We start from the raw sequence: 57671 nt of genomic DNA, 5'->3' as shown, positions 1-57671 counted from the left end.
CAAGACTTGTGACCAGAGCCTCTGCAGTATCAAGACTTGTAAGCACATTGACACCTGTCTCGATAGCATTACGACGGATCACGAAACCATCCTTCTGGTGCTCAACACCCTGTGGCGGTGTGTCGATAACAACATCGATCTTGTGGCCAAGGATCAGGTCCATCAGGTTCGGAGACGGCTGCTCCAGCTTGTTGGTACGTGTTACCTTGATTCCGTTTTCAGTCAGTACGCTTGCAGTACCTCTTGTTGCAAAGATACGGTATCCCTGAGCTTCGAAACGTTTTGCGATCGGAATGATGTCCTTCTTATCCTCATCTTTTACAGTGATGATCATCTGTTTGTGCTTCGGAAGACGGATTCCGGCTCCGATGAAGGCTTTGTAAAGAGCCTCGTTAAAGGTTTTTGCAATACCAAGGCACTCACCTGTGGATTTCATCTCAGGTCCGAGGCTGATATCTGCGCCTCTGATCTTCTCGAAGGAGAATACCGGCATCTTGATTGCGAAGTACTCTGCTTCTTTCTGAAGTCCCGGTGTGTAACCAAGCTCTTTGATCTTATGTCCAAGGATAACTCTTGTTGCAAGCGGAACGATCGGGATTCCTGTTACCTTGCTGATGTACGGTACTGTACGGCTGGAACGCGGGTTAACCTCGATGACATATACATCCTCGCCTACAACGATGAACTGAATATTGATCATACCGATTACATGAAGTGCCTGTGCAAGACGGCGTGTGTACTCGGCGATGGTATCTTTTGCTTTCTGGCTGATGGTCTGTGCCGGATATACGGAAATACTGTCTCCGGAATGGATACCTGCACGCTCGATGTGCTCCATGATTCCAGGGATCAGGATGTCCTCACCGTCGCATACTGCATCGACCTCGATTTCTTTACCCATCAGGTACTTATCAACAAGGATCGGATGCTCCTGTGCGATCTGGTTGATGATTCCGATGTACTCTTCCACGTCCTCATCGCTGACAGCGATACGCATTCCCTGTCCTCCAAGTACATAGGACGGGCGGACAAGTACCGGATAACCCAGCTCATTGGCTGCTTTTTTCGCCTCTTCTGCTGTGAATACGGTATGTCCCTTCGGTCTCGGGATCTCACATTTCTCAAGGATGGCATCAAAGAGCTCTCTATCCTCTGCAGCATCTACGTTCTCAGCAGATGTTCCGAGGATCTTAACGCCCATCTTGATCAGTGCCTCTGTAAGCTTGATAGCTGTCTGTCCACCGAACTGAACAACAGCTCCGTCCGGTTTCTCGATATTTACAACATTCTCAACATCTTCCGGTGTCAGCGGCTCAAAATACAGCTTATCTGCAATATCGAAGTCTGTACTTACTGTCTCCGGGTTATTGTTGATGATGATCGTCTCATATCCTTCTTTCGCAAATGCCCATGTACAGTGTACAGAGCAGAAGTCGAACTCGATACCCTGACCGATACGGATCGGGCCGGAACCAAGTACCAGGATCTTTTTCTTATCTTTTGTTTCTACAGCTTCATTCTCTGTCTGCTCATCGCCGTATACAGAATAGTAATATGGTGTCGCTGCCGCAAACTCTGCTGCACAGGTATCAACCATCTTGTATGCTGCACGGATGCCGTACTCTTTACGCAGGTCTTTGATCTCAGCTTCTGTCTTTCCTGTCAGGTCTGCGATGATGTAGTCCGGGAACTCCAGACGTTTTGCTTCCAGAAGAAGGTCTTTGTCCAGCTTCTGAGTTTTCAGAGCCTGCTCCATCTCAACAAGGATAGCCAGCTTATCGATGAACCAGATGTCGATCTTTGTGATATCATGAAGCTTCTCCTGGGAAACATTTCGTCTCAGGGCTTCTGCGATTTTCCAGATACGGCGGTCATCCACAATGTTCAGCTCGTCCATCAGTTCTTCATCAGAAAGATGTGAGAAATCATAGGACATCAGACTGTCTACATGCTGCTCCAGGGAACGGATAGCCTTCATTAAAGCACCCTCAAAGTTATGGCAGATACTCATAACCTCACCGGTAGCCTTCATCTGTGTAGTCAGTGTACGTTTTGCTGTGATGAATTTGTCAAATGGCAGACGCGGGATCTTAACAACACAGTAATCCAACATCGGCTCGAAGCTTGCGTATGTTTTGCCTGTGATGGCGTTCGGGATCTCATCCAGTGTGTAACCCAGTGCGATCTTGGCTGCAACCTTGGCGATCGGATAACCGGTAGCCTTACTTGCAAGTGCGGAGGAACGGCTTACACGAGGGTTAACCTCGATAACGCAGTACTCAAAGCTCTCCGGATGAAGAGCGTACTGTACGTTACATCCACCTGTGATGCCAAGCTCTGTGATGATGTTAAGTGCAGATGTACGGAGCATCTGATACTCTTTATCTCCTAAGGTCTGGGAAGGAGCAACTACGATGGAGTCACCGGTATGGACACCAACCGGGTCAATGTTCTCCATGTTGCAGACTGTGATGCAGTTTCCTGCGCTGTCTCGCATTACCTCGTACTCGATCTCTTTCCATCCGGCGATACATCTCTCTACAAGAACCTCGCCTACACGGGAAAGACGGAGACCATTCTCAAGGATCTCACGAAGCTCCGGCTCATTATGCGCGATACCGCCGCCGCTTCCGCCAAGTGTATATGCAGGACGGAGAACAACCGGATAACCGATAGTCTGAGTAAACGCAACACCGTCTTCTACAGTTGTTACGACCTTGGATGCTGCAACCGGCTCGCCGATCTTTTCCATTGTATCCTTAAATTCCTGACGGTCCTCAGCTTTACGGATCGTTGCTGCTGTGGTACCGATGAGACGTACATTGTGCTCTTTCAGGAAGCCCTTTTCCTCAAGCTCCATGGCAAGGTTCAGACCTGCCTGTCCGCCCAGTGTAGGAAGTACACTGTCCGGTTTCTCTTTGAGGATCAGCTGCTCTACGACTTCAACAGTCAGAGGCTCGATGTAAACTCTGTCTGCGATGTCTTTATCTGTCATGATGGTAGCAGGATTGGAGTTTAAAAGTACAACCTCCATGCCCTCTTCCTTCAGGGAGCGGCATGCCTGGGTTCCTGCATAGTCAAACTCTGCTGCCTGGCCGATTATGATCGGGCCTGAGCCGATTACAAGTACTTTTTTTATGTCCTTATTCCTTGGCATTATTTCTCTCCTCCCATCATCTTCATGAATCTGTCAAAAAGGTAACTGGAATCCTGTGGTCCCGGGCATGCTTCCGGATGGAACTGTACAGTAAAGATGTTCTTTCCGTTATATGCCATACCCTCGTTTGTTCCGTCGTTGACGTTTACAAATGCAGGATGTGCGATATTTTTCTCCTCAAGTCCCTCTGCGTCTACAACGTAGCCATGGTTCTGGGAGGAAATATATACTCTTCCTGTCTCAAGGTCTTTAACCGGATGATTTCCGCCTCTGTGACCGTATTTCATCTTATGGGTGTCTCCGCCCGTTGCAAGAGCCATAAGCTGATGTCCAAGACAGATGGCAAAGATCGGTACATCAGAGTCGTAAAGTTTTTTGATTTCTTTAATAATAGAAGTACATTCCTTCGGATCTCCAGGTCCGTTGCTGAGCATGATGCCGTCCGGATTGTCTCCAAGGATTTCTTCTGCAGATGTCAGAGCCGGGTAAATAGTAACCTGGCATCCTCTCTCATTCAGTGAGCGTGCAATGTTTTTCTTGGCGCCCAGATCAAGAAGGGCAACCTTCGGTCCGTTCCCCTTAAGCACTTCCTTTTCGCGGCAGGAAACCTTCTCTACCACTTTTCCTGTTGTATATGCTTTTAATCTGGGGATGATTGTATCCAGGTCATAGTTCTCATCAACTGTGATCATTCCGTTCATGGTTCCCTTCTCACGAAGGATCTTAGTCAGTGCTCTGGTATCAATTCCTGCGATTCCCGGAATGTCGTTTTTGCTCAGAAAATGCTGAATGGTGTCTACGCTTCTGAAGTTGCTGGGAACTCGTGATAATTCGCGTACAATAAATCCGTCAATCCACGGCTTCCTTGATTCCTGGTCATCATAACAGATTCCGTAGTTTCCGATCAGCGGATATGTCATACACACCGCCTGTCCTGCGTAAGAAGGATCTGTCATTACTTCCAGATAACCGGTCATGGAAGTGTTAAAGACAATTTCACTGATGACTTCCCTTGCAGAACCAATGCTGGTTCCTGTAAATACATGGCCATCTTCCAATATCAGAAATGCTTTCATACAATCTCCCTTTCTTTGTTCTCTTATTTTATCCTAAATCTTCAAGATTGTATCACAGGAATCGTCATTTTTCAACACCATATGCAAAAAAAATGTATAAAACTAACTTAAAATATTTTTTTTGAATTTTTTTAATTTTTTTGAATTTTTCTATTGACATTATCCCATTCCTGAGTTATTATAAGTGAGCAGTCGACGAGCGGAGCAAACAAAGCGAAGCAAGCCGGTTGAAAAAATGCAGGAATGGCGGAATTGGCAGACGCGCAGGCTTCAGGTGCCTGTGGTCGCAAGATCGTGTGGGTTCAAGTCCCATTTCCTGCATTCTTTTTTATTTTATCCAAAATCAAAAAAACAGAAGCGCCCAACACCGGCACTTCTGTTTTTTTATTTATTTTTCTTTTTCAGAAAAGATCTCGCTCCCGCCCCAGAGAAGCGCACCTGTAAATATGAAAAGATCCGAAATATTAAATACGACCTTCTTAAGCTTCGGATTTTCCACATTCAGGCTCACATAATCCGTGACGTATCCCTTTCTGCGACGTTCCGTATAATTATTCAGACCGCCGCCCAGGATCATGGAAAGCCCAAGCTTGGATATGCGTGTGCCTTTTTCTCCGAAAGTACGTATATACTCCCAGATTGCACCGCCCAGCACCATAGATGCAAGATCTCTCAGGAATTCTTTATCTTTGTTTTTTAATATTCCAAGCATCATCCCATGATTATGGCAATTTCTTACGATCAGTCTGCCTCCCAGGCACTTTTCCTTCAGATCTTTCTTTTCCGATGTGTTGATTTTTTTCTTTATATAATAGTCTGTACCAAAGATTCCCGCCGTCAGTAAATTCCACAACATTATTCCCCCTCCTTATTTCTGTGGTCTGCATAATATTCAGGCAGGCTCCCACTGGGGAAAGCCTGCCTTATATGCTTATGGTTATTCTGTTTTTTCTTCTATTGTTTCTGTATTTTCCGGATCAGCCGCAGGCTCCTCTGTTTCTGCAGATCCCACTTCCGTTCTTTCCTCTTCCAATTCCGGATCTGATCCTGATGTTTCTGTTTCTGACGCTTCTGCGGTTTTTGCTGCCACTTCTGTAGCTTCTTCTGTTTCTACTACTTCTGACGCTTCTACTGTCTCTTCCGGATCTGCTGCCGCTTCTGTAGCTTCTGCGTTTTCTTCCGCTTCTGTCTCCGGTACTTCTGTCACCTCTGCCTCAGCAGCCTCTTCAAGCTCCTCATCTGCCTGCTCGATCACATCGGCAGCTTTCTCTTCCAGCTCCGCTGTAGGACACGCCGCTCCGCAATACGGACAGAAGCTGGCCTCCCGCATCACCGCCTTATGGCAGGCCGGGCAGAACTTCTCCCCTTTACTGGCAGCGATCGCATCTCTGTAGTGATCCGCCTCCAGCATGTGCTGGCTGATTTCCTCGCAGATAGCTCCCGTCTCACCGTCAACGGCTTCTCCCTGCTCATAACGTGTATAGATCATCTTTCCGATATCCATCATCAGCTTTTCGGTCATACGCTCCTGTGCAGAGAGCTTGTTACGGATCTTCTGGATCTCATAGAGATTCTCTGCTCTGGAACTTAAGCCCTTTGCCTTTCTTGTCAGTGTGTTTCCCAGATCATCCCAAAAACTGCTTTTTGCCATATCTGTCACGCTCCTTTATATATTAAAGAATCTTCTTGTTTCTTATCCTTCCAGTGCCGGGATCTCCTGTCCACGCATAAGGATCTTCGGACCTCCGTTGCCCTGAATGTATCCCTCTGTGATCACGACCTCACCGATATTGTCGTCCTTCGGGATCTCATACATGATATCCAGCATATATTCCTCCAGGATAGCCCGGAGAGCTCTGGCTCCTGTATGGCGTTCCAATGCCTTACGGGCAATGGCATGTAAGGCACCGTCCTCAAACTCCAGTTTTACTTCATCCAGTGCCAAAAGCTTCTTGTACTGTTTCAGAATGGCGTTCTTCGGCTCCTTGAGGATCTTCACAAGCATATCTTCCGTCAGCCCGTTCAGGGTAAAGATGATCGGAAGACGACCGATAAATTCCGGAATCATTCCAAATGCACGGAGATCATCTACCGTTACTTTCTCCAGCACATGCGGATCATCATCATATTTGTCCTTCAGATCTGCATAAAATCCGATAGACGCCTGTTTATTCAGTCTTTCTTTGATGATATTCTCAAGATCCGGGAACGCACCGCCACAGATAAACAGAATGTTCCTTGTATTTACAGTCACCATAGGTACCATGGCATTCTTGCTGGTAGCACCCACCGGAACTTCCACTTCACTTCCCTCCAGAAGTTTCAGAAGTCCCTGCTGGACAGCCTCTCCGCTGACATCTCTCTGGTTGGTATTCTTCTTCTTTGCGATCTTATCGATCTCATCGATGAAAATGATCCCGTGCTCTGCCTTCTCCACATCATTATCTGCAGCCGCAAGGAGCTTGGATACTACGCTCTCGATATCATCACCGATATAACCAGCCTCTGTAAGAGATGTGGCATCTGCAATGGCAAGCGGTACCTGAAGAAGTCTGGCAAGCATCTTCACCAGATAAGTCTTACCGCAGCCTGTAGGTCCGATCATCAGCATATTGGATTTCTCGATCTCAATATCATCCATGGTATCTGTGGCAACTCTTTTATAATGGTTGTATACACCTACAGACATTACCTTCTTGGCATATTCCTGTCCGATCACATATTCATCCAGAGTTGCTTTGATCTTATGTGGTGCAGGAATATCTTTGAGATCGATCACCGGCTTCGGAGTCTCTGATTTTTTCTTGATCTTCTTCGCCTGGTTTCCGGGATTCTGGAAACTGCTGAGATCGATCATGCTCACATTCGGCATGTTAAAAAGATCGGAATAATTTCCATTGTTCATCTGGGTGTTCATAGTATCAAAGCTTTTCTGCATGCAATCCGCACAGATATGTATATGATTAGGAAGGTCGATCATCTTCCCTGCCTGACTCTCCGGTCTGCGACATAAAAAACAGAATTTCTCGTATTTCTGCTCCTGGTCATTGTCTTTATTATTATCAAACTGATCTGCCATAACATTTCCTTTCTGGTTTTTATTATGCATATTATAGCACATAATCCGGCTGTATCAAATTAAGTTTTTATAAACCGGGGAGCTGCATGTTCTTATGCAGCTCCCCGGTTTATAAATGGTTATCCTGTATTTTCTTTTATTTGTCAGAAGAGGGTTTGCTTCCGAGGGTCACTTCAACCGTCTGTTCCTTGTACTCTCCGCTGTTCGCTCTGGAGATCACCACTTCGATGGTTTCTCCTGCCTCATAATACTGCAGCTTATCAACAAGGTCATCCTTGCCGCTTACCTTCTGTCCATCCAGCTTCACAATGATATCGCCTTTTTTGATCCCTGCATTATCTGCTGCGCCGCCTTCCGTTACCTCAGTAATAAAAGCACCTGCCGGCATATTATACATCTGGATGGCTTCTGTTGTAAGATCGGCAGCCTTGACTCCCATATATCCTACCTTGGAAGAATCTTCCACCTTATCTCTGGTTTCGCGGTTCATCAGTTCTTCCAGGATCGGCTCTGCCTTGGAGATCGGAATGGCATATCCCATGCCTTCCACCTGACTGTCTGCATACTTGGCCGCATTGATACCGATCACTTCACCGTTCATGTTCAGAAGTGCACCGCCACTGTTTCCGGGATTGATCGCTGCATCAGTCTGGATCAGTCCGCTGGCTTCTCCGTCCTCTGTACCGATGCTTCTGTTAAGGGCACTTATCCATCCGGAGGTAACTGACTGTCCATAGCCCAGTGCATTGCCAATGGCAACCACCTGCTCACCGACTACAAGATCGTCCGAGCTTCCCATCTGTGCGATCTTGATCTCATCCATGGTCTCATCCGGAATATCGGATTTCTCCACTGCCACCACTGCCAGATCATTCTCTTCATCGGTACCTTTGATCTTGGCAGAAACTGCGTTATCCACATCCGCATCTCCATCGGAGCTGCTTGCCATAGCCTGGGTTTCTTCTTCCGCTCCTACCACATCACTGCCTGCAAAGCACACAGTAAGTGTAGTCGCTCCAGATACCACATGGTTGTTAGTCGCAATGAGAAGCTCGCTGTCATTTTCTCCTACAATAATACCGGAACCACTTCCTGCACTCTGATACTGCCTCGTTCCATATCCGAAAAAGCTTGGGATCTCCTGCACACTGACAGATGTAATGGCAACGATAGAAGACATGGTTGCCTGGGCTACACCGGCCACTGTACCACTCTCTGCCACAATATCCTTCACAGTAGAATCCGCAGAGCTACTGTCAGTACTGTCCTCTGTCCCGGTAACTGTTTCTGTCTTTCCGATTGTTGTACTGCTGTCATTTCCTCTGTATTTATCTGCTGCAATATTCACGCCCTGAAAAACCACTCCGGCTACCAGCCCAAAGATCACAGCCAGTGCCACCGCAGTGGCTGCTTTCTTTCCAAAGCTGTTGTTGCCTGAAAAATCTCTCTTTTTCCGCGGCTTTTTGGGCGGTATATTTCCACCGGCATAATTACCGGCCTGAGGCTGATGCACCTCATAATGTCCGTATTTTGGTTTCTCCTGCGAAGTGCCTTCACTCTGTCCGGCACCTGCATAACTGTCCTGTCCGCTCTCCTGCATCCTGCGTCCCTCAGAATAAGGATGCGTCAGCGGTTTCTGTTCTGCCGAAGCATTCTTATCCTCATCCGGCAAGCCTGTCCCCCATTTATTCTCTTCACTCATGCCTCTGGTGCTCCCTTCTATGTTATCTGATGCATGTATCTGTTACTGCTCACTCCGTTCTCAGTAACATTTATTTCTCTTATAAAAGACAGTTTAACAGGGAATTGTGTTTAAACTGTGATATCTCTTTTAAAAAACCGTGACCTGCTCTTATTTGTTCTTTTTCCAGTATTCCGGATTCATGGTGCAGGATCGGATCATTTTTTCAGGGAGCTTTTTGTATCGTTTTCCGAGAAAATATCCGGCGTATTTGGAAGCGCTCTGCAAAAACAGTCCGGGGATCAGCCATATGTGGCCTGTTTTCAGAAGATATGCCATGCTTTTTTTTACCAGCCGGATGCCCTCACCTTCGGAAGGCACTCCTTCAAAAACCTCCGGATGCTCCGCCTGGGAAACTCCCAGATCAAAATTCCTGTGGAACTGCTGCATACAGGTGTAATTGTGAGAATGATATACACGCGCTTCTGATACATAGGCAACTCCATAGCCTTTTTTTACCATCCAGCCTGCATAGATCATATCTTCATTAAAAATAGCATGCTCCGGAAATCCACCAATCTCATCATAGATCCTGTGATCATAAGCAGCACAGACGTTGGAGCAGAAATATGTTTTGATCCCGTAGGTCTGTACATCTTTTTCCGTTTTCAGACAGGACTGTTCCGGATAATTAAAGGAACGGGTATATTTTTCCAGAAATCTGCAGTCCTTTTTTGGAAGCTGACGCGCATAAGCGGCTCCTGCCTGTGGATTCTCTGCAAGAGCTCCTACCAGTGCTCCGATCAGTTCCCTGTCTGCCGGCATTGCATCCTGTGTCATAAATACAAGGATCTCCGCATCCGAAAGCTCTGCCGCCTGCCTTCTGGTACCGCCATGGTCAAATTCTTCTTTTGTAAGATGCCGGACTTCCACAAGCGGATATTCCTGTTCCCAGGTCTCTTTCCAGAATTTCTTTTCTGTATTCATGACAAGGATCTTATTGATAGGATATTTCTGTGCGCTGAGTCTTTCCAGCAGTTTTTCAAATTCTTCTCCCGGACGGTATGCCGGGATGATCACGTCTGTTTTTAATGTTTTCATATTTGTCTCCTGTCCAGAAAGGACCACCCGTTACTGGATGGTCCCTTCTGCTGGTTGCTTATTTTGATGTTTTATTCATTCTCCGAATAATCTTCTCCGTCGGTATAATCGCTATAATCCGTATCGGAATCGTCCGTATCTGTGCTGTAATCGTCTCCGGAATAATCCGTATCTGTGCTGTAATCGTCTCCGGAGTAATCCGAATCATAATCTGTGTCTGTGCTGTAATCAGCATCATCACTTGTGTCCGTACTGCTGTAATCTGTGGATGTATCTCCCTGCCACGTGTACGAATCATCCGTTGCGTCATTCGGTGTATCTGTCACCGCAGGTGCAGTGTCCTGCACGTCGCCTCCGCCTGCGATATTTGTGATCTGGGCACTTCTGTTGAGTACATCCTGCGTCGGAGTGTAACTGGTGTCTCCATACAGAAACTGATGCATCTTCAGAACATTGGATTCCAGTGTGGTAGGTACGATAACGCTGCCCTTTACCTGGGCAAATTTATAATCATTGGGGAAGCCTGTAGTTTCATCAATACTGTAGCCGATCATAGCCGGGATCATCTTCAGGATCTCTGTTTTGGAAACAGAAGTTTTGACCATCGGGAATACTTGATCCATAATATCAAAGATAGTGGAAAGTCCTGCCTTTTTCGCCTTATCTACGATCATCTGGATCACTCGTCTCTGTCTCTCGGTACGTCCCATATCAAGACTTGCAGTATAACGGATACGGCAGTAGGAGGTAGCCTGTACACCATTAAGATGATAGGTATCTACGATTGCTTCCTCATCCTCCGGCTTCGGATCCGGCAGTTCGATCGGTGTGTAGCTCTTTCCGGTTTCCTCTGATGTCTCCACACAGTAATTGTTCATATGAACGATCTCCGCATAGGAAAGAGGGATGTCCAATCCTCCGAGGCAGTCTACCACAGTTACCAGCGCATTAAAATCAATGGCAACATAATCTGTGATATTCAGATCCAGATTCGTATTCAGCATGGAAACCGCGTTGGTCGGTCCGCCAAATGCATATGCCGAATTGGCTTTGGAATAGGTATCATCCTTTACATTGAGAAGGGTATCTCTATAGACAGACACAAGTTTGACTGCCTTCGTATCATTGTTGATACTCGCAATGATGATGGTATCACTGTTCTCTGTATTCAGCTTCTCATTCTTGCTTCTGTGGTCCAGTCCGAACAGTGCATAGGTGGTATATCCCGTCATCTGCGGTGCCTGATCATTAGTTACAATATCCTGGTCTGCAAGATCTGTTTCCTGGATGTCGATCTTATCCAGTTTGGCTGAGATCTGACCATAAACGAACAGACCTCCGATAAACAGGAGCAGTACGACGATCTCCAGGATAAATAAAATCTTCTTGCTTTTTTTCCGAGGTTTTGACATCTTTTCCTTTTCCCCTTTTTAGTATGCGTTCTTATTAATAAATCCTTTGAATATGGTAAGAAACATGATCTTTATATCAAATCCCACAGACCAGTTTTCGATATAATACAGATCACACTCTATCCTTTTTCTGATAGAAGTATCTCCACGATAGCCATTTACCTGTGCCCACCCGGTAAGACCCGGCCGCACCTGATGCTTGACCATATAACGTGGTATCTCCTCCCTAAACTTTTCTACAAAAAACGGCCGCTCCGGTCTTGGTCCCACAAGACTCATCTCACCCTTCAGAATGTTAAAAAGCTGTGGAAGCTCATCCAGACTGGTATGACGCATAAATTTACCGATTCCGGTAACTCTTGGATCGTTCTTTACTGTCCACGCCTTTTTTTCTTCTGATTCTTTCTGGATCTCCATGGAACGGAATTTATACATCCGGAAAGTCTGATTGTGAAGCCCGACACGTTCCTGCTTATAGATCAGCGGGCCCGGCGAAGTCAGCTTGATCAGCATACACAACACCAGCATCACTGGTGAGGACACAATGATCGCAACGATCGCGCCTGCAATATCCATAGATCTCTTGATCAGTGCATTAAACGTGTTGCTCAGGGGCACATACCGGATATTGATCACCGGAAGCCCGAGAATATCTTCTGTATATGGTTTGGTCGGAATAATATTATTATAATCCGGAATAAATTTTGTGTGCACGCCGGATTTTTCACAGAGTGCAACGATCTCTTCCAGACGATAATACTCACTTAAGCCCAGGGTAATGGCTATCTCATCCAGACGACTGGATGGAAGGATGATCATCAGATTGGCGATTCGACCGATCACCTTAACGCCCTTATAAGTAGTGCCTGCCGGCACATTGTCATCCAGTATGCCCCTGATCACGTATCCCCATTGCGGATTCTGCAGGATCCTGTCTACATATTCCTCGGCAGCACGGCTGTATCCTACCAGCAGCACCTGTTTCTGGTTCATTCCTTTTTTGCGCATATCCCGGAGAATGTAAAATATAACCATACGCACAAACCATTCCAGGACGATATTGATCACACAGAAAGAAACCAGAGTAAGACGGGAATAGTCCAGCTCTTTAAAATTGTAAAGTGCAAACATGATGATAAGGAGCCCTAACGCATTTGCCTTCACAATTCCGGCAAGTACGAGACGACGCCCCTGCATTCGCATCGGTGTATAAAGATCAAAGGCCTGATAAAGAAGTAAATATCCCGGAATAATGAATATCAGCATAAACATATATTCCTGGACGGTCTTGGACTGGACCGCCGAATGCTCAAAAATTCCCTGAAAACGGATCAGCCAGGCCAGGGCATAGGAGGCCGCGATCACAAATACATCGATCAGCATATGGAGACGACTGAAATTTTTCTGGTTGTCTTTAATCAATTTCCGCCACCTCATTTAAGTTCATTGCTTTTATCTTATAATAGATGAAAACCAAAAGCAATAAAATCTTCCCTCCGAAATATAAAAATTCTGTGAAAATATGGTGTCTTAACCGGCAAAACGCCTAAAAATGTTGATCCAGAGTTCAAACTGGAGCTGTATATAACGCGGAAGATTCCTCATGGAAAATCTGACTTTTTTGTTTTTGCGGCTGATCTGAAAGCCGTTTTTGATGCCTGCAAGGTACTCACGTCCGAATCCCTTGGACGCAAAAAACAGGATCTTCGCACCGAATCCCACCAGAAAAAACGGAAGGTTCAGCACGATCTGGAGAAACGGCATATTCTTATAGATAAGATAAATATTGTTTCTGGAAGAATACCGGATCTTAAACTGATTATATCTGGATCCGCTAGTACCGCTTCCTACATGATAAACTTTCGCTTTTGGAGCATACCAGTTCTGATAACCGCAGATTCTGGCCCGATAACCGATATCCAGATCCTCCAGATAAGCAAAATGCTCCTCATCAAAATCTCCGATCCTGTCAATAAATTTCTTCCGGTAGATCGCAGCTCCCGCACAGGTGGAAAAAATCTTCTGCTCTCGGTCATAATGGCGGATGTCCTTGCCTTTTCCCCTGGCAAAAGCCCAGCCAAGGGCACAGTAATAATTTCCGGCATCATCCATCTTGTCCCTGTCATGAAGCTGGATCATCTTTGCCTGACAGGAAAATGCCTTCTTATGTCTGCGCAGGGCAGCAACCATCTCCTCCAGGAAATCCGGTTCCGCTTCCGTATCATTGTTCAGAAGCAACACATATGGGGAACGTGCCGCATGGATCCCTTCATTGACGGCTCTGCTGAAACCGTAATTCTCCGGAAGCTGTATCATGTGTACCCATGGATATTCCGCTGAAACAAATGCACAGCTGCCATCAGTGGAACCATTATCCACTAGTATAACCTCAAAATTACGGATAGTCTGTCTTTCAAGACTGGAAAGAACACCATCCAGATATGCCATTCCGTTAAAGTTTGGTATGACTACTGATACTTCCTGCATTGCTTTATCCCTTCTTCTTTCCCATTCCCGGAAGGGGCTTCAGGGAATAATTCCATTTGGTTAAAGAAAGATTTTTGTTATAGTATGGATCTCCTTTTTTCAGGATATCCAGCCAGTGACAGCGCATGTATTCGATCTCCGTCTGGAAACGGCGGACCTTTTCCTCGCTGTCCTCAGTGCCTCTTGACTTGGATTCGTAATGATAGAGCTTCACATACGGATCATAGACGATCAGATGGCCGTGGCTTCGCACCTTCAGACAGAGATCCACATCATTAAACGCAACTGCAAGCTCTTCCGTAAAGCCTCCTGCCTCCAGAAAAACTTCCTTCTTCATCATCATACATGCTGCAGTCACACAGCTCATATCCTGCAGAAGAGAGGCCTTATGGAGATATCCGGTACGCTCTGCCGGCATATTCACAAACATGTTCCCGGCAATTCCGCCCATTCCCACCACGCAGCCTGCATGCTGAATGGTGTTATCCGGATAGATCAGCTTGACGCCAACTGCACCTGTTTCCTTACGCTGGCACACGCTCAGCATCTCTGACATCCAGTCCGGATCGATGACCTTTACGTCATTATTCAGAAAAAGCAGATAATCTCCCTTGGCATGGCGCACCCCGAAATTGTTGATGGCAGAATAGTTGAAGCCTTTTTTCCAGCGGATCAGATGGACCCTGGGATCCTCCGAAAGCTTTCTGTAATACCGGAAGATCTCTTCGGAGCTGCTGTTATTCTCCACAATGATGATCTCGTAATTTTTGTAGGCAGTTTTTTCAAAAATGGATTCCACGCAGGCCTGAAGCGTTTCTTTCTCCTCACGGTTCGGAATGATAACAGAAACCAGAGGTTCTCCCTGCACCGGATACTTCACACGGTAAAATCCAAAATCCGGAGTATGCTCCACGGTTCCCGGAGTTCCGGTCCGTTTGAGATTCCCCTCAATGGCACGTCTGCCGGCTTCAAAAGCATACATCTTGCTTGCCGGATTATCTGCTGTGGAGGATTTGTGGGTCCTCCAGTGATAAAGGATCTCCGGTACATGGACCACTTTCCTTGCCTGCTCCACACAGCGGAAAATGAAATCATAATCCTGGGCGCCGTCAAATTCCCGGCGAAATCCGCCCACTGTCTGCACTACGGAACGTCTTACCACCAGAAAATGGCAGATATAATTATTGGATCTTAAAAGATCCAGGTTAAAGTCCGGTTTCAGATGGGGCTGAAAATGTTCAGAAAGATCTGTCGTGACCTTATCCTCATCTGTATAGATCACATCCGCCTCCGGATGCTCCTCCAGTGCCGCCGCGATCTCATACAATGCATTAGGTGCCAGCAGATCATCATGATCCAGAAGTGCGATAAAATCACCCTCTGCCATGGCAAAAGCTGCGTTTGTATTTTCTGCAATGCCAAGATTCTCTTTCAGATCCTGATAGCGGATCCTCCTGTCCATCTCTGCATAGGATCTCAGCACAGTCTGCATGTCCGGATCCTCCGGGCTTCCGTTTGCCAGACACAGCTCCCAGTTCTCATATGTCTGTGCAAGGAGAGAGTCCAGCATCTGTCTTAAAAAACGCTCCGGTGTCAGATATGCAGGTACCACAATGCTGATCAACGGCCCATCCGGAAATTTGCGTTTCCGCTGCTTCTCCAGTGTTTCCTCGTCAGGTCTGTATGCCTCATACCATGGTCCGTAAGGAACCTCTTCCGGTTCAAAACGTTCATGAAGCCGGATCCAGAACTCTTTCAGACCATAATGCTTCAGGTATCTTAAGCCCTTCTGTACTGTATAGGGGGAAAGCTTCTTTATAAGTCTGTCCCATTGGATCTTTCCTGTAGAATCATCTTTACTCATATATTATCTCCGTATTACTCAGTTTGCTGTTACTGTTCACTCTGTTCTCAGTAACAGTTTGATGAACATATTTTACCATTCCATCATTTTTTTTGCAAGGAAGAGAGGAAATGTGTTATACTGAGCTTACGTATGTATTGCTTACATAAGAATTATTTTTTATACAGGAGTACCATTTATCATGAAAAAATCAAGAATAACCACAGCGCTTCTGGCTATTGGGATCTCCGCTTCCATGGTGTTCCAGACTCCAGTTTTCGCCACAGAAGAAACCGCTGTTGCTGTATCCTCCGGTGTTACCACCAATGGGATCAGCGGATGGCCTCAGGGGCCTGAGATCACTTCCGCATCTGCCGTGATCATGGAAGATACTTCCGATACGATTCTCTATGCCAAGGATATGGACACCACGCTTTCTCCGGCCGGCGCAGTTAAGATCATGACCTGTCTTCTGGCACTGGAGAACAGCCAGCTTGACGATCAGGTTACCATGACAGAAACCGGTGTATCCGGTGTTACAGACGGAGGCGCTCATATTTCCTCACAGCTCGGAGAGGTATTTACCATGGAGCAGTGCCTTTACGCTCTGATGCTGGCCTCTGCCAATGACATTGCTCTCCAGGTCGCAGAACAGATCGGCGGATCTGTGGATGCCTTTGTCCAGAAAATGAACGACCGTGCCCGAGAACTTGGATGCACCAATACGGTATTTACCAATCCTACCGGTCTCCCGGATGACAACCAGCATACCACAGCACATGATCTGGCTCTGATCATGCAGGCGGCTATCCGTAATGACAGCTTCCGCACCATCTCCGGAGCCACCTCCTATACGATCCCGGCTACCAATGTTTCCGGCGGTACCCGTAACCTGACAAGCTCTTTTACCATGACAGATCCTGCATCCGCTTCCTATTATGAAGGATGTATCGGCGGTCGTGAAAGTACCACCACTGCTTCCGGAAGCGTTCTTGTCACAGCTGCACAGCGAAATGGTACTACTCTGATCGCAGTAGTCATGAACGGAGCGACCGGTCAGACAGCCAACGAAGCGATCTCACTTCTGGATTACGGTTTTTCCAATTTCCAGCTTCTGAATCTCAGCGAGGATGATTTTCACATCCTGTCCGGCGGCACTGTAATGGTTCCATCCGGTGCGACCGCAGACGACCTGACTACGGAAGATACGGAATCTGATGGTCAGATCTTACGCACCTATTCCTTTGGCGGAACTCAGGTGGGAACTGCAGTTGTCGAGGATTCCTCCCAGGAAAGCTCTTCCGATGTACTGGAAAATGATGAAAACATGGATTCTGCAAAAGCTTATTCCGAATCCAGATCCCAGATCCCGTATTTTGCCATTGGCGGTGTGGGCATCCTGCTCCTTATCCTTCTGCTGTGGCGCATGATCCGGATCATCCGTTCCTGATCTTGGTTCCCAGGCAAATATATTTCAGAATCAAAAAATCCCTCCTATGTACCGGTCATATCCGGATACATAGAAGGGATTTTTTTCTGCCATCTCACCCATCGGGGTGTCAGCCATAAAACGGAACTACCAGGAAGATATAGCATAAAAACGGCGAAGCAGCCAGAAGTGCTGTCAGGACCCGGTATATCCACATTCTGATATTTTCCTTTTTTACAAAACGCTCAAGCAGACGATTCCAGCCGGCTGTCACAAAATACATGGCCGGATACAGTGCCGGCATGATATAACGTCCCTGTGCCTGGTTGTCACTATAATATACATAATACATAAACAGACCCACAGGGATCAGGATCAGAAGGATCAGCAGCAGATGAAAGATCCCTTTTCTGTCCCATTTATCGTACACGGTTATTGTTTTTATCTTCAGCTTTTCACTTCCTGCTGCTTTTCGTTCTTTTACCACAGTACGTTTCTTCGGATAAAATATTCCCAGCATGGTCAAAATACCGATCCCACCCATTCCAAAGAACAGGAAATATGCCTTGCTCACACTATAAGGCATATAGATCTGCATCAGGCCAAAGGTTCCGATAAAGCTTACCAGAACTGTCAGCAGCCAGTTATGCTGCCAGCCCGGGTCCTGATACAGAAGGATATCCTTCCATGACCAGTTCAGCTTCTCCGGTGTAGGGTATCTGGACGGTCTGTAATCAACAGCCGCATATTTTTCCGCACACTGTGCACAGGCTTTTCTTCCGATAAGATCTCCGTCATAGAGAACGGCATTTCGTATAAACCACCAGCCGCATAAGGCAAGGGTTACTGCCGCGATCACGATCCCTCTCCGGAGCAGAAATGCAACTCTCTGTTTTACCGGCTCTTCCCTGCACAGAAGGACTGTCAGGCAGAAAAACAGGAAGCTGCATAAGATCCATCCGTAGGCATTATAGTAGGACAGTGCACAGACTGCCATTCCAACAGCCAGAAGGATCGAATTTCTGAAGCTCCAGTCTCTCGCTTCCAGATAACAGGACCAGGAATACAGGATCATCGCCATGGATAAAAGCGCCAGGGAATCCGTGTTTACATAAGTTCCCAGAAACAATGCCTGCGGCATAAAGCCTGCCAGTGCGGCAAACAGCCATCTTCCCTCTTTCGGAAAAAGCTTTCCGGATGCTTTCACCACAAAATATACCGCTCCAGTCACAAAGAGCACATCTGCCATCCTCGCCGCATGGAGTAATCCGTCTGCAGATGCATGGAACAAACCTGCGATCCCCATAAAGACAGCAGATACCATATAGGAAAGGATCGGATAATAGGCATAGGAAATCCCCCATGTCGCATCACGGATGGTTGGCTCATCTCCAAGAGGCAGCTTTCCCGGATGCTCATGAAGATACTGTGCCACCATGTAGCGCATTTTTTCATCGGGGCCTGCCCCCAGGGGCTGCATAAACGCCCATGCAGTCAGGAGCAGAAATGCTGCCAGGACAAGAACCCCTGCCTGAACTCTCTCATCCTTCCAGATTTTTTTCTTTTCCAAAATATAACCTCCTATATCCGCTTCAGAGAGAAATCCTGGCTCTCCAGTGTAAGGTTCGGATTATAGTAAGGATCTCCGTCACGGAGGATCTCCGGCCAGTGCTTCTCAAAGGAAGCGATCTCGCGGTTAAATCTTGCCACCTTCTCCGGTGTATCCTCAAGACCTCTGGATTTGGATTCATAGTGATAAAGCTCCGCATAAGGATTGTATACAACCAGATATCCGGCTTTTCCCAGACGAAGGCAGAAATCTATGTCATTAAAGGCAACCTGAAATTCCTCACTTAATCCGTGAACCTTATCAAAGGCCTCACGCTTCACCATCATGCAGGCTGCGGTTACAGCGCTGTAATCCTGGGCACAGATGATCCTGTGGCAGTATCCGGTAGCGTCTCTCTTCTGCTGCACAAAGCAGTGTCCCGCAATACCGCCGAAGCCAACGACTACTCCTGCATGCTGCACGGTATCATCCTCATAATAGAGCCGCGCTCCTACAGCTCCCACATCCGGTCTCATACAGTATCCCAGAAGCTGCTCCAGACAGTCCGGGCTGATGATCTCCGTATCATTGTTGAGAAGAAGCAGATAGTCACCCTTAGCATGAGCAGCTCCGAAATTATTGATGGCAGAATAGTTGAAAATACCATCCCAGTACACCACATGGGCTTTCGGATTGGATGCTTCCAGCTCTTTATAGTAAGCAAAGGTCTCATCCTCCGTACTGTTGTTCTCCACGATCACATACTCATAATTGCGGTAAGTTGCCTTTTCTTCGATGGAATCAATACATCTCTTCAGATCATCAATGTGATCCTTGTTTGGGATGATGATGGAGATCAGCGGTTTTTCCTCCCAGAGGAATTTTGTACGGTAAAGTCCAAGATATTCACCCTTTTCGATTTCCACCGGAACTCCGATCCTGTCATAATGAGCCTTGATGGCACGTGCTCCTGCATCAAAGGCATACATCTTGCTTTCCGGATTCTCTGCTGTGGAATCCTCATGGCATCTCCAATGATAAAGGATCCTGGGGATATGATGGATCTGCTCTCTTCCCGCAGCTTCCACACAGCGGAACACAAAATCATAATCCTGTGCACCGTCAAATTCCTTTTTCAGCATTCCGATCTGATCCACGATCTCTTTTTTTACGACAAAAAGATGACAGATGTAGTTTACTGTACACAAAAGATCAATATTGAAGTCCGGTTTGAAATGCGGCTGAAAGAATTTGTGCCCGTCCATGGACATCTTATCTTCATCGGAATACAGAACCTTAAGCTCCGGATCCTCATTCAGCGCTTTCACACACCGGAACAGAGCGTCCGGCGTCAGCTCATCATCATGATCTGCAAACACGATAAAATCTCCTGTTGCCGCTTTCATGGCCGCATTGGTATTCTCTGCGATCTGAAGTGCCTGGTCGTTGCGGATCACACGGATCCTGTCATCACTTTTTTCCAGCCTGTTCAGATAATCGGTAAGAGGAGAATCTGCTCCGCTTCCGTCGGAAAGACAGAGTTCCCAGTTCCCGTAGGTCTGGGCTTCTATGGAATCTACCAGCTGCTGGAGATATTTTTCCGGTGTTTTGTAAAGCGGGATCACAATACTGAATTTTGGATTCCTGGAAAATTTCGTTTTTCTTTCTTCTGCAAGCTCTGCCTTGTCCGGCAGATGCTTCACAATCCATTTGGAATAATCCACCGGACGGTTTTTACGGTCCAGCACCTTTCCAAATACCTTTCCGGTAAGGGCTGCTGCCCCGTGAAGCTTCATGTAACGGCTTCCCTTACGGAAATATACCGCAACTTTCTCCGCAAGGCGCTTCTGTGGCTGCAGATGTACCAGACGAAGCGTCCGCACATTGCCTGCCTCAAATACAATGTAGAATTCCTTCACACTGTCATAATGGAATTCAAAGAAAAAACCGCTCTTCTCATCGATCTCTGTTTCCTGGTACTGATTCTGTACATCCACACGTTTCAGTCTGGTGATCTCGCAGGGGATTTCCTTCCGGCTGCGATCCTCCAGGCGTATGGTCAGGGGGCTGTTAAAGGCTGCCCAGCCACGGACACGGCAGATCTTTTCCCCGGCTTCCACCTCGATGCTCTCAATAAAGTACTGCGGTTTTCCCTGTTTCCTGTAAAGCTGTGCTGCCGAAACAGAAAACCACCGGATACGTTTTTCACCCTTTACCGCATAAACAACAAGCTTCTTTTTGCCCTCCAGATCCGGCAGGCAGATTTCCATCTGCACACGTTCTCCGTTTACCAGATCCAGATCCTTAAAGCGCTCCAGGGCGCTGACACGCTCCTGGGCACTGATGGCTGCCGGAAGCTTTTCCCCGTCAAGAACGGCTTCCGGCTTATGATCCTTCGGCCAGGTTCCCTGAAGGTGATACAGAGAACTGTCCTTCAGGTCAAACCTGTCCTTTTCTACTTCGTATAGCTCTCGCTGCATAACAATTCCTCCATTGCATCCTTTCCGGTATTTACTGTAAGGTAATGTTCCATAACCTTCTGATGTGCAGCCTCACCCATGGCTTTTCTGGCCTTCTCATCAGTAACCAGAGCTTCCAAGGCATTGACCCACTCTTCTTTTGTGGTGCACATCCAGCCATCTTTTCCGTTTTCGACCACGTATTCCATCTCACAGTTACGGCTCATGACACTCGGAACCTTTACAAGGGCAGCCTCTGTCCACTTATTCTCGGATTTGCACCAGTGGAACAGGCTGTTCTCCAGTGGCATCAGATTGATATCAAGTCCTGCGATCACGGCAGGCAGCTGTCTCCAGTCCATAAACGGAAGCTTCTCGATGCGGTTCTGCACCGGCTCCATTCCGGATTCATCCAATACACCCACCAGCTTCAGGTAAACCTCCGGGTGGCGCTCCATCACCTCCAGAAGTGCTGCCTCCACCTGGGCAAAATCCTGATCATGCGTTTTGGAACCACTTAAATATCCGATATAGATCCGGTCTTTAGCCTTGTCTGTCTGCTCCACAGCCTCGTGAGACAAGATCTCCATCTCCATACTCATACAGTTTCGGTTGATCACCACCGGTTTTTCCGGAAATTCTTCCCGGATCTCTCCTGCCAGTGTCTCCGTAGATGTAAAATATCCGTCGCAGAATCCCATACATCCGCGGATACGGTCTGTAGTTGTGCGGAAGTCACTGTACTCGCTTCCCTTCAGGAAATGCAGCCCGGAAATTTTTTCGTAATTAAATACCAGGTCATCCACATCATAGTAAACAGGGATTCCGGCTGCTTTCGCCCGGTTGGCAAGCAGTTCTGCTTCCATCAGCTTGCTGCAGCGGTACATCACGATCGCTGTATATTCCTCGATCTTTTCCTGCTCTGCCTGGTCTATCTGGATAAACTTCGATGCATAGCCTTTAAGGATCAGCTGCTCCCGGAAATGCTCCACACGATATCTGGAAGCAAAGGAAATCTCCTCTCCTACGAAAAGAAGCCTGCGTTTTTCCACAGGGAGCTCACTTTCGCCGAGAGTTTTCCACAGAGAAATCATCTCTTCCACAATATTCTCCGGCTTCTCATCTTTCAGGACAAGGCCCTTGGCATAGCGTTTCACACGTTCTACAGGTGCACCTACCGGAAGTACCGCTACCGGAAATCCCATGGAAATGATCTCCGAGGTTGTGTAGGAGAAGGTCTCCGGCCATACGGACGGGATCAGGAACATATCAATATCCTGCTCCAGGGTAAGTCTTGGAATCTCCTCTCTTGTATATCTTCCTGTCTGGGAAAATACCGGACTTTCGATCTCTTCGTCGGAAGTACCGATCAGTCTCAGACGGATATTCAGTTCATTCTCTTCGATATATCCTGCAAGCGCCTTCACAACCTCCAGGCCTTTTTTGTAGCAGAGTACGCCGATAAGACCAATGTTAAAGGTCTCTGTTGTTTTTTTATTTTTTTTCACTGCCGGAAGGTAATGGGGTGCATGCGGGATCACATGGAGATTGTATACATCCGGATAAGCACGCTTGAACAGCCTTGCCGTATCATCGGAAAATGCACGGATCTCATCACAGTTTGACAGAAATTCCCGGAATTTTGTACGCCAGAGCGTTCCGGTTCCGTATTCTGTGCAGGCATTGCTGCGGTTATCCGGAATACATTTATCGCAGACCTCACAGGATGGAACACCACAGTATTTTCCTTCTGCATCGATCAGATTCACTGCCGGGCAAAGGGCAAAGAAATCATGAAGAAGCATAAGGAGCTTCGCACCCTGCTCTCTCTTAAGACGCAGGATACGTTCCAGGGTTCCGTAAAGATTCTGATAGGTTACAAGCTCGTTGATCCAGATCTCATCCACACGCATCAGCTCACCAAGGGCAGTTTCCAGATCATTTGCAAAAAATTCCATCTCATACTGCTTATACTGATACGTAAAGTAAAAACGATTGCTTACGATATTATAGCGGATGGTCACAAAACGGTATCCTTCCCGCAGAGCCAGACGTCTTTTTTCCACAAGATAAGCCGTTGCACCGCCGCCAAGATCATGGTCAAAGGCCACAATGGTAGGCACATCCAGCTTCCTGTTGAGAAGCTTCATTTCCACGTAGAGTCTTACCGGACGAAGCGGGTCTCTTCTGCAGTAATCCGCAGTATCCTTGTTGTAATCCGGATGCTTGCGGAGCAGCGCCTCACTGTGCTCTTTCAGAAGTCTCTGCTTTTCCTCAGACGGGAAGCTTCCACCATGCTTGTGATATACAAACAGGTTATCCACATGCACGTTCTCATAGCCTGCAGCTATGGCACGCTGGCACCAGTCATTCTCCTCACCGTAGCCTTTTCCGAAATTCTCCTCATCCAGAAGGCCAACCTCCTGGATCGCTTTCAGGTTCATACCCATGCAGAAGCCCACACCGGTAGGCATAGCCGGATACTGCGGACGGATCATGCGGAATTCATCATCGATCTCCCACAGCGGCATTCCCTCAAACAGTTTGTTATCCCGGCAGAAATCCGGGAAGCTGCAGATGGTTCCGCAGGTGGTAAACGGTGTAGTGGTTGCAATGTTTTCCTTGGCAAAGATCGGAAGCATCAGGCGCTCCAGCCACTCTTCCGGAACCTCCACATCTGTATTTACAAGAGCCACATGATTTTCCGCCATCTTTAATCCACGGTTTACAGACGGAAGAAAGCCCATATTGGTCTCATTATTCAGAAGTACCACATTGTCATGCTCTGCGGCATATTTTTCCAGATAGTTTCCTACCTCAGGATCCGGACTCTTGTCATTTACGATGATCAGACGATAAGGAACCTTTGTCTTTTCAATTCCGGAAAACAGGGCATCAAAATACTCCAGTCCGTTGTAAACCGGCACGATCACATCCACCTTCTGCTGATAGACTGCCTGTGGATATGCCTTTCTCGCACTGCGTATATGACGCTGTTTGAAATGACGGAGATTTCCGATACTCTTCGGATCTTCGATCGCGTATACCAGAAGCTCTTTCTGATCCCTGGTTCCCGGGATCTTTCCGATAAGGAATCTTCCGGTATCCGCTGCGGTTCCGTATTCCAGGAAAACAGAAGTCTCTGCCGGCGCAAGAACCGTTGCCAAGAAAGAAAATCCGGCACTTTCCGCATCCGGATTTCCAATGGCATTAGCCACATCCGTACGGTAGATCGTAGTACAGGAAGCCTCCTGAAGCTTCTGTGTTCCCTGATAAAATGCGATCCTTGGCTGTCCCATAGACGCAAACGTCGGATCAAAGGCCCAGCCAATGGCATTTAAGGTGCCATTCTCATAATGGAAGAAATCAACACTGCCCATACAGGTAGGAGTTGTCTCCACTCCCATCACTGCTGCCGGCTCTGTATGATAACGAAGAACCTTTTTGACCAGTCTCTTTACCTGCGCTTTTTTGCCTGGATGACGAAGGGCCTCTTCCTGCGCACGTGCTGCTTCCTCTGCAGCCTGCTTTGCGGCACGTTCAGCCTCTTTTCTGACACGCTCCTGTTCTCTTCGTACTTCACGCTCTTTTTCAAAGGCCAGAAGCTTTTCCACATCCGGAAGCTCAAGGCAGTCAAGTTTTCCCTCTATTACGATCCTGTCCACATTTTCCGGGTGCGTAACATCGATAAGATAAAAGCCATCGGTGGTAAAAAACGCAGTGGTACTGTTATCCACCTTCATATGGACACCCTGAGGCACAAGCTCCGCACTGCATCCGCAATCCAGACGCTCTATCCTCACTTTCAGGAAATGACCGTTTGCAGGATTCCAGCGGAGATTTCGTATTCCTTTGATACCGGAAAGCGCAAACTCTACCCGGAAACGGTTTCCGGAAAGTTTTCCCTCTGCATAAAGTGTATGCTCTTCACAGAATCCCTCACCAAGATCATAGTACAGCTTGCTGTGCATCTGGTGCTTTTCTCTTTCTCTGTTCACCAGCTCTGTTACGGAAACCGGCACCTTTTTCTGTTCAAACGGGATCAGGGAACCACAGCCCACATACTCATAGACGAAATGCATGGTCCAATCCATAAATATCTCATAGTCTGTATAGCTGATATCAAACTCCGCCATCATCTCATCCTCATGACATAACCGCGGCAGCTCAGAAACATGTGTATACAGTTCATGGATCAGGCGCCACATGATAAAATTCACAGGCACAGGGAAATCAAACATCCACTCATAATCTATGATCTGATTTTCCTTTTCTCCCATAAAGATGTTGCTGCAGATCAGGTCCACATTGGCCGGGCAGACACATTCGTAATCCTCTCTTCCCGGATGATCACCAAATACCTCGCGGAACTCTCCGGTCCTGTAATCCACAATCTGACGAGCCCCGAAAAATTCCTGATAGAATTTTTTAAGAAGGGCCTTGATCTCTTCAAGATCTTCTTTCTGGGCAAGCTCTGCGATTTCCTGGTGAAGAGTTTTTCCAGTAAGGAGCGGATAAGAGATCTTTCCGTTTTCTGCCCTGCAGGGAAGATTCTTGTATTTATCGGATCCGGTACTCTTTGTTCCGGTTTTTTCCAGTTTTTCCACAAATTCCTCAGCCTGGGGCACCATAGCCTCTTTTTCCGCACGGACCTCTCCGTTCTCCCGGACGATTCTGGTCAGAAGACGGAACTTTTCTTTTCGCTCCTGGTTCAGCTTCACATAAAGGATTTCCTCCGGGTCCTGATTCTCGGTACGTCCTGCCTCCACAAGAAAAGAATTCACAAAGCTGTCCAGGATCTTCTCTTTTTCGAAGGCCTTTACGCCTTCACTTTCTGCAAAAAGATCTGCTGTCTTATCTGTGTATACAGGATAGCTTCTTCCGTAGGAATTGGTATAAAGGCTCTCATCTGTAAAAATCTCTGTCGGAAATTTATAATCCGGATACGGGTAGTAAAAGCGCAGAAAAGGAAAGCCGCTGTTTTCCAGCAGCTCTCCCAGTTCATTCTTGGAAAAGGTGCGCACAGACTGATTTCCCGGATATCCATTGATCCCGAAAAAATGAAGATCTGTGTGATCCTCCGGTGCTCCGGCAAAGTACTTCAATCCCAGTCTGTTCTCAATGGCGATCAGAAGTCTTCCCTCCGGCTTCAGATAAGCGCCCATACGCTGAAGAAATGTCTCGTAAGGAGTTTTTCCCTCGGTAAAGCTCATGGCATACTCCAGCACACCGTTTACTACCACATAGTCGAATTTTTCCGGAAAAGTCATGTCATTCAGGTTTCCAACCATGATCGTCAGATTTTCCTTATCCCTGTTTCTCGCATAATTGATATCTGCCCGACGTTTGGAAAGCTCCACGGAAGTCACATGACCGGCCTTGCGGCAAAGCATTCCGGTAATGGCTCCGCATCCGGCTCCGATCTCCAGAACGGAATCTGCCTTTTTCAGAGGATACCAGCTTAAGATATTCTCCCGCAGCCCTGAAAAATGGTAGACCATTGGAAAACTCACCTCTTCCTCCGGCAGGTCTTCAAAAGATTTGCCTTCCTGTGCCATTTTCAGAAGTGTTTCCTCGATATCCCCATCGGAATAATGATCCTTCGCCGTATAATAATCTAAATTCAACTCCGCCATAGTCGTTCCTCCACTTATTTCACAGATACTTTGGAAAACAGATCAAAATATCCCACTGCTTTCTTATCTGTGATCACGGTCAGGTTACACACATCGTAAAGACGATGAAATACGGTAAAATCGCCGTCTTTATATCCGGTGCAGCCCAGACACAGCATATATTCCCCTGCCTCCAGAGGCATCACCTGTTTGAAGGTGATCTCACGGACATCGCCTGCCTTCTGCGGTTTCAGAGGCGTATGTTCATACATGGTATTGGTTCCTGTGATCTCGGTGCCTTTCAGATCTTTCAGGGTAAATGCAAAGATCGGATCGCTGACATCTGCCTGGAACTTCACTTTCATCTGAACGGAAAATTCCTTGCCTTTTTCGATCACATTGGTGATCATACCTGTATCATCCCGGATGGCAAAATCCACGATCTCGCCAAGCTTACTGCCGTATTCCAGGACCTTGGGATTCAGGTTCAGGCTGTCCTTCATAGCTTTACCGCTTCCGGTATGTGCTTTCAGTGAAACGTCTGCTCCGGCTGCCTGGTTCTCCGTCACCTGTCCCTCTTCTGCATCGTCTGTGTTTTCTTCCAGATCTGCATCGTCATACTGATTGACCAGCACACGACGGTAAAGATTGACCATCTCCTTGGCACCACCCTCTGCAAGCTTCTCACCTTTGTTTAGAAGCACAACACGGTCACAGTATTTTCCGATGCTGCTCAGGTCATGGCTTACAAACAGAATGGTCTTCCCCATTTCCTTGAACTCTTCGAACTTCCGGTAACATTTTGCCTGGAAAAATACATCTCCTACGGAAAGAGCCTCATCAACGATCAGGATCTCCGGATCGATATTGATAGCTACCGCAAAAGCCAGACGCACGAACATACCACTGGAATATGTTTTTACCGGCTGATAGATAAAATCACCGATATCTGCAAAATCCAGAATAGACTGCAGCTTGGCATCGATCTCTTCCCTAGAAAAACCGATCATGCTTCCGTTGAGATATACATTTTCAAGTCCGGAATATTCTCCGTTAAATCCGGCTCCCAGCTCCAGAAGCGCTGAGATCCTTCCGTTTACGGCTATTTCTCCGGCCGTAGGCGAAAGTACGCCGGTGATGATCTTCAGGATCGTGGATTTACCGGAACCATTTGTTCCGATAATTCCCACTGTTTCTCCCTTATGCACCTGAAAGGATACATGGTTGAGCGCATAATGCTCTTTATATTTCTTTTTTCTGGATAATCCCAGGGACTCCTTAAGACGATCCATAGGATTATCGTAAAGCTTGTACATCTTACTGACATCATTTACTGAAATCGCAATATCTTCTGCCATTTTCAACCTCACTTTTGTGTAAATCGTTCACTCTCACAATCTGCCGCCATTCTGCTTTTTATCCTTACAGAGCAAATCCCCCATGGGAACTGTCCGATCCGGATCAGGCGGATATCCGCCATCCGCATTCAATTAAAGCACATCTGCAAAATGCGGCTTCAGACGTTTGAATATCACAGATCCCAGTCCGAAAAGCAGGATCGTAACTACCCAGAAATAGATCGTCCATGAAGCATGGTTCCAGATCCCGATATGCCCAAGCATGGAATCACGGTAGCCCGTAACTACATAGTACATCGGATTCAGCTTAAACAGCTTGATCAGCCATGGATGTGAAGAAAGCATATTGATATCCCACATGATCGGTGTAAGCCATACACCCACCTGAAGAAAAATACTGATGATCTGGGTCAGATCACGGAAAAAAATGACGATCGCACTTGTAGCATACACAAGTCCCAGTACAAAAAGGAAGGTGCAGACAGAGTAATAAATGATCTGCAGTGTATAAAGGCTTGGTGTATATCCGTAGCATGCACATAAGATCAGTGCAAAGGCCACAAAGAAAACATGCACGAAAAGTGCGGAGATGATCTTTACGATGGGAAGGATGCTGATCTTGAATACAACCTTCTTCACAAGATAATTGTATTCGATCAGGGCATTGGTTCCACCGTTTAATGCATCCTGGAAGAAAAACCACGGCACGATACCGGATACCAGATAGAGTACAAAAGGGTAATCCGATACCGTTCCGGCCTTCAGTCCTACGGAAAATACAAACCAGTAGACCAGGATCGTTACGATAGGCTGGATAAATGCCCAGACAATACCAAGATAGGATCCTGCATATTTTGTTTTGAAATCATTTTTTGCAAGGCTTAAAACCAGCTTTCGATTCTGGTACAGCTCCGCCGGCAAAGCTAATATTTTCTTCATTCTGCAATTCCTTATCGATTCTTATATTCCTCGAAGCTTCCCCACTTCTGGTCCTTGTCGGAGAAAATAAGCTCCATGCCTTCCGGGATCGGCCACTCAACGTTAATGTCCTTGTCATTCCAGATCAGTCCGCCCTCATCGTTTGGATGATAGAAATCAGAGCACTTGTAGGTGAACTCTGCATTCTCGGAAAGTACTAGGAAACCATGAGCAAATCCCTTAGGAATAAAGAACTGTTTCTTGTTTTCTGCGGAAAGGACTACACCATACCATTTTCCAAAGGTCTTGGAGCCTTCACGAAGGTCAACCGCAACATCAAACACTTCTCCGTTTACCACACGTACCAGTTTATCCTGGGGATAGCTGATCTGGAAATGAAGTCCGCGGAGAACACCGTAACGGGAGCTGGACTGATTGTCCTGAACGAATTCCACATCAATGCCTGCTTCCTTGAAATCGTTATAATTGTATGTTTCCATAAAATATCCTCTGGAATCACCAAATACAGTTGGCTCGATCACTTTCAGTCCTTCAATATCTCCGCACTGTGTTACTTTTATTTTTCCCATTTTTTCTTTCTCCTTTTCTGTTTTGATTTATTTGTGATGTTTCTTTTCTTTTATTCTGAGAGCCGCAAGAAGGGCGATCAGGATCAGGATCATCGCTGCCATGATCATAAGAAGGATCTTACGCAGGGCAGGAATGCTCTTTTTTTCGCTGGTACTCTCTCCGGCTGTACTCTTCTCTGTTGTTTTGCTGTTATCTTCCTCTGCTGATTCTGTGGAAGCTTCCACTTCGGAGCTGTCCGCTTCCTGGCTGTCCTCTGCCGCCGCGGTCGGTTCCGGTACCGGTGTATCAGTTGCCTGTGCAACACTTGCGGTACCGATCAGATAATCTCCGAAATAGTAACCGGTTTCTGTTTTCCCATTGGTATTCTCTGACTTCTCGGTAAGGGAATTCAGCTCCACCCCTTTTGGAAGGAATACATAGCCGCCATTTACTTCTGTTTTTGTGAAATTCTCAAATGCGTAATTAAACATAGCTGTACTGTCCATACAGGAATTGGAAAGCTCTGTTCCACGCATAGTCACTGCAATATATGTGGTATTATCTCTGGTCACTCCTGTGACAAGTGTATGCCCTGCCGCAACGGTAGTTCCGGTTTTTCCACCAATGCAGCCTTCATAGTAAAATCCGCTTTCCGGTGCAAACATAGGATGATGGGTATGCAGGATCCTCTGCTGGCTGTTCATATTTGTAGGCTGGATGATATAGTCCGGTGTGCCCACGACCGTACGGAATGTTTCATTTTTCAGGCCTTCTCGGAAGATCAGCGCCATATCCCGTGCTGAAGAATAATGATTATCATCCGGAAGTCCGCTGGAATTTGCAAAATGTGTATTGGTACATCCGATCTCACTGGCGCGCTGGTTCATCATATCGATAAATGCCTGCTCTGTCCCGCCGATATGCTCTGCGATCTGTGCCGCAACGTCATTGGCAGACTGGATGATCAGAGCATGAAGACAATCCTCCATAGTCAGGACTTCGCCCACCTTTGTGCCGATATTACTGGAATCTGCCGTAACATTACGCACCCCGGTCTCTGTAAAGGTCACCTTCTCATCCATGGTGGAGTTCTCCACTGCCACCAGCAAGGTCATGATCTTGGTAATGCTGGCCGGATATCTCTGTTCATCTCCGCCCTTGTTATAAAGAACAACTCCTGTGTCTGCATCCATCAGGATACCGGTATCTGAGGTAATATCCGGTCCTGCCGGCCATCCCTGGATCTGGTTGGTGCTGATATCATATTTCGCATTCAGATCCACTGCAGCCATGGTCTGTAACGGCAGCATCAACGCCACACTGACTGCTGCGAAAACTGCCAGTAATTTTTTTGTTTTTTTCATAGCTCTCCCCTTCTTCTGTTAAAACCCGTCAAAGGAAGCAATCGCATCCACAACTCTCTTCGCATCCTCCATATCCAGATTATAGAACATGGGCAGTCGCATAAGACGCTCGCTTTCTTTTGTAGTATAAACATCTTCTCCGGAAAATCTTCCGAATTTTTTTCCTGCCGGTGCGGAATGAAGGGGTACATAATGGAACACACTGCAGATATCCTTTTCGCGGAGATATTTCAGAAGCCTTGTGCGTACCTGGATATCATGTACCTTAATGTAGTACATATGTGCATTATGTGTGCATTCTTCCGGTACATAAGGCTGCTGGATCTTTCCTTCCTCCGCCAGAAACCTGAGGTTCTCATTGTAAAAATCATAGATCTGCATCCGCTTATCGCTGATCTTCTTATGCTGCTCCAGCTGGGCATAAAGATATGCCGCATTCAATTCGCTCGGAAGATAGGATGATCCATAATCCATCCAGCGGTATTTATCTACCTGACCACGGAAAAACTTACTGCGGTCCGTTCCTTTTTCTCTCAGGATCTCTGCCTTCTCCAGGTACTGCTCCCCGTTGAACAGGATCGCACCGCCCTCTCCCATGGTATAGTTCTTAGTTTCATGGAAGCTGTAGCAGCCAAAATCTCCAATAGTACCAAGGGCTTTTCCCTTATAGTAGGCATCCACACCCTGGGCCGCGTCTTCCACTACCTTCAGATCATGTCTTCCGGCAATCTCCATGATCGTATCCATCTCGCAGGCTACTCCTGCATAATGGACCGGAACGATCGCGCGGGTCTTATCTGTGATCGCCTGTTCGATCAGCTTCTCGTCAATATTCATGGTATCCGGCCGGATATCCACAAATACGATTCTTGCACCGCGAAGCACAAAGGCATCTGCCGTTGATACAAAAGTATAAGACGGCATGATCACCTCATCGCCAGGCTGGATATCTGCCAAAAAAGCAGCCATCTCCAGTGCATGGGTACAGGAGGTTGTCAGCATCACATGACCCACATGAAAGCGCTCTTCCATCCATGCAGAACATTTCTTCGTGTAGATCCCGTCGCCGCAGAGCATTCCCCGTTCTACTGCGTCACGGATGTACTCAAATTCCTTACCTGTAAACGCAGGTCTGTTAAAATCAATCATGTATTTCCTCTTTATTTCTTATTCTTCATGGTTTTTCTACATTAACTGCACATTCCATTTTCTCACACTCATGTTGTAAATTCAATGCCTATTTTTCTGCCGGTGCATAATCCGGGATCTGATTATGGTATGCCACCTCTTGGCCGTTGGGATCCAGAATATGCATTTCCTCATAAAACTCTTCTGTGAGAAGATCCATTTCCTTACGATTCTCTGTTTTTACATAATATAATGCCAGATACGGATTAGGGCCATGCTCAATGACCTTCTCTCCTTCCTGATAAAAGATCCAGGGCTTTTCCACCTGTTCTTTCTCTCCCAGCCGGACTGCCGCAGACTGATCTTCGATGGTAAGAAGCCTTCCCTGAAAATAAATGACAGCTCCACAGCACTGTGGTTTATGAACATCGTGTTCTGCCAGCATTTTTTCCAGCTTATCCGGATCATAGAGAGATGCAAGAAGAAGCTCTTCCATATTAAAGCCATAGACCATATCGGTCAATTCATGCTCATATCCGAAAAATCGTGCGGCGATCTCGCAGACCTGGATACCTTCTCCCGGCTTCCAGAAAAACTGCATGGAAAGGGCTCCGTCTTTCTGACCGGTTCTGTCCGCATATGCCTGAAGAAGTTCTGTGGCAGGCTTTTCAACTTTTGACAATAATCTGGAAGGATACACATTTCTTGTGCTGATGGGGATCTCACCTTTGGCAACAAATGTCTTTTCACGGTCTGCAATACTGATCACATGGACTTTTCCATGCCGCACCCAGGTCATCATATTGAATTCATAGCCATCGTTATATTCTTCCACCAAAATCTCCGGCATATCAGAAAATCCTGCTGTTTTTTCTGCCCCGTTTATCAGCTCCTCCAGATCTTCGGATATATAGATCCCGCGGGAGCCGTATTTATCCAGTGGCTTGCTGACCACCGGATAACGAAGTCCCTCAAGCAGCTCTTGCAGCTGAGTTCTTTTGGACCTGTCTTTAAAATATGCGATCGGGATTTTTCGAAAGCCTGGAGTGGGAAGTCCCAGTTCAGTAAGCAGTGCTCTGGTCGCTGATTTATCACGATACCAGGGAAGCTGCTCCGGTTTCAGATAACAGGGGATTCCTGCCCGGTCCGCGATCTTTACCATACATTCCAGAAGAAGGTCGGAAAAGGATGTGATGATCCCATCGATCTCTTTTTCTCGGCAGAGACAGGCGATCCGTTCCGTATCTGTTACCGGGATCTGAAATGCCTCATCTGCAAATTTTCTTGCCGGACCATCCGGATATCCGTCGCAGACAATGGTGTAGTATCCTTTTTCGCGGGCCTTCTGCACCAGCTGCTCAAATTCTCCCAACGTTCCCAGTATCAGCAATCTGTGTTTCATGATTCCGTTTCCTCCCATTCTCTTATGGAATCCGCGATATACTGCATTTCTTCTGCCCCGTATCTCTGGTCACAGGGAAGCGGCAGCACATTGGCAGCCCAGTCATATTCCATGGTATCCCTGTCAAATTCTTCCAGGATATTACGCCAGTTTGTCGGCACAAAAATCTTCCGGCCTGCCAGCCAGCGTCGAAGCTCTAATCCGTTCTTATGATAATACGGATAGGCAAACGGTCCCTCCGGCACCTCCCCTGTAAAAGCATTCCTTGAAGGAAGAAGCTGCGACAGCAGACGGTAGTTCTGTTCTCTTCTTGTTTTGATACCGGAATAATCCATAGTCCTGAGGAGGTTTCCGGTCAGACGGGACATTCGGCGGATCTCCATCTCATGATAATTTGCTGCATTATCCAGCATTTTCTGATAGAAGGTTCCGGCATCATATTCATAACGTCCCAGAATATGCTCCATTCTTCCCATGGAATGGTCCAGAGGCTTCTTTTCCGGTTCCAGTTCCGCATCGGTAGACAGATATGCTCCGTCACTGACTCCGAGAAATTTTCTGCAGGAGTACAGAGTGTCCACACCCGGCAGCGGCTTCTGAAAAAACGCATGCGTATGATCCACAATGATATTTCCATAGATTTTTTTATATTTCCGGATCTTATCATCAGTAAGCTGGCCATAATAATTTACCAGATACAGATATTCTCCTTCCGGAAGAGTTCTCTCCTCAAGAACCGGATGCAGACCTTCATCCATATGATAAAATTCGATTTCTGCCCCGGACCTCTCACAGGCACCGGTTACGGAATCGCAGAGAAAAAATGGCAGGTAGATCTTTTTGCACCTGCGTGCTTCCATCAGCCACAAAAGCGCTGTTCTTCCGAGATTCACGCCGCAGAGATCCGGATAGTATTCCTGTCCCGCCGGTTCTTCCAGTTCCAGATAGCCGCCGATCTCTTTTTTCATCAGTCTGTCTCCTCCTGACGGATCACATAGTGCGGCATCTTTTTGGCCTCATTGAGAATATTCATGAGATAAATACCGATGATCCCGATCGAAAGCAATGTCAGTCCGAAAAATGCCAGCATCACAAGCATCAGAGATGTCCAACCTTCCACTGAGATCCCGCACAGAAAATATCTCACCAGATAATAGATCCCCAGTAAAAAGCTTACCAGAAAACTGGCAATGCCGATGTTTCGCACCATAAGCAACGGAAATGCCGTATGGGCAGTAATATCATAGATGAGATCCTTCACAAGGCGGCGAAAAGAATATCCGCTCTTTCCATATGCACGTGCTGCATGCTGCACCGGAACATTGATGATACGGTTGGAGCTTAAAACCAGAAGATTTCCAATCTGCGGAAGATATGTATTGGTCTTCAGCATGGCTTCCACCAGAAACCGGCGGATCAGTCGATAACTGGTGATCTGAAGGTTCGGATCCTTGCCGAGCATTTTGGAAGTTGCCCATACAGACAGCTTTGTGCCCAGCTTCCGAATCAGATTATGCTTACGTCCTTCATAGCTTGCAATGATCACATCCACATCGTCACGTTCCTTCATTACATTGATCATTTTGGGGAGCTCCTCAGGCTGATGCTGAAGGTCATCATCCATAGTTACGATGAACTCTCCCTTTGCATGGGCAAATCCGCACAGAAGCGCAGGATGCTGTCCGAAATTCCTTGCCATCTGGATGATCTTGACACGGGGATCTTTTTCCCGGAGTTCTTGCATAACCGCAAAAGACCGGTCCCTGGACCCGTCATCTACAAGGATCAGTTCAAATTCTTCTTTTATCGTTTCCCGGAATACTTTTTCCAGACGGGTGTACAGTTCCTGCAGCGTATGTTCTGAATTGTATACAGGAACAACCACTGAATATAAACACATATCGTTTTTCCTCTCTTTTGTATCAATTGACACTTATCGTTTAATCTTATCATTTTCATTTCCTGTTGTAAACCGTTACATTGTTCAAACATTTTCTTGCATAAACCTGCCGGATGATATATATTGATTATCAGTCTATGATAATCGCATTTATGATATGGAGGAAACATGACAAAAATCAAAGATTATATTCAGCTTCATCTGAATATCCTGCTGTTTTCTCTTACCAGCGTTTTTTCCAAGCTTGCATCGGTTTATTACAATAAAGAAGGGCTTCATAGTCCTCTTCTCTATGTATTTCTTTTTCTTATGATCGCAAACTGTGGGATCTACGCCATTGCATGGCAGCAGGTGATCAAAAAATTTTCCCTTTCCACGGCCTACGCCAACAAAAGCGTCTATCTTCTGTGGTCCCAGGTATGGGCTGTGATCATTTTTCACGAAAATCTTTCGCTTCAGAACATCATCGGCATCCTGATCGTTCTGATCGGAGTCTGGATGGTGCAGAGATATGAATAGAACGTTTATGCTGATCATGCTGGCAGGAACCTTTTTTTCGGCAATTTCCCAGGTACTTCTGAAGCAGAGTGCCAATATGGAATACAAAAATCCCCTCCGGGAATATCTGAACTGGAGGGTGATCCTGGCCTATGGTATCTTTTTTGGAGTGTTGCTCCTGAATACCTGGTGCTACACCAAAGTGGATATGAAATTCGGACCGGTGATTGATACTGCCGCCTATGTTTTTGTCCTGCTGTTTTCCTGGCGGATCCTGAAAGAAAAGATTTCACGCGGAAAGATCATCGGAAATCTGATCATCATCCTGGGAATCCTTGTTTATACCTTATGATCATAAAAATGCCGGCAGCTTTATATTCGCTGCCGGCATTTTTTTATTTTTTCTTATTTGCTACGGATACAGTTGTGTATACACCATCTTCATCGAATGTATAGCTCTTTCCGTTTTTCTCAATAGTACAGTTTTTGTACATGATTCCTGTTTCCGGATCAAAATAATATCTCTTTCCGTCCAGTTTGAGCCAGCCTCTCTGCATCTTTCCATTGGAGCCAAAATAATAGGTATGGCTTTCATTGTTTCCGCTCCATGTATAGAATACCTTTTTGACCATAACGCCGTCACCGCCAAAATAATATACATCATTCCTGCTGTTCATGTACCGCACATGTCTCATCATGTATCCGTATTTGGCCTGAAAATAATAATAGTTCTTTCCAACCTTTTTCATGCCTTTTAATGCATGTCCGTTTTTGTCAAAATAATATTTTTTCTCCTTATAGGTGATCCAAGTATTTTTCACAAGGACTCCATTTTTGTCTACATATCTGGAAATATTCTTGGAATCCCTGATCAGCTTTGAACGGCACATTCCTGCGGTCTTATGGATATAATATTTCTTATTTTTCACCTGAACCCAGCCGTATTTTTTGACACCATTGACATAATAAAATTTCTTTCCGTTCTCTGTTGCCCAGCCGGTTTTTCCTTTATAGTTGCTGGTATCCGGTCTGGTGGATGCCTTGTATCCGGTCTGTGCATGCCATCTGGATGTGATGATCTTGGTATAATCAACATAACCGAAGTCAATATCTACAGTAGAATAAGACGGGATTCCCGCAACCAGACCCTTGGTGGTATTCAGATATCCGCCACCGTCACCATCGGTGGACTGCCAGATGGTATATTTGTACTTTTTCTTGTCAGGAGCCGGGATCGTATCACCATACCGCGCAAGCCATACATCATAACCTGTCATCTTGCTCCAGTCAAGCTTGTTGTCATACCAGTCTGTATTGCAGTAGATCATTGGATGATATCCGGCTTTTTTTACCTCATTGCAGAAGGTCTTTGCCAGATCTGCGATCTGTGATGCGGAAAGATTGCGCATCTGATCATATTCAATGTCATAAACCACCGGATAGGATACTTTATATCCATCCATTTTACGGATAGCAAGCTGCGCTTCCTTCAGTGCCTGCTGTGTGTTCAGCGCAAGGCTGTACACATAGGTTCCTGTCGGAATTCCTGCCTTCTCTGCCTGTTTCATGTTGTAATCATATGTCTTATCCAGATGGTTCAGACCATAGGAGATCCTGACAAAGGCAAAATCTACATTAGATTTTTTGACCTGGCTCCAGTTGATGGTATCCTGCCACTCAGAAACATCGATTCCACGTGTGACAGCACCTTCCAGCTTCTGGCCGCTTCCGTTATAGCAGACACCGTTGATCTTCTTCCAGGCCTTTGAACTTACCCTGGAATTCTGTGTTGCCTTCCCGCTGGGGACCTTTTCTTCCTCAGCAACTGCCTCGCTTCGGTCTACGCCTCCGCCGCCCATGGCCATCGCTGTAGTTCCCATTGTTCCTATTCCCAGCAGTGCTGCCATACAGCCTGCCACCAGCCATTTCTTCCAGTTTTTCATTTTAGTTTCCTTCCATAAATTATGTTGTTTATTTGTGCATGACTTTTATTATACATATGAAAAAATGGAAAGTAAAGCCATATATGGAAAAAGGCCGATGTCAGCTTCATACAGCTGAACATCGGTCTTCCGTTATTCTATATATTTCTTTCTGGTACTGTTCGGTAAAGATCACGGAACTTCCGGGTCTGTAGGATCAAAGTTTCCGGCTCCACGGAAGGTTGCCAGCGGTCTGCGGCCTAACGGTCCCTTGAAGGATTCATTGTTAACGTAATTTCCGCTGCTGTAAATGTGGATCGTAGAACCGTTACAGTTCTCAAATACCCACTTCGCATCAGCCACACAGGTACGGATACATCCGTGAGATGCAGGCTGACCAAGCTTCAGGTACTCGCCTGCCGGAAGATTATAAACACTCCTGGTCGATCCGGCTACGGAATGGATAAAGATTCCTCCCTGTCCGCATCCGTCAACATGTGTTCCATACTGTCCCCAGGACGGTCCCATCAGTGGCTGCCATCTCAGACTGCGGGTCAGTCTGTATGTACCATCCCATGTAGGTGTTCCGGAGAGACCTACAGAAACACGGATTGTCTTAACAGGAATCGTCTTGCTACTATTTGTGTATACAGTCATAACACCGTTGGTCTTATCAACCTCCAGGTAATATGGTCCTCCGTAAATACTGGAAACATCATTGCGGCGGTAACCATCCTTATCAAAGTAATACAGTTTTCCATCGATCCATCTGCTTGTATTGGTCAGATACTTGGAACCGCTGTCCGGATCGATATATTTGACCTGATCATAGTAATCGCTGACGATCACCCAGCCGGTGGAAAAACGTCCCTGGCTGTCCAGATAACCATTTACGGAACCACGCTTCATGGATTTATTTGTCACAACGGTATAGTTCTGCAGATAGTACCAGTATTTACCTACCTTCTGCCAGCCTGACTTTTTCAGAACACCGTTGCCGCCTGCATAATACCACTTATTCTGGTAACGGATCAATGTACTTTTATACATCCAGCCTCTGTGCGCATTGGCATCTGATGTTGCAAAGAAATAGTATTTTTTGCCGATCTTTGTTTTTCCTGTTGCAAGCTGTCCTGTGCTATTAAAGTAATAGCTCTTTTTGGAGGACTTGTTTGTTATCATCTGGCTCTTATAGTGGTTTCCGTTTTTGTCAAAGTAAAACCATCCGAAGAACTGGCCTTTTGCGTCGGTCACCTTCTGCCAGCCATATTTTTCAACAACTTTTCCTGCTGTGCTTCCGAAATAATAAATCTTGTTGGATGCACCCGGGCAGCCATGCCAGCAGTTCTTCCAGGAAACTCTCTGGCCATTGCCTCCGAAATAATATCTGCTGCCTTTATACTTCACAAGTTTTTTTGTAATGATGCGGCCCTTGCTGTCTGAAACATAATATGCGTTATTCTGCGCCTTCGCCATTGTATTCGTCATAACATAGCCGCTGGCATTCAGCATATATCGATATTTCTTGGACATTACAGGTGATACATAAACTCCATGTTTCATGATCTGTCCACGTGTGGCAGCCTTCGGACTACAATAGATAAAACGTTTCTGATTTTTGCTGTTTAAAACATATGTCCATCCGCCATAAAAAAGCTTTCCTGGAATCTCTCCTGCCTTTGATGCCGGCTGGAAGTAATACTGATATGTTGTGGAACCGGTTGTCAGCTTCAGGATTCCTGTTCGCGGTTTTCCGTTACGCATCAGTGTATAATAAGCATTTCCGATCTTCTTGATCTTGCCTACAAGGTTCTGAGCCTCTATGGATTTGTAATCACCCTGGGAATTATAATAGCGGAAAACAGTTCCTGTCCATAACCAGTAATTTCTCTTCTGCTGGCCAAGATTGGATGTCCACGGTGTGATTGCTTTTCCGGTGGAATCCGAATACAGGGAAGCTTTGGAGTTTTCGAGGAAATACCATTCTGTCTTCTGTGTTCCGGTATAACCTGCTGCACCTGGCTCACGGGTCATACGGCCGGTTACCAGATATCCGTCTTCATTAAAAAGATAATATCCCACATGTCCGTTGGTATTGATCTTAAGAAGACCATCCTGCGCAGTAAAATAATTATCTTCGATGGAACCTGTCTCTGATACCTGAGAAGCGTTCCCTTCATCCTGGGCAAGAGTCTCTGCGTTATCTACGCTCTCTGATGTTTCGACTGCCGTCTCTGTTTCTACGGGTGCTGTCTCTGCGGATGTCTCCTCTGCAGACACTACATCTGCGGATGCTGTCTCTGCAGAAGCTTCTGCTGCGGATACTTCCTCTGTAGAAACTTCTTCTGCTGCAGTCTCCTGCTCTCCTTCTGCTGACTCATTCTGGAGTACCTGAGCCTGCTCACTCTCTGCTGCACCATCCGGAAGCTCTTCAGTCTGCTGTACCTCCTGTGCTGCTGCAGCTGTTTCATCAACTGTTGTTTTCTGCTCTTCTTCGCTACTTTCTGCAGGATCCTCAGAAGCTTTTCCCTCCGGGGCTGCAGATGCAGCAACCTTCTTTTTGCGGAGTCTGTAAAAACCGTTTGCAGAAACCCAGTCACTTGTCTTGGCAACGACTACACCGTTTACCAGTGATGCTCCGGTAGCAGAAGTTTCCTCTGCCTTGTTGTTCTCTACTTTGTTCTGTACTGCGGTATCTGCTGACGGTGCATCCAGTTCCTGTGCATCACCTGCACTGAAATCATCGCCCGGATCTGTACTGTCTTCTGTTGTCGCATCCGGTGCTTCTGTAGCCTCCGGTGCTTCTGTAGTTTCCGGTGTCTCTGTAATCTCCGGTGTTTCTATAACATCCGGTGTCTCTGCGGGGTTCTCCGGTGTAACAGGTGTTTCTTCTGAACTGTCTGTACTGTCAGTACTACCTGTTTGATCCGCTTCTGTCTCCGGCTGCTGTACAGTCGTTTCCGCTTCATCACTGAATACATCCTCAGCCGGATCGCCGGCTGTCTCTGCTGCCATCTGCACGTCTGTACTTTCCAAAGCCGCAGCGCCGGCTTCCAAAGTTCCGCCCATGCATAATGTCAGACTGAGAAAAATTGCCACAACTCTTCTCTTCACAATAATCCCTCCTGATCATGCTGCTGTAAATAATTATTGTATCTGTTACGTATCATTCGCCCAGTCCGCCTTCGATAAGAGCCACAAGCGCATCTATCGCAGCCTGTTCATCCTCACCCTCGCAGACCAGTGTGATCTCATCCCCGCTTTTAACACAGGCACCCAGAACACTCAGAACACTTTTGGCATTCGCTGTACCTCCGGCATACTGAAATGTTATGGACGATTTGTATTTTATTGCCTCGCCGCACAAAAGCCCTGCGGGACGAAGATGAAGCCCTGACGGGTTCCTGACCGTTACCTTATAACTTAACATTGCTGCTGTCTCCCTTTATATTACTTATCCTTCAAGCCTTGTCCAAAGCTGTGATTACTTACTGACTGCTGCTGTCTACATTGGAAACCTTGGAGATTTTGATCTCGGCGGTTACATCCTCCAGCAGCTTGTAGCCTTCCGGAAGACTGATTTTGATCGGTACTTCGTAGCTTCCCTCCTCCCAGTCATCCATGGAAAGTACTGCTCCCACCGACTTCAGATCAAATTGGGAAAGATCTCCTTCTTCCGCCTGCACCTTCAGTTCAATATCCGCAACTTCAAATGCCAGCTGCAGATCATCAGGCAGACCCTTTACTTTGATATCCTCTGTCGGGAAGCTGTATATCTTACTGCCCTCCGGCAGGATATTGACTGTGATCCAGAGGTCCGTACTGGATCCTGATGTCAGCTTGAGGCCATCCGGAAGAAGCTCTGACAGGTTTACTTTCTTTTCCACGTCATTGCTCTTTCCTGAAATATCCACATTCTCATTGTCTAGATAAATGGTATTTCCCTGAAGTTTCAGATTGTTCAGTGCTTCCTCACTTCCGGCTACGCTGAAAGTCTCCGGTACTGTTGTGACACTATCCACAACATAGCCTTCTGCTGGTTCCCCTGTATATCCCGCACTGATCCGTATATCAGAACGCACCTTCCAGAGCTTTGCCGTGACATTAACCTTTCCGTTGTTGTCAAATTTCAGATAGCTCATGGAATTTGATGAAAGAGTGTCCTGATTCTTATCTGTGATAGTCAGTTCTGCGTCCGTGATCATCGTATCCTGATCGATCCCGTCAAGTTTTGAACTTACATCCACACTCACACTATCTATTTTACCAACCAGAGATTCCGGTCCTGTAATACGGACTTTTTCCGGATTTGCGGTGAGCGAAGCAATCTCCAGCCCCTGTGCCGGCTTGCTGTCATCACTGGTAACATTGATCGCAAATTCTTTGGTCACCTTTTTTTCCAGATGGACACTCAGATTCTGCGGTGATACACTAATGTTTTCCGGCAGTATCCCGGAGCAGGTCGCTGTAATGGGAATCATTACAGGATCTGTATCGGTAGACTGGGCCTGCTGCAGATCCGCAACTGCCTTAATATCACTTGAGGTGAGACGGTTGACTGTCTTCCGATCACCTGTAATATAAACACGTACGGAATTTTCACGGTCATCCTGCATGACCATCTCACCCAGCTGATCCACATAAGCTTCGTTAATGATCTGCACATCTGAGATCACAAAGCCTTTCGTAATGATAGGGTCATCAACATTTACTACGATCAGCCACACCAGGATTCCCACAATAATCGACATGATCTTCAAAGGGATGTTCTTAGTCAGATTTTTCTTCATGTTTCACTCTCCCTTTCAGCAGATTTCTCAGCTTACCGTTGTCAACAACCTTTTTATTCTGAGCAGAAACAAGTACTTCACGAAGCTGCTTGCTGTTAAGCCCTCTGGACAGTTCTCCGCCTCTGGCCACTGAAACCTGTCCTGTCTCTTCCGAAACAATGATCGTAAGAGAATCCGTAGCTTCGCTGATACCCACACCTGCTCTGTGTCTTGTTCCCAGCTGTTTGCTCAGTTCCATATTATCTGAAAGAGGCAGATAGCAGGTTGCTGCTACTACACGGTTCCCACGCACGATCACCGCTCCGTCATGAAGAGGTGTATTATGCTCAAAAATATTGATCAGCAGCTGACTGGTAAGGATACCGTCAATATTGATACCGGTTCTCACATATTCGTCAAGCCGGATCTCTTCCTCGATCACGATCAGTGCTCCGGTCTTAACTTCACCCATATCAAAACAGGCCTTTACCAGTTCGTTGATAGTCTTGTCATTGAAACGCTCCTGCACTTCCCTGCCGGAATCAAAGGGAATAATGTTGGAAACAAACTTCTTCTGTCCCAGCTGCTCCAGCGCCTTCCTCAGCTCCGGCTGAAAGATTACGATCACACCGATCACCAGCACATTAGCCAGGTTCCGGAAGATCCAGAGGATCGTATTCATTTTGAAGATATATGCGACCAGGATAAATCCAAGGACGATCAAAATGCCCTTCAGAAGGGTATATGCACGTGTAAATTTAATCCATGCCATAAACTGATATACAAAAAAGGAAATCAGTCCGATCTCAATGATATCTATCACGCCAAATCCCGGAAGGGAAATCTTCCCCAGATATCCGGCCACAACTGTCAGCACATTCTGCATAAGTCTCCTCCTTTCTTCCTGAGCTATTCCAATCGTTCCTGTTTAAAGATCCTTCAGCGATTCCTCCAGCTGTTTTTCGAAATCGATCTTGTCCAATCCCTGCGGTTTCTCACTTACTGTATTTTCGGAAACCATATCCGGCATCTTTACTGTATGCATTTCGTTCTTCTCAGGAAATACATCATCACTGAAAGACACAACATTGTCTTCTTTTTTTTCTTCTTTTACCGGCTCCGCATTGATCTTTTTGATGCTTCTCTCAGAAGTGGCGACCGTTGCCTTCGGAACGGCTTTTACGTAGTAATAGTACTCATCATCCTCATATTCCAGACGTTCTGTTCTGCTGTAATCTCCGCCAAAAACAAAGAACTCCAGAACAAATCCTGCCAGTACGGAGATCACTGTGGACAGGATCATCGGCACCATGGCTACCGTAATACTAATGCAGAAATCTCCGGCAAGGATAACCAGGATATAGATCACGCCGCCGGCAATGACAGCGATCCTCCATGCATAATCAAACGCCCGTGTTCTCAGAAGGTTCACAAACAGGATCACTACCACAAACGCGATCACCGTGATCCACATTGCCCAGTTGTGGACAAGTCCGTCAGAGATCAGCTTCAGTTTTTCTGTGATCTCTGCGGCAGGATCACTGAGTGCCGCCGACTGTGCATGTACAAACCGTATAAAATAATAGATCACAACACCGCATCCGGCCGGAAGCGCTGACAATGCACTACCCAGCAGGCCTGCTCCGATCGGCATAAGTGCAGGAACACCAAATCCGAAGGAAAGTGGTGTAAGGATCATTGCAAGATTCTGTGACCTGCTGAATCTTAGGAACAGGATCAGCATAAACAGAATAAGAAGCAGCATAAATCCTGCCGTTTCGATCCCGACTGCATAACAGTGCCCGATCATCAACGCAAATCCCATAAACATCATCACGGAAACCGGAAGGATCGAACATACAAGCGCCAGGATCAGGACAACAAAAATATTATCCAGCTGTTTCATGTAGCCCATATTGCTGTTGATCCAGAGAAAATAGGCAAATGCCAGAACAAACTTCAGGACCGGCAGTATATATACTTCATATTGTCCGTAAAATCTTTTGATATTCTGTTTGATCTCAAGTAAAGCTGTCATTTTCTATGTCCTCCTGCATTTCTCCGGACCGGATTTCTTTTTTCCTCCCGCCCGTAGATTTTTTCCAGTCTTGTAAGATCCTGATAATATTCCCTGACACTTTTTTTTGCCCGGAAATATTTCACAGAATACTGGATGTAGGTCAGTATCGAATATACAACAAGCACGATCAGATAACCGACGATGATATAGATCCCAACCTCGACCAGATTAATCTTATTCACATTATCCATAAGATATTCGCTGAAATATGCGGCAACGCCTGCAAGTCCCAATATATATCCGATCGTTACCAGAAAAAAGTTTCTGATCAGTGCAAGTCCAATATAATCACTTCGATAATATCTGCTCACCGGAAGATACTTCCTGCCTTCTCCATGCTCATACATGGCCAGACGGTTCATGATCTTCACTTTTTCTTCATTTACCATAAAAATAACTCCTCATAAGCTTTCTTTATCAGGAAAATCCCCGATATATGATCTGCATTACGCTTTCCATACAGTTATACTGTTTAACTGCAATCAAATTTATTGTAGCATAGTTCCATACCTATGAAAAGTGTTTTTTCGGCTGTTTCATGCCCTTCCTGCGCATATTGTCAGAAAATAAACTTTCTCTGCACCGGCCTCAAGAAGACACATTGCCATGGCATCTGCCGTACTTCCTGTTGTGTATACATCATCCACCACAAGTACAGAAAAACCCGGGATCTTTTCGGTTACCTGATATGCATTTTTCAGGTTCTGACGCCTCTGTATGGCATTAAGTTTTTTCTGAGATCTTGTGCTTCGTATCTTCTTTACCAGATGCTCATTCCATGGGATCCCCGTAAGAACACTGAGCCTTTCTGCCAGATATGCTGCCTGGTTAAAACCTCTCATCCTTTTTTTTCTGGGATGCAGAGGAACGGGAACGATCAGATCAGGCTTCCACCGTTCCAGATATTTTTTTCCGAAGACGCTCATTGCCTTTGCATAAAAATCCCCATATTCCCGACATCCGTAATACTTAAATCGTACCAGAGACTGTCTCCAGACCTCTCCGTACCAGAAAATACTTCTGCCCTCCGTAAAATGATGGGCACCCTTGCGGCAATCTTCACAGTATTCCTCTTCCATTTTTACCGGTCTTCCGCATTTCATACACCTGGGACCGGATATAGGCCTGACCTTTCCGGAACACTCCGGACAGATCAGCCGGTCTTTTTCTTTCAGTATCTGATGACACAGCGGGCATTTTTTCGGGTAAAGCATGTCCAGTAAAAAATCTGCTGTTTTTTTCAAGAAAGTCCTTTCTCCCCGATGGCGCTCTCCTTCTGTTCAGATTCATCCAGCTCCCGGATCCGTCTGTCCAGAGAGCTGTATCTCTGCTGCTGTTTTTCATTACGGATCATCTCCGCAAAAGTGGTCTCGCTGCCTACTACGGTAACACATTTTCTGGCTCTGGTCACTGCTGTATACAGAAGATTCCGATTCATCAGCATCCTTGGTCCGGAAAGGATCGGAAGGATCACTGCCGGATATTCTGAGCCCTGGGACTTATGTATTGTCACTGCATAGGCAAGTTCCAGTTCCTCAAGCTGTTTGAAGGAATATTCTGCCTGTCTGCCATCCTCAAATTCCACGGTGGCCGTTTCCGCAAATTCATTGATCTCCGTCATAATACCGGTATCTCCATTAAACACGCCCACACCTTTATCCACAGGAATCTTGTATCGTCCAAGGATTTCCCACTCCAGCTGGTAATTGTTCTTCACCTGCATCACCTTATCCCCTTCACGGAAAAGGCGCTGTCCGATCTCTTTCTCCTTTTTCTTTTCATCCGGCGGGTTCAGATATCTCTGAAGTATCTGGTTCAGCCGCTCCACACCTAAAAGTCCCTTACGCATAGGCGTGAGCACCTGGATCTCATAGGGCTTTGCATCTACATAACGCGGAAGCTTCTCCTGGATCAGTGCGATCACCACACGGATAATGATGTCCGCGTCATATCTTTTCAGAAAAAAGAAATCCCGGCTCTTGTTATTGATGGTCACCTGCTCGCCCCGGTTGATCTTATGTGCATTCACCACAATATCACTTTCAGATGCCTGGCGGAAAATCTTTTTCAACTCTACTACCGGAAAACAGCCGCTGCGGATAATATCCCTCAGAACATTTCCCGGGCCTACACTGGGAAGCTGATTTTCATCACCTACCAGGATCAGTCTGGTCCCTGCTGTCACTGCAAGAAGCAATGAATGCATCAGTGCGATATCTACCATGGACATCTCATCAATGATGATCACATCCGCTTCCAGCGGATTCTCCGAATTCCTGTCAAAATGAACTGCACGGCCTTCCTGCTCTTCCTCCGGCATTCCATTCAGCTCCAGAAGTCTGTGGATCGTCTGAGCCTCGTATCCGGTAGCCTCTGTCATTCGCTTGGCTGCACGGCCGGTGGGAGCTGCAAGCCGCAGCTCAGCGCCTTCCTCTTCAAAATAACGGATAATCGCATTGATCGTTGTAGTCTTTCCGGTTCCCGGCCCGCCGGTCAGAATGAACAGACCATGACTGGCAGCTGCCGCCACTGCCTGTTTCTGCATTTCATCTAACCGGGTTCCTGTCTCCTTTTCGATCCTGTTGATCCGTTTCTCCATCATCTCCTCATCTTCCGGGCAGAGGATGTTCAGCTCACAGAGCATTCTGGCTGAATTCAGCTCAAGATAATAATATCGTGTGGGATAGACAACTGCACCGTCTTCTGTTTCTTTCAGGATCAGTTTCCGGTCTACTACCATATCCATGAGATGTTTTTCCATGTAGGAGGAATCTACTCCCAAAAGTCCGGATGCCCTGGAAAAAAGTTCCTCCTTCGGGAGATAGATATGGCCTTCTCCTGAAGCCTGTAGGAGAGTATACAACATTCCGCTTCTTATCCTGTAATCTGAATCTGTATGGATCCCGATCCGGGAAGCGATCTCATCTGCGATACGGAATCCCACACCACTGATATCCTCTGCAAGGCGATACGGATTCTCCTGCAGGACTCCATATACAGTCTGCCCATATTTCTGATAGATCTTTGCGCCGAGATTCAGTGATATCCCGTATTTCTGGAGAAAGATCATAGCGCGGCGCATATCTGCTTTCTCCGTCATCTGTTCTGCGATCTCCATGGCCTTTTTTTCGCTGATTCCCTTGATCTCAGCCAGCCGCTCCGGCTCTTCCTCTACAATACGCATAGTATCATCACCGAAACGACGTACGATCCTGGCTGCCAGTGCCGCTCCGATCCCCTTGATCGCACCGGAACCCAGATAACGCTCCATGGCCAGTGCATCCTCCGGCATTTTTTCTACGTAGGAGGCTATCTGAAACTGCTTGCCATACACCGGATGTGTTGTATAATTTCCGGAAGCTTCAATGGCAGCCCCCTGGGTGATCGCAGGAAATGTCCCCACACAGGTCAGTTCCCGTTCCTCTTCCATCCCTTTCAGTACCATGACCGTATATCCATTATCTTCATTTCGGAAGATCACATGATCTATATATCCTGTAACTGTCTCACTCATTTTTTTCTCCATCTGTAAACCTCTGATAACAGCAAAAGGCACTGCAGCTGCAGCGCCTTATCTGTATGAGTTTCCTGCGGCAGTCTCTTCTCTGACCCTGTGCCGTCCAGACGACTCATAACGGTTTACATCCTTGACATGATTTCCGCATATTTTCCTGTTCCGGCAGCCACTACAAGCATTGCATCCTGCACAGTCAATGTGCTGACTCCTGTTTTCTGCTCGATCAATGCATCCATTCCATGCAGCATGGCACCTCCGCCTGTAAGAACGATTCCTCGGTCCATGATATCTGCCGCCAGCTCCGGCGGTGTTTTCTCAAGAACGCCATGGACTGTCTCTACGATCTGTCCGGTCGTTTCCCGCAAAGCGGTCCGGATCTCCTCAGAAGTCAGTGTTGCCACCTTCGGAAGTCCTGTGATGATATTTCTGCCCTTGACCTCCATCGTGCGAAGATCCGCTTCTTCACTGGCTGTTCCGATCTTGATCTTGATATTCTCCGCTGCATCCTCCCCGATAAAGAGGCTGTGCTTCTCACGTACATAATTCATGATCGCATGATCAAAATTATCTCCTGCAACCTTCACAGATGCGGAAACAACCACACCTCCTACGGATACGACCGCAACATCCGTGGTCCCTGCACCGATGTCCACGATCAGATTGCCAAATGGCTTGGTAATGTCTACACCTGCCCCGATAGCAGCAGCAATGGGCTCATCCACAAGAAAAACTTCCCTGGCTCCTGACTGATAGGCAGCTTCCTCAATTGCTTTACGCTCAATCTCTGTGATCCCGCTCGGAACACTGATGCTGACTCTCGGCTTCCGGAACGCTCTCCGTCCCATAGCCTGTGAAATAAAATATTTCAGCATCTTTTCCATTACATTATAATCTACGATCACACCTCTTCGGATTGGCCAGATCACTTCCATATTGGAAGTCAGATGGCTTGCCATCTGTCTGGCTTCCTCACCGATTGCTCTGATCTTCTCTGTATCTTTATCATAAACAACCACAGAGGGCTCTCTTAAAACGATTCCCTTGCCTGTGGAAAACACCAGACTGTTTCTGGTTCCCAGATCGATTCCAATATCCTTTGCCGGCATAAATCCTCCCGCCTGCGTCATACGCATTCTGTATGCTGACGCATTTATGACTTATTCTGTTCCGGTCTGTGCCGGAACGTTCCCGCACTTCATTATATACAAAACCACAGAAATTGAAAAGAACTTTTACCGGTTATTTCTGTTCCAGATATTTTTTCACATATTTACCGGTGTAGGAAACCGGATTCTCTGCTACTTCCTCCGGAGTTCCTCTGGCAATTACCGTTCCGCCTCTGTCACCGCCTTCCGGTCCGATATCAATAATATGATCTGCCGTCTTGATCACATCCAGATTGTGCTCAATGACCACAACGGTGTTTCCTCCTTCAGACAGACGGCGCAGGATCTCGATCAGCTTGTGGACATCCGCAAAGTGCAGTCCTGTGGTAGGCTCATCCAGGATATAGATCGTCTTTCCGGTACTGCGCTTGCTGAGTTCTGTGGCAAGCTTGATACGCTGTGCTTCTCCTCCGGAAAGAGTGGTGGAGGGCTGACCCAGACGGATATAGGAAAGCCCTACATCATACAAGGTCTCGATCTTTCTCCGGATCGACGGTACATTCTCAAAAAATGTCAGTGCTTCTTCCACAGTCATATTCAATACATCATAAATGCTCTTGCCCTTATACTTCACTTCCAGAGTCTCACGATTGTAGCGTTTGCCCTTGCAGACTTCGCAAGGCACATATACATCCGGAAGAAAATGCATCTCGATCTTGATGATTCCGTCACCGCTGCAGGCCTCGCACCGTCCGCCCTTGACATTAAAACTGAAACGGCCTTTCTTGTAGCCCTTTGCCTTGGCATCTGCGGTGGCTGCAAAAAGATCACGGATCTGGTCAAAAACTCCGGTATATGTGGCAGGATTGGAACGGGGAGTTCTTCCGATCGGGGACTGGTCGATATTGATCACCTTATCCAGCTGATCGATACCCAGGATGTCATCATGTTTCCCGGGGATCACTCTGGCACGGTTCAAGTCTCTGGCAAGTCTCTTGTACAGGATTTCATTGATCAGAGAGCTCTTACCGGAGCCGGAAACACCTGTGATACAGGTCATCACTCCCAGAGGAATATCTACGTCGATATGCTTCAGGTTGTTCTCTGCCGCACCCTTTATATGAAGAAATCCGGTTGGTTCCTTCCTCACTTCCGGTACCGGGATCTTCAGCCTTCCGCTTAAATAAGCTCCTGTCACAGACTGCTCATTTTTCATCAGATCCTCAGCTGTCCCCATTGCGACCAGTTGTCCGCCATGTTCTCCGGCTCCGGGGCCGATATCGATGACACAGTCTGCAGCACGCATGGTATCTTCATCATGCTCCACCACGATCAGACTGTTGCCAAGATCACGGAGACGCATCAGTGCCCCCAGAAGCTTGTCATTATCTCTCTGGTGAAGCCCGATACTCGGCTCATCCAGGATATATGCAACCCCCACAAGCCCGGATCCGATCTGTGTGGCAAGACGGATCCTCTGAGCTTCTCCGCCGGAAAGGGTTCCGGTAGCTCTTCCAAGTGAAAGATACTCCAGGCCAACCTCTGCCAGAAATCCAACCCTGGCGCGGATTTCCTTCAGGATCTGTCTTCCAATAAGCTCCTGCTGCTTTGAAAGCTTCAGATCGCGGAAAAAGCCCTGCAGCTTCTGTACCGGCATATTGGTCACTTCATAAATATTCTTATCCGCCACGGTCACTGCCAGTGACTCCTTCTTCAGCCTCTGTCCCTTACATGTGGTGCACGGAGTAATCCGCATAAAGCTCTCGTATTCCTGCTTCATGGCCTCGGAACCGGTTTCACGGTATCTCTGCTCCACATTGCGAATCAGTCCCGGGAACGCCACATCGTAAACGCCCTCTCCCCGCTGTCCTTTATAATAAACCTTCACAGAATGACCGCCGGTACCATGGATGAGGATATCCTGTACCTTCTTCGGATACTCGCAGAAAGGTGTATCCAGAGAAAATTCATATTCCCTTGCCAGGGCATCCAGGATTGCTCTGGAAAAACTTCCCTGCGTAGTACAGGACTGCCATCCGAGAACAGCGATAGCCCCTTCATTGATACTCCGTTTCTTATCCGGAATCATCAGATCGATATCAAATTCCATCTTATATCCAAGACCCAGACACTGCGGGCAGGCACCAAATGGATTATTAAAGGAAAAGCTCCTGGGTTCGATCTCATCAATGCTGATGCCGCAATCCGGACAGGAAAAACTCTGACTGAAATTCAGAAGCTTCCCGTCCATAGTGTCTACTACCAGCAGACCATCCGCCAGATCCAGCACGGTTTCAATAGAATCGGAAAGACGCTTCTCTATTCCCGGTTTCACAATAAGTCGATCCACAACGATCTCAATGTTATGTTTGATATTCTTATCCAGCTTGATCTCCTCAGAAAGCTCATAGAGATTTCCGTCAATCTGCACTCTCACATATCCGCTTCTTCTGGCCTGATCCAGAAGTTTAACATGGGTTCCCTTGCGGCCCCGCACTACCGGTGCAAGAAGCTGGATCTTCTGGCGTTCCGGAAGCGTCATGATCTGATCCACCATCTGATCTACCGTCTGTTTGCGGATTTCCCTTCCACATTTGGGACAGTGCGGGATTCCCACACGGGCATACAGAAGTCGGAAATAATCGTAGATCTCCGTTACCGTACCCACTGTAGAACGGGGATTCCGGTTCGTTGACTTCTGATCAATGGAGATTGCCGGCGGAAGGCCCTCGATACTCTCCACATCCGGTTTCTCCATCTGTCCCAGGAACTGCCTCGCATAGGAAGAAAGTGACTCCATATAACGTCTCTGTCCCTCTGCATAAATGGTATCAAATGCAAGAGATGACTTACCGGAGCCGCTGAGTCCGGTAAGTACCACAAACTGGTCTCTGGGAATATCGACGCTAAGATTCTTAAGATTATTCTCATTGGCTCCGCGTATCCTGATAAAACGCTTCTTATCGTTTGCTTCTGCTGACATGAAAGCCTCCTACTCTGTCCGGTCATAAAAAATACTCCGGTATTCTTCTCAACAGCAGAATCTACCTCTCTTATTCCGCTGTAAAACTTCTGATTTTTTATCAGTATACTGCCAGAACATCCGTTCGTCAAGGTGAAAAAATCGACAAATTTTTCTACAGCAGAAAATCCGCCATCACTCCATTGCTCACATGGATTCCCTTTCTCGAAAGATATATCCTGTCTCCTTTTTGTTCCAGCATTCCGATCTCCAGATGTTTTTTCAGGACCTCTCCGTAAACGTTTTCCATATTTTTTCCGAAATATTTCGCAAACGCTTCCATTGAAACGCCCTCTGTCATCCGAAGCCCCAGAAACATAAACTCAGCCATCTCATCTGCCTCTGTAAGGCTTTCCATATTCTGGCGGATCTTATCCGGAAACGCACTGTTTCCAATATATTCCTTCATATCCGCAGTATTGGAAAAACGCATATGATTCAGAAGTGAAGACGCCCCAAGTCCCAGTCCCAGATAATCGATCCTCTGCCAGTATCCCTTATTATGACGGCATTCCCGTCCGCCTTTCGCATAATTGGAGATCTCGTACTGATGAAACCCATATTCCTCCAGGATCCCTGCCGTATTCTCATACATACGGTACTCCGTATCCTCATCCGGCAATTTCAGCTTTCTCTCCCCGAAAGGAGTGCCTTCCTCAATGATCAGACTATAGGCGGAAATATGTTCTGGCGAAAGCCCTGCCACCGTGCGGAGATTTTTTTCCCAGTCTGCATAGGTCTGTTCCGGAATGGCACTCATCAGATCGATATTGATGTTGGAAAAGCCTGCATCCCTTGCCATAAAAAAGCTCTCCTGAAACTCTTCCCACGTATGGATCCTTCCAAGGATCTTTAATTCCCGATTCTGCGGGGACTGAAGCCCCAGACTCAGCCGGTTGATCCCGTGTTCCAGATATATCTGAAGTTTTTCTTTATATAAAGTCCCCGGATTTGCTTCGATGGTGATCTCAGCATCCGGGGCCACAAAAAACTTATTTCTGATCTGATCCAGCATCTCTCCAACAAGAGACGGATCCGGCACGGAAGGTGTTCCTCCGCCGATAAAAACTGTGGTGATCTCCCTGTCCGAAAAATCCGGAACAGCGGCAATCTCCCTTTCCAGAGCCTGGAAATATTCACGCTGCCTCTCTTTTCCGGCAGGTCCGGAAAGGAAATCACAGTAATCGCATTTTTTTACACAAAACGGAATATGGATATAGAGCTCCAGCGGTTTTTTCGCCTCATTCTCCATCCATGGCTCCTTCCTCTCCACCACTACCTGATGTATCATTATCCTCATCGGAGCTTGTATCTTCACCGGCACTATCCGCATTATCCGTGCTTCCATCCGAAGCAGCCGGTGTCGGTGTCACGCCATCGATCCCCAATGCCTCACTGCCGTTTTCTGCCAGGTACTCATTGACCATTGTCAGATTTCCATTGCTCGTCACTGCATCCGGATCTACGGTTTTCGGATCAGGAGTGGCAGTCGGTTCCGGCGCTGTACTGATTTTGATCACACTTTCCTCTTCTGCATTTTTCTTCTTTGAACCACATCCGGTAAGCAGAGCTCCTGTTATAGCCAGAAGTCCTGCTGCCAGAAACAGTTTTTTTATATTTTTTTTCAAAAAGTCATCTCCTATTTATCATCCAGCTTCAGGACACTCATAAATGCCTTCTGCGGGATCTCCACGTTACCTACCTGACGCATACGTTTCTTACCTTCCTTCTGTTTTTCCAGAAGCTTCTTCTTACGGGAGATATCTCCACCGTAACACTTGGCAAGTACGTCTTTACGCATGGCTCTTACCGTCTCTCTGGCAATGACCTTGCTTCCGATAGCTGCCTGGATCGGGATCTCAAAGAGCTGTCTCGGGATCTCGTCTTTCAGCTTCTCACACATCTTTCTTCCACGCTCGTAAGCAGTATCTGCATGCACGATAAAGGAAAGAGCATCCACTTCTTCTTTATTCACAAGGATATCCAGCTTCACAAGCTCACTTCTCTCATATCCGTCCAGTTCGTAATCCAGGGATGCATAACCTCTGGAACGTGATTTCAGTGCATCAAAGAAATCATAAATGATCTCGTTCAGCGGCAGTCTGTATTTCAGGAGTGCACGGGTTTCTTCCATATATTCCATGCCTTCATACTGACCACGTCTCTCCTGGCAGAGATCCATGATCGCACCAATGAACTCTGTGGTTACCATGATCTCCGCCTTCACCATAGGCTCTTCCATGTATTCGATCTCTGAAGGATCCGGAAGGTTGGTGGGATTGGTCAGCTCGATGATCTCACCATTGGTTTTATAGACCTTATAGATAACACTCGGTGCTGTAGTTACAAGATCCAGGTTATACTCTCTCTCCAGACGCTCCTGGATGATCTCCAGATGAAGAAGTCCCAGGAAGCCGCAGCGGAAACCAAATCCAAGGGCGACCGATGTCTCCGGTTCATAATAAAGGGAAGCATCGTTGAGCTGAAGCTTCTCCAGCGCGTCACGGAGATCGCCGTACTTGGCACCATCTGCCGGATAAAGGCCACAATAAACCATAGGGTTTACCTTCTTATATCCCGGAAGTGCCTCTGCACAGGGGTTGTCCGCATCCGTTACCGTATCACCCACGCGGGTATCACGGACATTCTTGATGCTGGCTGTGATATATCCGACCATACCTGCTGTCAGCTCGTCACACGGGATAAACTGACCCGCTCCAAAATATCCAACCTCCACAACCTCCGTGGTGAATCCGGTCGCCATCATATGGATCCTCGTGCCCTTTTTCACACGTCCGTCCTTCACTCTGCAAAATACGATAACACCCTTATAAGGGTCATAAACAGAGTCGAAGATCAGAGCCTTCAGAGGTGCATCCACATCCCCCGCCGGCGCCGGGACCTTATTGACGATCTGCTCCAGGACCTGGTCTACATTCAGTCCTGTTTTTGCGGAGATCTGCGGTGCATCCTGCGCTTCGATTCCGATCACATCCTCGATCTCATTGATAACACGCTCCGGATCCGCACTTGGAAGGTCGATCTTGTTGATCACCGGAACCACATCCAGATCATGGTCCAGTGCCATATATACATTGGCAAGTGTCTGAGCTTCGATTCCCTGTGCTGCATCCACAACAAGGATCGCTCCGTCACAGGCAGCAAGGCTTCGGGAAACTTCATAGTTAAAGTCCACATGTCCCGGGGTATCGATCAGGTTAAAAATATACTCATTTCCGTCCTTGGCTTTGTATACAATACGAACCGCCTGGGATTTGATGGTGATTCCTCGTTCTCTCTCAAGGTCCATGTTATCCAGAACCTGGGCCTGCATTTCCCTCTCGGTAAGAAGTCCCGTCATCTCGATGATACGGTCCGCAAGTGTTGACTTGCCATGGTCGATATGTGCAATGATACAAAAATTCCGAATTTTACTCTGGTCTATCATTCAGGAAGTCCTCCTTAAATTTCTCTCGTATAAAGCGTTCAGAACGCATATTTTTCCATACTGCTCTTTATCATATCATATTTCAGCCTTCTTTGTCACTGCCTTTCAGAACTCTGTTTAAGATATCTGCAAATGGTTCCATGGCATTTCGGACTTCCTCCACGGTATTTGTCTGTGCTCCGGCCTCCAGAAGCAGGGCCCGTGGCTTAAGATGCAGATTATAGCGAAGACCTGCCAGATAGATCCCCCGGTAAAGATCGGGGTAATACTGTGCCGCCTGATATTCTAGCTGAAAGGAAAATGCCAGATTCTCTTCTATGTAAGGATTGGGCAGATAACTCACTGCCCCCTGACTGACTGTATAGCTTAATCCATTATAAAAAAGCAGCTGAGCAGTAGGTTTTCCATTCACCTGCGTTACCAGATGACGCTCATCCGGCACACCATCTCTGTGAAGGTCGATCACAACTTCAATGGTGGGATTTTCTTCCAACACTTTTTCTATGGATGCCCTAGCATAATCATAAGCCTTGCTCCTGTCCAGTGTTCCTCCCATCATATCAAAGGCATCTGTTATATGAATGACCTGGTATCCATATGTTTTTTCCAGAAGTTCAGTAAGATGATCTCCCACTCCTACGATGGTGTCCTCAGTCTGTCCTTCTCTTGAATCTGCAAAAGCCTCCTGGGAATGGGTATGATAGATCAGGATCTGGGGTACCGATGAATCCTTTTTAACGGACAGATCCTCCTTCAGAAAACGGGGCGCACTGATCTGCTGCGCATTCGTTTCCGTATTGGAATCCAATATAAAAAACTGATTCATCACATAGTCAAAATCTGCCAGTTTCGCCTGAGACAAGTCAATCTGCGGATGTGGCAGTGCCACAGTCTCCTGTTCCTTCGCAGTATTTTCACCGGATTGGTTCTCCTCTGACGGAGGAGTCTCCGGTTCTGTGTCCCCCGGCTCCGTAGCTTCCTGTTCTGAACCTCCTGGCTCTGTAATTTCTGGCTCAGCAACTTCCTGTTCTGTATTTCCCTTAACAGTCTCCTTTTCATTTTTTTTGCCGGCAGAGGATTTTTTCCCTGCCATTTCTGCCTCTTCCGCTTCTTTCTTTTGAATTTCTTTTTTCTTTTGAAGCTCTTCTTTCTTCTGAAGGGCTTCTTTCTTTTCCACTTCTTCCGCCTCGGCCATCAGCAGCGTCTCCTGCTCTTTTCGGTTCTCTGCTTCCACTTCTTCACCCAGATGCTCTGCGTTTTTTTCCTGCAAAAGCATCTCTGTTTCCCGGTCTCTGCCATTTTCCTTCTGCAGAGCTTTCTTTTCCAGAAAGCAATACAGCGGCAGCTGTCTGTAGATCTCACCATGCCTGAAAAAATCTCCCGGAAGGACAGCCACCACCCCCAGGAAGATCAGGCTCAAAACCACGCAGAAAGCCCTCTGGATATTCGTCACCCACGATCACCTCTTATGGTATTTTATGACCTGTCCTCTTCGATTAGACTATCGGAAAAAGCCAGATTCAGTCCCTCGGAAATGGTAAAGCTTAAATATCGTACCGTTTCATCCACATCCTTTGGTGTTACAAACATGGTGTAAAGCTTCGGTGAGATCATTTCTTCCAGAAACTCCTTCTGCTCATCCTCCTCCAGTGCCTCCAGAAGCTCTGCCATGGAATCATGGACAATAGTAGCCGCATCCACCACAGTCGGAACACCGATCCCGATCACACGGACCGAAAGATTTTCTTCATTCAGGCCTTCCCTGTGATTCCCCACGCCGG

41 protein-coding genes and 1 tRNA gene (2 of these 42 cut by a window edge) are annotated in these 57671 nt (G+C 46.8%); 4 read left to right on the top strand and 38 right to left on the bottom strand.

Going from position 1 to position 57671, the window contains the following annotated elements; all coding sequences use genetic code 11:
* Positions 1 to 3157 carry the 5' portion of a carbamoyl-phosphate synthase large subunit gene (carB, locus tag DWW77_RS10485; protein ID WP_022426976.1) on the bottom strand. The gene continues 59 nt to the left of window position 1, outside the view, so the window shows 3157 of its 3216 coding nt (coding positions 1–3157); it begins with the start codon at positions 3155 to 3157; its stop codon lies beyond the left edge, outside the window.
* A complete protein-coding gene (locus tag DWW77_RS10480) occupies positions 3157 to 4233 on the bottom strand; it encodes a carbamoyl phosphate synthase small subunit (RefSeq protein ID WP_015527400.1) in 1077 nt (358 codons plus the stop codon). The genes carB and DWW77_RS10480 overlap by 1 nt, the downstream gene beginning before the upstream one ends.
* 237 nt (positions 4234 to 4470) lie before the next feature.
* On the opposite strand from DWW77_RS10480, the gene DWW77_RS10475 reads away from it, so the two are divergent.
* Positions 4471 to 4554, top strand: a tRNA-Leu gene (locus tag DWW77_RS10475).
* 67 nt (positions 4555 to 4621) lie between these two features.
* Here the strand turns inward: DWW77_RS10475 and DWW77_RS10470 are convergent.
* The 9 genes from DWW77_RS10470 to DWW77_RS10430 form a co-directional block, all read right to left on the bottom strand.
* A complete protein-coding gene (locus DWW77_RS10470; protein WP_022426975.1) occupies positions 4622 to 5089 on the bottom strand; it encodes a signal peptidase II in 468 nt (155 codons plus the stop codon).
* 81 nt (positions 5090 to 5170) lie between these two features.
* On the bottom strand, positions 5171 to 5884 hold the full coding sequence (locus DWW77_RS10465; protein ID WP_022426974.1) for a zinc ribbon domain-containing protein: 714 nt from the start codon (positions 5882 to 5884) through the stop codon (positions 5171 to 5173).
* A 42-nt stretch (positions 5885 to 5926) separates the two neighbouring features.
* Positions 5927 to 7312, bottom strand: a complete 1386-nt coding sequence (clpX, locus tag DWW77_RS10460; RefSeq protein ID WP_022426973.1) for an ATP-dependent Clp protease ATP-binding subunit ClpX — start codon at positions 7310 to 7312, stop codon at positions 5927 to 5929.
* Positions 7313 to 7448: 136 nt separating this feature from the next.
* Positions 7449 to 9014: a S1C family serine protease gene (locus DWW77_RS10455; protein ID WP_022426972.1), complete on the bottom strand. Its 1566-nt coding sequence runs from the start codon at positions 9012 to 9014 to the stop codon at positions 7449 to 7451.
* A gap of 150 nt (positions 9015 to 9164) precedes the next feature.
* Positions 9165 to 10094 (bottom strand): glycosyltransferase family 2 protein, encoded by a 930-nt coding sequence (locus tag DWW77_RS10450; RefSeq protein WP_022426971.1) that lies wholly within the window; start codon positions 10092 to 10094, stop codon positions 9165 to 9167.
* Between the two features lie 71 nt (positions 10095 to 10165).
* On the bottom strand, positions 10166 to 11506 hold the full coding sequence (locus tag DWW77_RS10445) for an LCP family protein (protein ID WP_022426970.1): 1341 nt from the start codon (positions 11504 to 11506) through the stop codon (positions 10166 to 10168).
* A gap of 18 nt (positions 11507 to 11524) precedes the next feature.
* Positions 11525 to 12928, bottom strand: a complete 1404-nt coding sequence (locus DWW77_RS10440) for an undecaprenyl-phosphate glucose phosphotransferase (protein WP_022426969.1) — start codon at positions 12926 to 12928, stop codon at positions 11525 to 11527.
* A gap of 108 nt (positions 12929 to 13036) precedes the next feature.
* Positions 13037 to 13993, bottom strand: coding sequence for a glycosyltransferase family 2 protein (locus DWW77_RS10435; protein ID WP_021651911.1), 957 nt, complete (start codon positions 13991 to 13993; stop codon positions 13037 to 13039).
* A 4-nt stretch (positions 13994 to 13997) separates the two neighbouring features.
* Positions 13998 to 15857 carry a glycosyltransferase family 2 protein gene (locus tag DWW77_RS10430; protein ID WP_022426968.1) on the bottom strand — a complete coding sequence of 620 codons (1860 nt, stop codon included), beginning with the start codon at positions 15855 to 15857 and terminating at the stop codon, positions 13998 to 14000.
* 181 nt (positions 15858 to 16038) lie between these two features.
* Between DWW77_RS10430 and DWW77_RS10425 the strand changes: the two genes are divergently transcribed.
* A complete protein-coding gene (locus DWW77_RS10425) occupies positions 16039 to 17286 on the top strand; it encodes a D-alanyl-D-alanine carboxypeptidase family protein (protein WP_118608661.1) in 1248 nt (415 codons plus the stop codon).
* 109 nt (positions 17287 to 17395) lie between these two features.
* Here DWW77_RS10425 and DWW77_RS10420 read toward each other — a convergent pair whose 3' ends face one another.
* From DWW77_RS10420 to DWW77_RS10370, 11 genes are all read right to left on the bottom strand, one after another.
* A complete protein-coding gene (locus tag DWW77_RS10420) occupies positions 17396 to 18835 on the bottom strand; it encodes an ArnT family glycosyltransferase (protein WP_022426967.1) in 1440 nt (479 codons plus the stop codon).
* Between the two features lie 11 nt (positions 18836 to 18846).
* Positions 18847 to 21294, bottom strand: coding sequence for a glycosyltransferase family 2 protein (locus tag DWW77_RS10415; RefSeq protein ID WP_015527410.1), 2448 nt, complete (start codon positions 21292 to 21294; stop codon positions 18847 to 18849).
* Positions 21270 to 26909, bottom strand: coding sequence for a glycosyltransferase (locus tag DWW77_RS10410; RefSeq protein WP_022426966.1), 5640 nt, complete (start codon positions 26907 to 26909; stop codon positions 21270 to 21272). The genes DWW77_RS10415 and DWW77_RS10410 overlap by 25 nt, the downstream gene beginning before the upstream one ends.
* A 14-nt stretch (positions 26910 to 26923) precedes the next feature.
* Entirely contained in the window at positions 26924 to 28246 is a 1323-nt protein-coding gene (locus DWW77_RS10405; protein ID WP_022426965.1) for an ABC transporter ATP-binding protein, read from the bottom strand.
* 132 nt (positions 28247 to 28378) lie between these two features.
* Positions 28379 to 29185, bottom strand: coding sequence for an ABC transporter permease (locus DWW77_RS10400; RefSeq protein ID WP_015527413.1), 807 nt, complete (start codon positions 29183 to 29185; stop codon positions 28379 to 28381).
* Between the two features lie 11 nt (positions 29186 to 29196).
* The gene (gene rfbC / locus DWW77_RS10395) at positions 29197 to 29754 is read right to left on the bottom strand and encodes a dTDP-4-dehydrorhamnose 3,5-epimerase (RefSeq protein WP_015527414.1); all 558 of its coding nucleotides are present in this window, start codon (positions 29752 to 29754) and stop codon (positions 29197 to 29199) included.
* 27 nt (positions 29755 to 29781) lie between these two features.
* Positions 29782 to 31098 (bottom strand): D-alanyl-D-alanine carboxypeptidase family protein, encoded by a 1317-nt coding sequence (locus tag DWW77_RS10390; protein WP_022426964.1) that lies wholly within the window; start codon positions 31096 to 31098, stop codon positions 29782 to 29784.
* Between the two features lie 18 nt (positions 31099 to 31116).
* Entirely contained in the window at positions 31117 to 32247 is a 1131-nt protein-coding gene (rffA, locus tag DWW77_RS10385; RefSeq protein WP_021651902.1) for a dTDP-4-amino-4,6-dideoxygalactose transaminase, read from the bottom strand.
* An 88-nt stretch (positions 32248 to 32335) separates the two neighbouring features.
* Positions 32336 to 33628, bottom strand: coding sequence for an ATP-grasp domain-containing protein (locus DWW77_RS10380; RefSeq protein WP_022426963.1), 1293 nt, complete (start codon positions 33626 to 33628; stop codon positions 32336 to 32338).
* Entirely contained in the window at positions 33625 to 34596 is a 972-nt protein-coding gene (locus DWW77_RS10375; RefSeq protein ID WP_173758256.1) for a hypothetical protein, read from the bottom strand. Before DWW77_RS10375 ends, DWW77_RS10380 begins: the two co-directional genes overlap by 4 nt.
* Positions 34596 to 35528, bottom strand: a complete 933-nt coding sequence (locus tag DWW77_RS10370) for a glycosyltransferase family 2 protein (RefSeq protein ID WP_015527419.1) — start codon at positions 35526 to 35528, stop codon at positions 34596 to 34598. Before DWW77_RS10370 ends, DWW77_RS10375 begins: the two co-directional genes overlap by 1 nt.
* 168 nt (positions 35529 to 35696) lie before the next feature.
* On the opposite strand from DWW77_RS10370, the gene DWW77_RS10365 reads away from it, so the two are divergent.
* Both DWW77_RS10365 and DWW77_RS10360 read left to right on the top strand, forming a co-directional pair.
* Positions 35697 to 36047: an EamA family transporter gene (locus tag DWW77_RS10365; RefSeq protein WP_015527420.1), complete on the top strand. Its 351-nt coding sequence runs from the start codon at positions 35697 to 35699 to the stop codon at positions 36045 to 36047.
* A complete protein-coding gene (locus DWW77_RS10360) occupies positions 36040 to 36378 on the top strand; it encodes an EamA family transporter (RefSeq protein WP_015527421.1) in 339 nt (112 codons plus the stop codon). The genes DWW77_RS10365 and DWW77_RS10360 overlap by 8 nt, the downstream gene beginning before the upstream one ends.
* A 43-nt stretch (positions 36379 to 36421) precedes the next feature.
* Here DWW77_RS10360 and DWW77_RS10355 read toward each other — a convergent pair whose 3' ends face one another.
* From DWW77_RS10355 to gpr, 16 genes are all read right to left on the bottom strand, one after another.
* Positions 36422 to 37969, bottom strand: a complete 1548-nt coding sequence (locus tag DWW77_RS10355) for a glycosyl hydrolase (RefSeq protein WP_022426961.1) — start codon at positions 37967 to 37969, stop codon at positions 36422 to 36424.
* 171 nt (positions 37970 to 38140) lie between these two features.
* Positions 38141 to 41062: a L,D-transpeptidase family protein gene (locus DWW77_RS10350; RefSeq protein ID WP_022426960.1), complete on the bottom strand. Its 2922-nt coding sequence runs from the start codon at positions 41060 to 41062 to the stop codon at positions 38141 to 38143.
* A 52-nt stretch (positions 41063 to 41114) separates the two neighbouring features.
* Positions 41115 to 41378, bottom strand: coding sequence for an HPr family phosphocarrier protein (locus DWW77_RS10345; RefSeq protein WP_015527424.1), 264 nt, complete (start codon positions 41376 to 41378; stop codon positions 41115 to 41117).
* Between the two features lie 58 nt (positions 41379 to 41436).
* On the bottom strand, positions 41437 to 42738 hold the full coding sequence (locus DWW77_RS10340; protein ID WP_059086146.1) for a CdaR family protein: 1302 nt from the start codon (positions 42736 to 42738) through the stop codon (positions 41437 to 41439).
* Complete coding sequence (gene cdaA / locus DWW77_RS10335; RefSeq protein WP_015527426.1) at positions 42719 to 43603, bottom strand: diadenylate cyclase CdaA; 885 nt, start codon at positions 43601 to 43603, stop codon at positions 42719 to 42721. The genes DWW77_RS10340 and cdaA overlap by 20 nt, the downstream gene beginning before the upstream one ends.
* Positions 43604 to 43645: 42 nt before the next feature.
* Positions 43646 to 44755, bottom strand: coding sequence for a hypothetical protein (locus tag DWW77_RS10330; protein WP_022426958.1), 1110 nt, complete (start codon positions 44753 to 44755; stop codon positions 43646 to 43648).
* Positions 44752 to 45186 (bottom strand): hypothetical protein, encoded by a 435-nt coding sequence (locus DWW77_RS10325; RefSeq protein WP_015527429.1) that lies wholly within the window; start codon positions 45184 to 45186, stop codon positions 44752 to 44754. Before DWW77_RS10325 ends, DWW77_RS10330 begins: the two co-directional genes overlap by 4 nt.
* Positions 45187 to 45333: 147 nt before the next feature.
* Positions 45334 to 46041 carry a ComF family protein gene (locus DWW77_RS10320; protein WP_021651891.1) on the bottom strand — a complete coding sequence of 236 codons (708 nt, stop codon included), beginning with the start codon at positions 46039 to 46041 and terminating at the stop codon, positions 45334 to 45336.
* Entirely contained in the window at positions 46038 to 48311 is a 2274-nt protein-coding gene (recD2, locus tag DWW77_RS10315) for an SF1B family DNA helicase RecD2 (protein ID WP_015527431.1), read from the bottom strand. The genes DWW77_RS10320 and recD2 overlap by 4 nt, the downstream gene beginning before the upstream one ends.
* 125 nt (positions 48312 to 48436) lie before the next feature.
* Positions 48437 to 49420, bottom strand: a complete 984-nt coding sequence (locus DWW77_RS10310; RefSeq protein ID WP_022426956.1) for a rod shape-determining protein — start codon at positions 49418 to 49420, stop codon at positions 48437 to 48439.
* Positions 49421 to 49553: 133 nt separating this feature from the next.
* A complete protein-coding gene (gene uvrA, locus DWW77_RS10305; RefSeq protein WP_110102816.1) occupies positions 49554 to 52403 on the bottom strand; it encodes an excinuclease ABC subunit UvrA in 2850 nt (949 codons plus the stop codon).
* Between the two features lie 154 nt (positions 52404 to 52557).
* Entirely contained in the window at positions 52558 to 53694 is a 1137-nt protein-coding gene (gene hemW, locus DWW77_RS10300; protein ID WP_022426953.1) for a radical SAM family heme chaperone HemW, read from the bottom strand.
* A complete protein-coding gene (locus tag DWW77_RS10295) occupies positions 53684 to 54070 on the bottom strand; it encodes a hypothetical protein (protein WP_021651885.1) in 387 nt (128 codons plus the stop codon). The genes hemW and DWW77_RS10295 overlap by 11 nt, the downstream gene beginning before the upstream one ends.
* A gap of 11 nt (positions 54071 to 54081) precedes the next feature.
* Positions 54082 to 55890, bottom strand: a complete 1809-nt coding sequence (gene lepA / locus DWW77_RS10290) for a translation elongation factor 4 (protein ID WP_021651884.1) — start codon at positions 55888 to 55890, stop codon at positions 54082 to 54084.
* 82 nt (positions 55891 to 55972) lie between these two features.
* On the bottom strand, positions 55973 to 57343 hold the full coding sequence (locus DWW77_RS10285) for a stage II sporulation protein P (protein ID WP_022426952.1): 1371 nt from the start codon (positions 57341 to 57343) through the stop codon (positions 55973 to 55975).
* Between the two features lie 23 nt (positions 57344 to 57366).
* A protein-coding gene (gene gpr, locus DWW77_RS10280; protein WP_015527438.1) for a GPR endopeptidase crosses the window boundary here: on the bottom strand, positions 57367 to 57671 show its 3' portion. 625 nt of this gene lie beyond the right edge of the window; only the last 305 of its 930 coding nucleotides appear in the window; its start codon lies beyond the right edge, outside the window — the gene reads right to left on this strand; it ends in the stop codon at positions 57367 to 57369.

The sequence above is a fragment of the Ruminococcus sp. AF17-12 genome, from assembly GCF_003479245.1.
Classification (GTDB): domain Bacteria; phylum Bacillota; class Clostridia; order Lachnospirales; family Lachnospiraceae; genus Blautia_A; species Blautia_A fusiformis.
Note: the sequence above shows the minus strand (reverse complement) of the source record. Positions and strands in the feature narration are given on the sequence as shown.

What these genes read in the sequence shown, in the direction of transcription:
- DWW77_RS10340 (WP_059086146.1), bottom strand. Translation starts at nt 42,738, where the DNA reads ATGAAGAAAAATCTGACTAAGAACATCCCTTTGAAGATCATGTCGATT.
- DWW77_RS10435 (WP_021651911.1), bottom strand. Translation starts at nt 13,993, where the DNA reads ATGCAGGAAGTATCAGTAGTCATACCAAACTTTAACGGAATGGCATAT.
- DWW77_RS10365 (WP_015527420.1), top strand. Translation starts at nt 35,697, where the DNA reads ATGACAAAAATCAAAGATTATATTCAGCTTCATCTGAATATCCTGCTG.
- DWW77_RS10330 (WP_022426958.1), bottom strand. Translation starts at nt 44,755, where the DNA reads ATGACAGCTTTACTTGAGATCAAACAGAATATCAAAAGATTTTACGGA.
- rffA (WP_021651902.1), bottom strand. Translation starts at nt 32,247, where the DNA reads ATGATTGATTTTAACAGACCTGCGTTTACAGGTAAGGAATTTGAGTAC.
- DWW77_RS10345 (WP_015527424.1), bottom strand. Translation starts at nt 41,378, where the DNA reads ATGTTAAGTTATAAGGTAACGGTCAGGAACCCGTCAGGGCTTCATCTT.
- DWW77_RS10375 (WP_173758256.1), bottom strand. Translation starts at nt 34,596, where the DNA reads ATGAAAAAAGAGATCGGCGGCTATCTGGAACTGGAAGAACCGGCGGGA.
- DWW77_RS10470 (WP_022426975.1), bottom strand. Translation starts at nt 5,089, where the DNA reads ATGTTGTGGAATTTACTGACGGCGGGAATCTTTGGTACAGACTATTAT.
- DWW77_RS10455 (WP_022426972.1), bottom strand. Translation starts at nt 9,014, where the DNA reads ATGAGTGAAGAGAATAAATGGGGGACAGGCTTGCCGGATGAGGATAAG.
- DWW77_RS10390 (WP_022426964.1), bottom strand. Translation starts at nt 31,098, where the DNA reads ATGAAAAAAACAAAAAAATTACTGGCAGTTTTCGCAGCAGTCAGTGTG.
- DWW77_RS10415 (WP_015527410.1), bottom strand. Translation starts at nt 21,294, where the DNA reads ATGCAGCGAGAGCTATACGAAGTAGAAAAGGACAGGTTTGACCTGAAG.
- DWW77_RS10370 (WP_015527419.1), bottom strand. Translation starts at nt 35,528, where the DNA reads ATGTGTTTATATTCAGTGGTTGTTCCTGTATACAATTCAGAACATACG.
- DWW77_RS10480 (WP_015527400.1), bottom strand. Translation starts at nt 4,233, where the DNA reads ATGAAAGCATTTCTGATATTGGAAGATGGCCATGTATTTACAGGAACC.
- DWW77_RS10450 (WP_022426971.1), bottom strand. Translation starts at nt 10,094, where the DNA reads ATGAAAACATTAAAAACAGACGTGATCATCCCGGCATACCGTCCGGGA.
- clpX (WP_022426973.1), bottom strand. Translation starts at nt 7,312, where the DNA reads ATGGCAGATCAGTTTGATAATAATAAAGACAATGACCAGGAGCAGAAA.
- recD2 (WP_015527431.1), bottom strand. Translation starts at nt 48,311, where the DNA reads ATGAGTGAGACAGTTACAGGATATATAGATCATGTGATCTTCCGAAAT.
- DWW77_RS10430 (WP_022426968.1), bottom strand. Translation starts at nt 15,857, where the DNA reads ATGAGTAAAGATGATTCTACAGGAAAGATCCAATGGGACAGACTTATA.
- DWW77_RS10465 (WP_022426974.1), bottom strand. Translation starts at nt 5,884, where the DNA reads ATGGCAAAAAGCAGTTTTTGGGATGATCTGGGAAACACACTGACAAGA.
- DWW77_RS10405 (WP_022426965.1), bottom strand. Translation starts at nt 28,246, where the DNA reads ATGGCAGAAGATATTGCGATTTCAGTAAATGATGTCAGTAAGATGTAC.
- DWW77_RS10400 (WP_015527413.1), bottom strand. Translation starts at nt 29,185, where the DNA reads ATGAAGAAAATATTAGCTTTGCCGGCGGAGCTGTACCAGAATCGAAAG.
- DWW77_RS10445 (WP_022426970.1), bottom strand. Translation starts at nt 11,506, where the DNA reads ATGTCAAAACCTCGGAAAAAAAGCAAGAAGATTTTATTTATCCTGGAG.
- lepA (WP_021651884.1), bottom strand. Translation starts at nt 55,890, where the DNA reads ATGATAGACCAGAGTAAAATTCGGAATTTTTGTATCATTGCACATATC.
- DWW77_RS10310 (WP_022426956.1), bottom strand. Translation starts at nt 49,420, where the DNA reads ATGCCGGCAAAGGATATTGGAATCGATCTGGGAACCAGAAACAGTCTG.
- DWW77_RS10410 (WP_022426966.1), bottom strand. Translation starts at nt 26,909, where the DNA reads ATGGCGGAGTTGAATTTAGATTATTATACGGCGAAGGATCATTATTCC.
- cdaA (WP_015527426.1), bottom strand. Translation starts at nt 43,603, where the DNA reads ATGCAGAATGTGCTGACAGTTGTGGCCGGATATCTGGGGAAGATTTCC.
- DWW77_RS10425 (WP_118608661.1), top strand. Translation starts at nt 16,039, where the DNA reads ATGAAAAAATCAAGAATAACCACAGCGCTTCTGGCTATTGGGATCTCC.
- DWW77_RS10360 (WP_015527421.1), top strand. Translation starts at nt 36,040, where the DNA reads ATGAATAGAACGTTTATGCTGATCATGCTGGCAGGAACCTTTTTTTCG.
- uvrA (WP_110102816.1), bottom strand. Translation starts at nt 52,403, where the DNA reads ATGTCAGCAGAAGCAAACGATAAGAAGCGTTTTATCAGGATACGCGGA.
- rfbC (WP_015527414.1), bottom strand. Translation starts at nt 29,754, where the DNA reads ATGGGAAAAATAAAAGTAACACAGTGCGGAGATATTGAAGGACTGAAA.
- DWW77_RS10355 (WP_022426961.1), bottom strand. Translation starts at nt 37,969, where the DNA reads ATGAAAAACTGGAAGAAATGGCTGGTGGCAGGCTGTATGGCAGCACTG.
- DWW77_RS10325 (WP_015527429.1), bottom strand. Translation starts at nt 45,186, where the DNA reads ATGGTAAATGAAGAAAAAGTGAAGATCATGAACCGTCTGGCCATGTAT.
- DWW77_RS10380 (WP_022426963.1), bottom strand. Translation starts at nt 33,628, where the DNA reads ATGAAACACAGATTGCTGATACTGGGAACGTTGGGAGAATTTGAGCAG.
- hemW (WP_022426953.1), bottom strand. Translation starts at nt 53,694, where the DNA reads ATGGAGAATGAGGCGAAAAAACCGCTGGAGCTCTATATCCATATTCCG.